The sequence below is a fragment of the Rhodoferax sp. MLSD5-FHT05B10 genome (assembly GCF_058793415.1).
The window spans coordinates 125,040-180,007 of sequence record NZ_JBXAFT010000007.1 but is presented as its reverse complement, the minus strand read 5'-3'; the positions used below and the strand labels follow the sequence as shown (position 1 = coordinate 180,007).

Annotated in this window: 51 protein-coding genes and 1 riboswitch (1 of these 52 only partly in view); of the genes, 13 read left to right on the top strand and 38 right to left on the bottom strand. The window is 65.2% G+C overall.

The features are described 5' to 3' along the window. From AC1Q5W_RS13120 to AC1Q5W_RS13110, 3 genes are all read left to right on the top strand, one after another. On the top strand, positions 1-22 hold the 3' end of the coding sequence (locus AC1Q5W_RS13120; protein ID WP_492645052.1) for a DUF485 domain-containing protein. Its footprint begins 287 nt before the window's first position; the window shows 22 of its 309 coding nt (coding positions 288-309); its start codon lies beyond the left edge, outside the window; its stop codon occupies positions 20-22. Further along, a complete protein-coding gene (locus AC1Q5W_RS13115; protein ID WP_492645051.1) occupies positions 19-1,833 on the top strand; it encodes a cation acetate symporter in 1,815 nt (604 codons plus the stop codon). Before AC1Q5W_RS13120 ends, AC1Q5W_RS13115 begins: the two co-directional genes overlap by 4 nt. A 133-nt stretch (positions 1,834-1,966) precedes the next feature. After that, the gene (locus AC1Q5W_RS13110; RefSeq protein ID WP_492645050.1) at positions 1,967-3,604 is read left to right on the top strand and encodes a sensor domain-containing diguanylate cyclase; all 1,638 of its coding nucleotides are present in this window, start codon (positions 1,967-1,969) and stop codon (positions 3,602-3,604) included. Here the strand turns inward: AC1Q5W_RS13110 and AC1Q5W_RS13105 are convergent. Genes AC1Q5W_RS13105 through AC1Q5W_RS13065 form a run of 9 tightly spaced genes read right to left on the bottom strand, consistent with a single transcriptional unit; the run spans position 3,601 to position 14,876 of the window. Then, on the bottom strand, positions 3,601-4,257 hold the full coding sequence (locus tag AC1Q5W_RS13105; protein ID WP_492646161.1) for a 3'-5' exonuclease: 657 nt from the start codon (positions 4,255-4,257) through the stop codon (positions 3,601-3,603). The two genes, AC1Q5W_RS13110 and AC1Q5W_RS13105, sit on opposite strands and share 4 nt — an antisense overlap. Further along, positions 4,257-6,083 (bottom strand): DUF294 nucleotidyltransferase-like domain-containing protein, encoded by a 1,827-nt coding sequence (locus AC1Q5W_RS13100; protein ID WP_492645049.1) that lies wholly within the window; start codon positions 6,081-6,083, stop codon positions 4,257-4,259. The genes AC1Q5W_RS13105 and AC1Q5W_RS13100 overlap by 1 nt, the downstream gene beginning before the upstream one ends. A gap of 57 nt (positions 6,084-6,140) precedes the next feature. Continuing rightward, positions 6,141-6,779, bottom strand: coding sequence for a 2-hydroxychromene-2-carboxylate isomerase (locus AC1Q5W_RS13095; protein WP_492645048.1), 639 nt, complete (start codon positions 6,777-6,779; stop codon positions 6,141-6,143). 16 nt (positions 6,780-6,795) lie between these two features. Further along, positions 6,796-7,575, bottom strand: coding sequence for a YbaK/EbsC family protein (locus AC1Q5W_RS13090; protein ID WP_492645047.1), 780 nt, complete (start codon positions 7,573-7,575; stop codon positions 6,796-6,798). Position 7,576: 1 nt separating this feature from the next. Continuing rightward, positions 7,577-8,485, bottom strand: a complete 909-nt coding sequence (locus tag AC1Q5W_RS13085; RefSeq protein ID WP_492645046.1) for a hydroxymethylglutaryl-CoA lyase — start codon at positions 8,483-8,485, stop codon at positions 7,577-7,579. A gap of 29 nt (positions 8,486-8,514) precedes the next feature. Beyond that, positions 8,515-9,435, bottom strand: coding sequence for a 2-hydroxyacid dehydrogenase (locus AC1Q5W_RS13080; RefSeq protein WP_492645045.1), 921 nt, complete (start codon positions 9,433-9,435; stop codon positions 8,515-8,517). A gap of 21 nt (positions 9,436-9,456) precedes the next feature. After that, on the bottom strand, positions 9,457-11,484 hold the full coding sequence (locus AC1Q5W_RS13075) for an acetyl/propionyl/methylcrotonyl-CoA carboxylase subunit alpha (protein ID WP_492645044.1): 2,028 nt from the start codon (positions 11,482-11,484) through the stop codon (positions 9,457-9,459). Between the two features lie 13 nt (positions 11,485-11,497). Beyond that, positions 11,498-13,135, bottom strand: coding sequence for a carboxyl transferase domain-containing protein (locus tag AC1Q5W_RS13070; protein WP_492645043.1), 1,638 nt, complete (start codon positions 13,133-13,135; stop codon positions 11,498-11,500). Positions 13,136-13,148: 13 nt separating this feature from the next. Continuing rightward, on the bottom strand, positions 13,149-14,876 hold the full coding sequence (locus AC1Q5W_RS13065; protein ID WP_492645042.1) for an AMP-binding protein: 1,728 nt from the start codon (positions 14,874-14,876) through the stop codon (positions 13,149-13,151). Between the two features lie 133 nt (positions 14,877-15,009). Between AC1Q5W_RS13065 and AC1Q5W_RS13060 the strand changes: the two genes are divergently transcribed. Beyond that, a complete protein-coding gene (locus AC1Q5W_RS13060; protein ID WP_492645041.1) occupies positions 15,010-16,032 on the top strand; it encodes an AraC family transcriptional regulator in 1,023 nt (340 codons plus the stop codon). Between the two features lie 7 nt (positions 16,033-16,039). After that, positions 16,040-16,714, top strand: a complete 675-nt coding sequence (locus AC1Q5W_RS13055; protein ID WP_492645040.1) for a glutathione S-transferase family protein — start codon at positions 16,040-16,042, stop codon at positions 16,712-16,714. A 109-nt stretch (positions 16,715-16,823) separates the two neighbouring features. Here the strand turns inward: AC1Q5W_RS13055 and AC1Q5W_RS13050 are convergent, their stop codons facing one another. The 3 genes from AC1Q5W_RS13050 to AC1Q5W_RS13040 form a co-directional block, all read right to left on the bottom strand. Next, positions 16,824-17,354: a MarR family winged helix-turn-helix transcriptional regulator gene (locus AC1Q5W_RS13050; protein ID WP_492645039.1), complete on the bottom strand. Its 531-nt coding sequence runs from the start codon at positions 17,352-17,354 to the stop codon at positions 16,824-16,826. 81 nt (positions 17,355-17,435) lie between these two features. After that, the gene (locus tag AC1Q5W_RS13045) at positions 17,436-17,606 is read right to left on the bottom strand and encodes a hypothetical protein (protein WP_492645038.1); all 171 of its coding nucleotides are present in this window, start codon (positions 17,604-17,606) and stop codon (positions 17,436-17,438) included. Continuing rightward, positions 17,603-18,349, bottom strand: a complete 747-nt coding sequence (locus AC1Q5W_RS13040; protein ID WP_492645037.1) for a 4-hydroxy-tetrahydrodipicolinate reductase — start codon at positions 18,347-18,349, stop codon at positions 17,603-17,605. The genes AC1Q5W_RS13045 and AC1Q5W_RS13040 overlap by 4 nt, the downstream gene beginning before the upstream one ends. Before the next feature lie 81 nt (positions 18,350-18,430). Here AC1Q5W_RS13040 and AC1Q5W_RS13035 point away from each other — a divergent pair, with 81 nt between their 5' ends. Then, on the top strand, positions 18,431-19,768 hold the full coding sequence (locus tag AC1Q5W_RS13035) for a chloride channel protein (RefSeq protein ID WP_492645036.1): 1,338 nt from the start codon (positions 18,431-18,433) through the stop codon (positions 19,766-19,768). A gap of 239 nt (positions 19,769-20,007) precedes the next feature. On the opposite strand, the gene AC1Q5W_RS13030 is transcribed toward AC1Q5W_RS13035, so the two are convergent. Next, a complete protein-coding gene (locus AC1Q5W_RS13030) occupies positions 20,008-20,418 on the bottom strand; it encodes a YchJ family protein (protein WP_492645035.1) in 411 nt (136 codons plus the stop codon). Continuing rightward, positions 20,415-22,097, bottom strand: a complete 1,683-nt coding sequence (locus tag AC1Q5W_RS13025) for an acyl-CoA dehydrogenase family protein (protein ID WP_492645034.1) — start codon at positions 22,095-22,097, stop codon at positions 20,415-20,417. The genes AC1Q5W_RS13030 and AC1Q5W_RS13025 overlap by 4 nt, the downstream gene beginning before the upstream one ends. A 182-nt stretch (positions 22,098-22,279) precedes the next feature. Here AC1Q5W_RS13025 and AC1Q5W_RS13020 point away from each other — a divergent pair, with 182 nt between their 5' ends. After that, the gene (locus AC1Q5W_RS13020; protein ID WP_492645033.1) at positions 22,280-22,909 is read left to right on the top strand and encodes a TetR/AcrR family transcriptional regulator; all 630 of its coding nucleotides are present in this window, start codon (positions 22,280-22,282) and stop codon (positions 22,907-22,909) included. 4 nt (positions 22,910-22,913) lie between these two features. Here AC1Q5W_RS13020 and AC1Q5W_RS13015 read toward each other — a convergent pair whose 3' ends face one another. The 5 genes from AC1Q5W_RS13015 to AC1Q5W_RS12995 all read right to left on the bottom strand — a co-directional run bounded on the left by AC1Q5W_RS13015 (position 22,914) and on the right by AC1Q5W_RS12995 (position 28,018). Next, complete coding sequence (locus AC1Q5W_RS13015) at positions 22,914-23,336, bottom strand: rhodanese-like domain-containing protein (RefSeq protein ID WP_492645032.1); 423 nt, start codon at positions 23,334-23,336, stop codon at positions 22,914-22,916. 30 nt (positions 23,337-23,366) lie between these two features. Continuing rightward, positions 23,367-24,497, bottom strand: a complete 1,131-nt coding sequence (locus AC1Q5W_RS13010; RefSeq protein ID WP_492645031.1) for an acyl-CoA dehydrogenase family protein — start codon at positions 24,495-24,497, stop codon at positions 23,367-23,369. A gap of 28 nt (positions 24,498-24,525) precedes the next feature. Further along, the gene (locus AC1Q5W_RS13005) at positions 24,526-25,191 is read right to left on the bottom strand and encodes an SDR family oxidoreductase (protein ID WP_492646160.1); all 666 of its coding nucleotides are present in this window, start codon (positions 25,189-25,191) and stop codon (positions 24,526-24,528) included. Between the two features lie 60 nt (positions 25,192-25,251). Continuing rightward, a complete protein-coding gene (locus tag AC1Q5W_RS13000; protein WP_492645030.1) occupies positions 25,252-26,772 on the bottom strand; it encodes a methyl-accepting chemotaxis protein in 1,521 nt (506 codons plus the stop codon). A 64-nt stretch (positions 26,773-26,836) separates the two neighbouring features. After that, positions 26,837-28,018, bottom strand: a complete 1,182-nt coding sequence (locus AC1Q5W_RS12995) for an acetyl-CoA C-acyltransferase (protein WP_492645029.1) — start codon at positions 28,016-28,018, stop codon at positions 26,837-26,839. Positions 28,019-28,129: 111 nt separating this feature from the next. Here AC1Q5W_RS12995 and AC1Q5W_RS12990 point away from each other — a divergent pair, with 111 nt between their 5' ends. Both AC1Q5W_RS12990 and AC1Q5W_RS12985 read left to right on the top strand, forming a co-directional pair. Then, entirely contained in the window at positions 28,130-28,885 is a 756-nt protein-coding gene (locus AC1Q5W_RS12990; RefSeq protein ID WP_492645028.1) for a sensor histidine kinase, read from the top strand. Positions 28,886-28,910: 25 nt separating this feature from the next. Then, complete coding sequence (locus AC1Q5W_RS12985; RefSeq protein ID WP_492645027.1) at positions 28,911-30,524, top strand: tetratricopeptide repeat protein; 1,614 nt, start codon at positions 28,911-28,913, stop codon at positions 30,522-30,524. A 21-nt stretch (positions 30,525-30,545) separates the two neighbouring features. Here the strand turns inward: AC1Q5W_RS12985 and thiE are convergent, their stop codons facing one another. The 11 genes from thiE to AC1Q5W_RS12930 all read right to left on the bottom strand — a co-directional run bounded on the left by thiE (position 30,546) and on the right by AC1Q5W_RS12930 (position 42,368). Next, on the bottom strand, positions 30,546-31,358 hold the full coding sequence (gene thiE / locus AC1Q5W_RS12980) for a thiamine phosphate synthase (RefSeq protein ID WP_492645026.1): 813 nt from the start codon (positions 31,356-31,358) through the stop codon (positions 30,546-30,548). Between the two features lie 5 nt (positions 31,359-31,363). Next, positions 31,364-32,257 carry a thiazole synthase gene (locus AC1Q5W_RS12975; protein WP_492645025.1) on the bottom strand — a complete coding sequence of 298 codons (894 nt, stop codon included), beginning with the start codon at positions 32,255-32,257 and terminating at the stop codon, positions 31,364-31,366. 4 nt (positions 32,258-32,261) lie between these two features. Beyond that, positions 32,262-32,489, bottom strand: a complete 228-nt coding sequence (gene thiS / locus AC1Q5W_RS12970) for a sulfur carrier protein ThiS (RefSeq protein WP_492645024.1) — start codon at positions 32,487-32,489, stop codon at positions 32,262-32,264. Continuing rightward, positions 32,486-33,535, bottom strand: a complete 1,050-nt coding sequence (locus AC1Q5W_RS12965) for an FAD-dependent oxidoreductase (RefSeq protein ID WP_492645023.1) — start codon at positions 33,533-33,535, stop codon at positions 32,486-32,488. Before AC1Q5W_RS12965 ends, thiS begins: the two co-directional genes overlap by 4 nt. A 29-nt stretch (positions 33,536-33,564) precedes the next feature. Continuing rightward, entirely contained in the window at positions 33,565-35,439 is a 1,875-nt protein-coding gene (gene thiC / locus AC1Q5W_RS12960; protein ID WP_492645022.1) for a phosphomethylpyrimidine synthase ThiC, read from the bottom strand. A gap of 85 nt (positions 35,440-35,524) precedes the next feature. Further along, positions 35,525-35,625: riboswitch (TPP riboswitch) on the bottom strand. 31 nt (positions 35,626-35,656) lie between these two features. Next, positions 35,657-37,495, bottom strand: a complete 1,839-nt coding sequence (gene aceK / locus AC1Q5W_RS12955; RefSeq protein ID WP_492645021.1) for a bifunctional isocitrate dehydrogenase kinase/phosphatase — start codon at positions 37,493-37,495, stop codon at positions 35,657-35,659. 73 nt (positions 37,496-37,568) lie between these two features. Further along, positions 37,569-38,237: a carbonate dehydratase gene (gene can / locus AC1Q5W_RS12950; protein ID WP_492645020.1), complete on the bottom strand. Its 669-nt coding sequence runs from the start codon at positions 38,235-38,237 to the stop codon at positions 37,569-37,571. 54 nt (positions 38,238-38,291) lie between these two features. After that, positions 38,292-40,313, bottom strand: a complete 2,022-nt coding sequence (locus AC1Q5W_RS12945) for an LTA synthase family protein (RefSeq protein ID WP_492645019.1) — start codon at positions 40,311-40,313, stop codon at positions 38,292-38,294. Beyond that, the gene (locus tag AC1Q5W_RS12940; RefSeq protein WP_492645018.1) at positions 40,313-41,494 is read right to left on the bottom strand and encodes an isovaleryl-CoA dehydrogenase; all 1,182 of its coding nucleotides are present in this window, start codon (positions 41,492-41,494) and stop codon (positions 40,313-40,315) included. The genes AC1Q5W_RS12945 and AC1Q5W_RS12940 overlap by 1 nt, the downstream gene beginning before the upstream one ends. A gap of 32 nt (positions 41,495-41,526) precedes the next feature. Further along, positions 41,527-41,952 carry a PaaI family thioesterase gene (locus tag AC1Q5W_RS12935; protein ID WP_492645017.1) on the bottom strand — a complete coding sequence of 142 codons (426 nt, stop codon included), beginning with the start codon at positions 41,950-41,952 and terminating at the stop codon, positions 41,527-41,529. Beyond that, on the bottom strand, positions 41,949-42,368 hold the full coding sequence (locus AC1Q5W_RS12930; RefSeq protein ID WP_492645016.1) for a MerR family transcriptional regulator: 420 nt from the start codon (positions 42,366-42,368) through the stop codon (positions 41,949-41,951). Before AC1Q5W_RS12930 ends, AC1Q5W_RS12935 begins: the two co-directional genes overlap by 4 nt. Positions 42,369-42,475: 107 nt before the next feature. Between AC1Q5W_RS12930 and AC1Q5W_RS12925 the strand changes: the two genes are divergently transcribed. Both AC1Q5W_RS12925 and AC1Q5W_RS12920 read left to right on the top strand, forming a co-directional pair. Continuing rightward, positions 42,476-43,576, top strand: a complete 1,101-nt coding sequence (locus AC1Q5W_RS12925) for an MBL fold metallo-hydrolase (protein ID WP_492645015.1) — start codon at positions 42,476-42,478, stop codon at positions 43,574-43,576. 42 nt (positions 43,577-43,618) lie between these two features. Further along, complete coding sequence (locus AC1Q5W_RS12920; RefSeq protein WP_492645014.1) at positions 43,619-44,227, top strand: chalcone isomerase family protein; 609 nt, start codon at positions 43,619-43,621, stop codon at positions 44,225-44,227. A gap of 12 nt (positions 44,228-44,239) precedes the next feature. Here the strand turns inward: AC1Q5W_RS12920 and AC1Q5W_RS12915 are convergent, their stop codons facing one another. The 8 genes from AC1Q5W_RS12915 to AC1Q5W_RS12880 form a co-directional block, all read right to left on the bottom strand. Then, positions 44,240-45,148, bottom strand: a complete 909-nt coding sequence (locus tag AC1Q5W_RS12915; RefSeq protein WP_492645013.1) for a M48 family metallopeptidase — start codon at positions 45,146-45,148, stop codon at positions 44,240-44,242. A gap of 29 nt (positions 45,149-45,177) precedes the next feature. Further along, positions 45,178-45,918, bottom strand: a complete 741-nt coding sequence (locus AC1Q5W_RS12910) for a lysophospholipid acyltransferase family protein (RefSeq protein WP_492645012.1) — start codon at positions 45,916-45,918, stop codon at positions 45,178-45,180. Positions 45,919-45,983: 65 nt separating this feature from the next. Continuing rightward, complete coding sequence (gene gmhB / locus AC1Q5W_RS12905) at positions 45,984-46,559, bottom strand: D-glycero-beta-D-manno-heptose 1,7-bisphosphate 7-phosphatase (protein ID WP_492645011.1); 576 nt, start codon at positions 46,557-46,559, stop codon at positions 45,984-45,986. A 7-nt stretch (positions 46,560-46,566) separates the two neighbouring features. Further along, on the bottom strand, positions 46,567-48,699 hold the full coding sequence (gene glyS / locus AC1Q5W_RS12900) for a glycine--tRNA ligase subunit beta (RefSeq protein WP_492645010.1): 2,133 nt from the start codon (positions 48,697-48,699) through the stop codon (positions 46,567-46,569). Between the two features lie 19 nt (positions 48,700-48,718). Then, positions 48,719-49,639, bottom strand: a complete 921-nt coding sequence (gene glyQ, locus AC1Q5W_RS12895) for a glycine--tRNA ligase subunit alpha (RefSeq protein ID WP_492645009.1) — start codon at positions 49,637-49,639, stop codon at positions 48,719-48,721. A gap of 26 nt (positions 49,640-49,665) precedes the next feature. After that, positions 49,666-51,186: an apolipoprotein N-acyltransferase gene (lnt, locus tag AC1Q5W_RS12890; RefSeq protein ID WP_492645008.1), complete on the bottom strand. Its 1,521-nt coding sequence runs from the start codon at positions 51,184-51,186 to the stop codon at positions 49,666-49,668. Positions 51,187-51,234: 48 nt separating this feature from the next. Further along, entirely contained in the window at positions 51,235-52,104 is an 870-nt protein-coding gene (locus AC1Q5W_RS12885; RefSeq protein ID WP_492645007.1) for a CorC family transporter, read from the bottom strand. Positions 52,105-52,189: 85 nt separating this feature from the next. Continuing rightward, the gene (locus AC1Q5W_RS12880; protein ID WP_492645006.1) at positions 52,190-52,921 is read right to left on the bottom strand and encodes a GNAT family N-acetyltransferase; all 732 of its coding nucleotides are present in this window, start codon (positions 52,919-52,921) and stop codon (positions 52,190-52,192) included. Between the two features lie 235 nt (positions 52,922-53,156). Here AC1Q5W_RS12880 and AC1Q5W_RS12875 point away from each other — a divergent pair, with 235 nt between their 5' ends. Continuing rightward, positions 53,157-53,903, top strand: a complete 747-nt coding sequence (locus AC1Q5W_RS12875) for an FFLEELY motif protein (RefSeq protein ID WP_492645005.1) — start codon at positions 53,157-53,159, stop codon at positions 53,901-53,903. Positions 53,904-53,964: 61 nt separating this feature from the next. After that, positions 53,965-54,885 carry an MBL fold metallo-hydrolase gene (locus AC1Q5W_RS12870; RefSeq protein ID WP_492645004.1) on the top strand — a complete coding sequence of 307 codons (921 nt, stop codon included), beginning with the start codon at positions 53,965-53,967 and terminating at the stop codon, positions 54,883-54,885. Positions 54,886-54,968: the final 83 nt, after the last annotated feature.

Below are 54,968 nucleotides of genomic sequence, written 5' to 3'. Positions count from 1 at the left end.
CCTGAAAGAAGCTTCCAAATGAAGGCCGGACTCCAATTCCTGATCGCGCTGGGCGCACTGTTCGCGGCCGCTGCCGCGCAAGCCGCTGGCGGTGACCTGGGCCAGGTGGACAAGCAACCCACCAACTACGTCGCCATTTCCATGTTTGCCGTCTTTGTGGTGGGCACCCTGTTCATCACCAAGTGGGCCGCAGCCAAGACCAAGTCGGCTGCCGACTTCTACACCGGCGGCGGTGGCATCACCGGCTTCCAGAACGGCCTGGCCATTGCCGGCGACTACATGTCGGCCGCTTCCTTCCTGGGTATTTCCGCCGCCGTGATGGCTTCGGGCTATGACGGCCTGATCTACTCCATCGGCTTCCTGGTGGGCTGGCCCGTCATCACCTTCCTGATGGCCGAGCGCCTGCGCAACCTGGGCAAGTTCACCTTTGCCGACGTGGCCGGCTACCGCTTCCAGCAGACCCCCATCCGCGTCTTTGCCGCCTCCGGCACGCTGGTGGTAGTGGCGTTCTACCTGATCGCCCAGATGGTGGGCGCCGGTGCGCTGATCAAGCTGCTGTTCGGCCTGGACTACATCGTGGCCGTGGTCATCGTCGGCGTGCTGATGATGGTGTACGTGCTGTTCGGCGGCATGACCGCCACCACCTGGGTGCAGATCATCAAGGCCTGCCTGCTGCTGGCCGGCGTGACCTTCATGGCCGTCATGGTGCTGGCGCAGTTCGGCTTCAGCCCTGAAGCCCTGTTTGCCAAGGGTGTGATCGTGAAGACCCTGCTGGCCTCCAACGCCCAGACCGCGGCCATCGCGTCGGCCACCGCTGCTGCTGCCGCGGCGACCACGCCGGAAGCCCAGGCTGCCGCCGCTGCCGCGCTGGCCAAGGCCCAGGCCATCGTGCCCGCCAAGGAAGGCCTGTCCATCATGGGACCCGGTGGTTTCATCAAGGACCCGATCTCTGCCATTTCCTTCGGCATGGCTCTGATGTTCGGTACCGCAGGTCTGCCCCACATCCTGATGCGCTTCTTCACGGTGCCCGACGCCAAGGAAGCCCGCAAGTCCGTGTTCTGGGCGACCACCTGGATCGGTTACTTCTACGTCCTGATCTTCATCATCGGCTTCGGTGCCATCACCCTGGTGCTGACCAACCCCGAGTTTGCGGACACGGCCAAGGGCATCATCAAGGGCGGCGGCGGCTCGGCCAACATGGCTGCGGTGCTGGTGGCCAAGGCCGTTGGCGGCAACGTGTTCTTCGGCTTCATTTCTGCCGTGGCCTTTGCCACCATCCTGGCCGTGGTGGCCGGCCTGACGCTCTCCGGCGCGTCGGCCGTGTCGCACGACCTGTACGCCACCGTGATCAAGAAGGGCAACGCCGACAGCGCCTCCGAACTGAAGGTCTCGCGCATCACCACCGTGGCACTGGGCATCATCGCCGTGGGCCTGGGCATCGCCTTCGAGAAGCAGAACATCGCCTTCATGGTGGCGCTGGCCTTCGCCATTGCGGCATCGGCCAACTTCCCGGTGCTGTTCATGTCCGTGCTGTGGAAAGACTGCACCACCAAGGGCGCCGTCATCGGCGGCTTCCTGGGCCTGATCTCCTCGGTCGGCCTGACCGTGGTGTCGCCCTCGGTGTGGGAAGCCGTGCTGGGCAACCCCAAGGGCTCGGCCTGGTTCCCCTACTCGTCCCCGGCCCTGTTCTCCATGACCATCGGCTTCGTGGGCGTGTGGCTGTTCTCGGTGCTGGACCGCAGCCCGCAGGCCGCCAAGGAACGCGACCTGTTCAAGGCGCAGCAGGTGCGCTCCGAGACCGGCCTGGGTGCCTCGGGCGCATCGGGTCACTAAACGGGCGGTTCACGCCCACACCAAAAAACCGGGCAACTGCCCGGTTTTTTTACGCCCGCCCTGCTCCGGGGCGGTCCGTCATCAAAAGGACACAGGGCTATGCAAAATGCGTTTTTCCATTAATATCAATTTAATGTCGATTCAACGCATCGCCAACAGCATCATCACCCGCCTGCTCCTGATTGGCGTTGCCGTTGTGCTCATGGGCGCAGTGGGCCGGTATTTCACCCTTACAACCTTTCTGGCGGAAGACCTGAGCCGCGTGTTCGCGTCCCAGCAGGAATCCCTGGCCAGCTACGTGGCCCGCGATGTCGACTACAAGATCGTGGAGCGCCAGGTGTTGCTTCGGAAAATGGCCGAGTCCCTGCCACTGGAGCTGCTGAGCCGCCCCGACGCGTTGCGCCAGTGGCTGGGCGAACGCTACCCCTTGCAGCCCCTTTTCTCCCACGGGGTCTTCGTCACCGACCAGACCGGCCAGCCCCTGGCGGACTTCCCCCCCAGCCCCTTGCGCGCCACCGTGAACTACGGCGACCGTGACTACATCCGCACCGCGCTGGCCGGAGACTTTGCGGTGGGCCGCCCCGTCGTGGGCCGGGTGGCCCAGGTACCCGTGCTGCCCATGGCCGTGCCCATCAAGGACGCATCCGGGCAGGTCCGCGCGGTGCTCGCCGGCGTCACGGCCCTGAACGCGCCCGGGTTTCTTTCCCTGGCACAGCAGAGCCGCATCGGAGAAGGCGGCGGGTTCCTGCTGGTCTCGCCACGCGACCGGCTGTTCATCGCCTCCAGCAAGCCGGAGATGGCCCTCAAGCCCACCCCCCCGGAGGGCGTGAACCCCCTGCATGACCGCGCCATGGCCGGCTACCGGGGCAGCGGTGTCACCGTCAACGCGCAGGGCGTGGAAGAAATTTCCGCCATGGCGTCGGTTCCCAGCACCGGCTGGTTCGTGGTGGCCCGCATCCCGACGGCCGAGGCATTTGCCTCCGTCTCCCGGGCCAAATACCTGGTGACGCTCGGCAGCGCCGGCGCCGTGATCGTCTTCATCATCCTGTCCTCGATCAGTCTGCTGTTCATCTTCCGCCCCCTGCTGCGGGCTGCCGACCAGGCCGACCGCATGACGCGGGGCGACTTGCCGCTGGAGCCGCTGACGGTGGTGCGGGAAGACGAAGTGGGCAGCCTGACCATGGCGTTCAACCGCCTGCTGGCCAAGCTGCAGGTCAACCAGATGGCACTGGAGCAGGCCGCCCACCACGACCCCCTCACCGGGCTGCCCAACCGCACGCTGCTGAACGACCGCCTGACCCAGGCGCTGGCGCGCGCGCAGCGCAATGGCACCCACATGGGCGTGCTGTACCTGGACCTGGACGGGTTCAAGCCCATCAACGACAGCCTGGGGCACGAGGCCGGCGATGCCGCCCTGGTCGAAGTGGCGCGCCGCCTGGGCGCGGTGGTGCGCGAATCGGACACCCTGGCCCGCCTGGGGGGCGACGAGTTCATGATGGTGATGGAAGACCTCGACACCGCGCCCGAGCGGGCCGAGGCCGCGGCCTGCGCGGTGGCCACCAAGTGCCTCAAGGCCCTGGAGGCCCCGGTCACGCTCCAGCACGGCGCCTGCCGCATCGGCCTGTCCATCGGCATTGCGGTGGGCGACGGCCACAGCGCACAGGACGACCTGCGCACGGCCGCCGATGACGCGATGTACAAGGCCAAGCAATCCGGCGGGCACCGCTACCAGCTGGCCACCCCGCCGGGCACCGACCGCGCCGCCGCCTAACGGCCTGCGCCGGCACGCAGCTTCACGAACGCCAGTGCGGCCATGACGGCGTCGTTGAGCGCATCGTGCGCCGGGCGCACCGGCAGGCCCAGATCCTGCATGAGACTGTCAAAGCGCAGGTCGATGACGCTGCCGTCGCGCGCCTGCGCCGGCAGTTGCCGGTACTTGTAGTCGTAGTACAGGGCCGAGACCTCGAACCGCGGCTGCGGCAGCCCCATGCCGAGCATGGGAAACAGCACCCGGTTGATCATGGCCACGTCGAACTCCAGGTAGTAGCCAACCAGGGGCCGGCTGCCGATGAAGTGCAGCAGGCGCACCATGGCCTCCTCGGCGCTGATGCCCTGCGCCACGTCCTGCTCGCGCAGGCGGTGCACCCGCACGCTGTCGGCCGAGATGCGCTGGCCCTGCGGACGCACCAGCAGCTCCAGGCGCTCGCTGGTCATGACGCGGTTGCCCCGGATGCGCACCGCGCCGATGGCGATGATGGCGTCGGTCTTCACGTTAAGCCCGGTGGTCTCGCAATCGAGCGCCACCCATTCGTCTTCGGGCGGTGCATCCCACATGAAGCGGAACTGCGGGTCCCCCAGGTGGTACAGCATCCACCCGCGCTTAAGGGCCGCGAACCAGCGCAAGGGCGACAGGCGCGAGCGCATCACACCGCGTCCAGGTGGAAGCGCTGGTTCAGCAGCACCTTGAACTGCTTGACCACGCCCAGCGTGTCCTTGAGCAGGTCGCGGTCCAGGCTGCTGAGCTTGTCCACCTGCACGCCGCCGGAGACGGCATGCCCGGTGGCCAGTTCCTGCAGCCCCACTTTCAGCTTCAGGCCCATGAAGAAGTACAGGCTGTCGACCAGGTCGGCCGCCAGCTTCTCGGGCAACACGCCCGCGGCCACCAGCGCCTCGATGCGGCCCGCCGTGGTGGTGGCGGAAATGTGCTGCGCCAGCGCCAGGCTGCGAATGCCATGCACCAGCGGAAACACGCCCACCTTCTTGATGTCGAGCTGCTCCTTGCCCGGCTCGCCCAGCGACAGCAGGCGGTTCCACCAGCCGCTGCTGCTGCCGAAGAAATTGATGGCCGAGGCAAAGCGCGCCAGCATGGCGTCGTTGTCGGCTGTCAGGTCGAACACGGCCGCGCGCACCTGGTCCAGCAAGGCCGTGTCGCCGCAGACCGCATGCGCGTCCAGGAAGATGGCCAGCGCCATCAGGCTGTCAGGGGTGGGCGCCATCCACCACAGGCGCACCATCTGGCTGAAGTCGCCCACGCTCTGGCACCACTGCGGGTTGCTGACCATGATGTTGCCCGGGCACGCCGGGTAGCCGAAGTCGGCCAGCGCCGCCGAGAACTGGCGGCACACCGCCGCCACGTCCACCGAACACACGTAGCCGTCGCGCAGCACCAGGCCGTTGTCCTGGTCGGTCTTGAGCAGCTGCTCGCCCCGGCCTTCGCTACCCATCACGAACAGGCAGCTGTTGGCCACCAGGTCGGGCGGCGCAATCAGCTGCCAGGTCCGCTCGAACAGGCGGGCATTGAGCGCCTGCACCAGCCGGGCAATCAGGTTGACGTTGGTGCCGTTGCGGTGCAGCAGCGCAATCAGCCGGGTGATCTGCTCGGCGGCCCGCTTGAGGGTGGCCACGTCCTGGGCGTCGATGATCTGGACATTGATCTGGTAGGACTGGTTGGACAGGTAGCTGAACAGGTCCAGCGCCTCCAGCACGCCCAAAATCTGCGGGCCGTCGGCCACCACCACCCGGTGCACCGAGTGCTTGACCATGACCGCCAGCGCGTCGCCCAGCTGGTCGTCCGGGCGCACGCGGATGAGGGAGAAGTTGGCCAGCTCGCCCACCGGCAGGCGGTCCAGCGGCGTGCCGTGCAGGATGGCCTGCTGCAGCCCGGACACCGTGAAGATGCCCAGCGCCGGCGGTTCCACACGCCGGTCGCGCACCAGCACGGTGGCGGTGCGCAAGGCGTGGAACTGCTTCACCACTTCCAGGATGCTGGTGTCGGCGTCGACGAAATACGGCATGCGCACAAAGGCCTCGTCCACCCGGGCCATGGTGAGCGACTGCAGCTCGTGGCGGCTCTGCCGCTCCGACAGCGCGCTGAGCTTGTTGGACAGATCGGAAAACAGCAGGGCCCCAAAGGTGGCGTTGCCCGCAATCAGGTCGCTCACCGTCTGCTTGGCCAGCTGGTAGGCCACCACCTCCTCGGCCGCCACGAAACGGCTGCTCACCTTGCCGGCCACCAGCCCCCGGCCGTCAAAGCAGTCGTCGGGACCGTAGGTAGTCAGCACCTCGTTGCCGTCGAACTGCTGGACAAAGCCCTTGATGATGACAAACAGGTGCGTGGGCTGCGCGCCCGGCGCCAGGATGGTTTCGCCCTGGGGAAAGTAGGCAATGTCCACATGGTCGCGCACCAGGCGCTGCTCTTCCAGGGTCAGGCAGTCGAAGGGCGATGACGCGAAATTGAAGGCGCTGGGCATGCGGGGCTCACAGGGGTAATGCACACCCGCCCATTTTCCGCTGCCCGGGGCCTGACTTTACTGACGAGTCACTCCGGCGGGCACGGCCTGCACGGCGTCCCACTGGGGGCCGTCAAACCAGGGGTCGCCTTCGAGGTAAGCGCGCAGCATGGGCAGGCTGTCCTGGCCCCAGAACACCTTGCCGTCCACCTCCATCGCCGGCACGCCGAAGATGCCCTTGGCAATGGCCTCGTCGCCATGGGCCTTGAGCTGGTCCTTGACCGACGCGTCCCCCGGGTTGCGCGGGGGCGTCAGCTGCGCGGTCAGCGCCGCCAGGCGCGGGGCGTCGGCGGCGTCCTGCCCGCCCACCCAGACGTGGCGGAACAGCGTCTCGCAGACATAGCGGTTAGGCTGGCCCTGCGGGTCGGTGGCAATGGCCAGGCGCAGGAGGCCCAGCGGGTTGAAGGGGTGGACCGCCGGCAGGTCCAGCGCGCGGCCCTTGCTGTGCGCCAGCCACTGCACCTGGCGGTAGGTCCAGTCGCGCTTGGCCGGAATCTCCGCCGGGCCCAGCTGCCCGTGGTGCTTGAGCAGGGCGGCGAACAGCAGCGGCTTGTAGGTCACCGAATAGCTCAGGCCCATCAGCGCCTGGGGCAGTTCCTCGAACGCCAGCCAGGCGTAGGGCGAGATGAAGTCCAGATAGAACGTGATGTGCTTCATGCGGGGCCTTTCAGAGTCAGGCGCGGGCGGGGTCGAACGCGTCGGGGTGCGTCTGGCGCAGGCGCTCCGACAGCGTAACCCACATGCGCTGCTTGTCGGCGTCACCGCTCTGGCTCCAGACCCGGATTTCGTCCAGGGTGCGGAAACACCCCTCGCACAGGCCGCTGCCGGTGTCCATGCGGCACACCGAGACGCACGGAGAAGGTACATTCTCGGCCATGGAGCGCACCGATACTGCGCGCTCAGCTAGTGTTTTGACAGCAAGTGCGCGGGCCAGCGCCGCTGCGTCGGACGCGGGTTGCGGAGACTCCACCACGTCAGCCACCGGCGCATCGGTCCAGCGCTGCAGGTCGTGTGGGTGCAGCTGGAATACGCCATGCGGGTGCCCGGCGGCAGCCCACACGGCGTCGAAGCGGAACAAATCCTGGTCGATCAGCACCACGCCGGGCATGGCGTGGGCCAGCGGGCTCACGCCGCCAATGGAGAACCCGGTGCGCTCCTTCACGAACGCCGCGTTGGCGCGTCCCAGCGGCCCCACCAGCGCAGCCACCTTGGCCTCGTCCACCCGGCGATCGCCGGAGGTCACCACCAGCACCGCCACGTCATCGGCCAGGCGGCGGAAAATGATGCTCTTGGCAATCTGCCCTACGGCCACACCCAGGGCGTCGGCCGCCTGCTGGGCGGTGCGCGCCGCGTCATCGAGCATGACCGGGGCATGGGGATGGCCGTGCGCCTGCAGCGCCGCCGCCACCCGCTGCACGCCTTCGGGCAGCACCTTACATTGCGCTTCGCCCATGTCAGCCCGCCCGCTTGGCCAGGAGCGCCGTGGCGGCGCGCGAATTGGGCTTGCGGCCCAGGAAGTCGCTGATGAAGGCGCCGGCGTCGATGAGCAGGTCGAGGTCTATGCCCGTTTCGATACCCATGCCGCGCAGCATGTAGACCACGTCTTCGGTGGCCACGTTGCCCGTGGCGCCCTTGGCGTAGGGGCAGCCGCCCAGCCCGGCCACCGAAGATTGGAAGTTCCACACCCCCAGCTCCAGCGCCGCCAGCGTGTTCGACAGCGCCTGGCCATAGGTGTCGTGGAAGTGGCCCGACACCGCGTCGATGCCGTAATGCTGCAGCGTTGCCTCGATGGCGCGCTGCACCTTGCGCGGCGTGCCCACGCCGATGGTGTCGGCCACGTCCACGCGCTGCACGCCAATGCCTTTCATCAGCCCCGCCAGGTAGGCCACCTGCTGCGGCGCGATCTCGCCCTCATACGGGCAGCCCACGGTGCAGCTCATGGCGCCGCGCACGCGGATGCCGGCGGCCAGCGCCGCCTCGACCACGGGCGCGAAACGCGCAATGCTCTCGGCGATGCTGCAGTTGATGTTCTTCTGGCTGAAGGCTTCGCTGGCGGAGCCGAACACCACGATCTCATCGGGCCGGTCGGCCACCGCCGCAGTAAAGCCCTGGAGGTTGGGCGTGAGCACCGAATACTGCACACCACCCTGGCGGGTGATGCCGCTCATCACGTCGTGGTTGTCGGCCATCTGCGGCACCCACTTGGGCGACACGTAGCTGGTTACCTCGATCTCCTGCAGGCCGGCGGCCTGCAGGCGGTGCACGAGTTCGATCTTGACGCTGGCGGGCACCGGCTGCTTTTCGTTCTGCAGGCCGTCGCGGGGGCCGACATCGACCAGTTTGACACGCTGGGGCAATTCCATGGAGCTCTCTTTTCTAGGCAAAACAGGGGTCAGTATCCCCGGGATGGATCAACCTTGCCGGCCACAGGCTCTCCGCGCTGCAGGGCGGCAATCTTTCCGGCGATCTGGGCAATGCTCTCGCTGCGCAGCGTGCGGGCCGAGGTGTGCGGCGTGACCGTGATTTTGGGGTGCTGCCAGAACGGATGGCCCGCCGGCAGCGGCTCGGCGCGGAACACGTCCAGCGTGGCGCCGGCCAGGTGGCCGCTGTCCAGCGCGGCCAGCAGGTCGGCGTCGACCACATGCGCGCCGCGCGCCACGTTGATGACGTAGCCGCCGGGGCGGATGCGCGCCAGGCGCTGCGCATTCAGCAGGTCGCGGGTATCGGGGGTCAGCGGCAGCAAGCAGACTACGATGCGGCTGGCCGCCAGAAAGGCGTCCAGCTGGTCTGCGCCGGCAAAGCTCTGCACGCCGGGCAGCGTCTTGGGCGAGCGGCTCCAGCCGTTGACCGGAAAGTCGAACTGCGCCACGGCGCGGGCCACGCGCTCGCCCAGCACGCCCAGCCCCAAAATGCCGACCGGGTAATCCAGCCGGCTGCGCGGCTTGCGGAACGACCATTTGCCATGGGCCATGTCGGCCTCGTAGCCGTCGAACTCGCGGAAGTGGCGGATGACGGCGTGGCACACGTACTCGGCCATCTGCACCGACATGCCGGCATCGTCCAGCCGGATGACGGGCAGGCCCGGCGGCAGGCGTAGCTGCAGCAGCGCGTCCACCCCGGCCCCGGTGTTGAACAGGGCCTTGAGCCCGGGCTGCTCGTCGAGCAGCTGCTGGGGCGGCTTCCAGACCACGGCGTAATCCGCCGGCGGCGCACCGGGCGCCCACAGGCTGACCTCAGCCTGCGGCAGGGCCGCCTGCAAACCCGGAATCCAGCGGGCGTGGTCCTGGTCCACGCTGTAATACACCACTCGCATGGGTGCATTCTCGCCGCACATTCAGGCGGTGGTCTCCAGCTTGAGCAGCTCGGCCCCTTCGGTGACCTGGTCACCGGGCGCAAACAGCAGCTCGGCCACCGTGCCATCGGCCGGCGCGGCAATGGTGTGCTCCATCTTCATGGCTTCCATCACCGCCAGGGGCTGCCCCTTCTTGACCGCGTCGCCGGCCTTGACGGCAAACGACACCACCTTGCCCGGCATGGGCGCCGTCAGGCGGCCGGCCTCGCCCTGCACGTCGCCGGCATGGGCCAGCGCGTCGATTGCTACGATTTGTGTAGCACCCTGCGCAGTGAATACGTGGGCTACATCGCCTTTTTGGTACACATGGGCAGTGGTGCGCTGGTCGCCATAGCGCACGTCGAGCGCGCCGTTGGCCAGCGCCGTGAAGTGCAGCGGTGCCGTCTGGCCGTCGATCTGCAGCTGCAGGCCGCCGCCATGCAGGCGCGTCAGCTGCGCCGTGTGGGGCGCGTCGTGGAACTCCACCATGAAGGCCCGGCTGGACGCGCCATGCGAACGCCAGCCGTCGCGCTGCGCCCAGGGGTCGATCCAGCCGCTGGCATCGGCCTGCGCGGCCAGTGCCCGCTCGGCCACCAGCGCGTGGGCCACCTGGGCCGCGGCGGCCAGCGGCAGGCCCACCTTTTCCTGGTTGAACAGCACGGCGGTCTCGCGCGGGATGAGCGCCGTGTCCAGCTGCGCCTGCGCGAACGAGGGGCAGGTCACCACATGGCGCAGGAACTGCACGTTGGTCGCCAGGCCCACGATATGGGTCTGCGCCAGCGCAGCGTCCATGCGCGCCAGGGCCTCCTCGCGGGTGCGGCCGTGCACGATGAGTTTGGCCACCATGGAGTCGTAGAACGGGCTGATGGTGTCGCCCTCGCGCACGCCCGAGTCCACGCGCACGCCGGTGGCGGCACGGTCGAACGTGGCGCAGGCCGGCAGGCCGTACACGTGCAGCGTGCCGGTGGCGGGCAGGAAGTTGTTGTCGGGGTTCTCGGCGCAGATGCGCGCCTCGATGGCGTGGCCGTCGATGGCGAGCTGCTCCTGCAGGAGCGGCAGCGGCTCGCCGCTGGCCACGCGCAGCTGCCACTCCACCAGGTCCTGGCCGGTGATGGCTTCGGTGACCGGGTGCTCCACCTGCAGGCGGGTGTTCATCTCCATGAAGAAGAAGTTCATGCTGCCGTCGGCACGCTGCTCGACGATGAACTCCACCGTGCCGGCGCCCACATAGTTCACGGCACGGGCGGCGGCCACGGCGGCCAGGCCCATCTGGGCGCGCATCTCGGGCGTCATGCCGGGCGCGGGGGCTTCTTCCAGCACCTTCTGGTGGCGCCGCTGCACCGAGCAGTCGCGCTCGAACAGGTAGACGTAGTTGCCCTGGGTGTCGCCAAACACCTGGATCTCGATGTGGCGCGGGCGCTGCACGTATTTCTCGATCAGCACGGCGTCGTCTCCAAAGCTGTTGATGGCCTCACGCTTGCAGGACTGCAGCGCGGCGGCAAAGTCTTCGGCCTTGTCCACCGCGCGCATGCCCTTGCCACCGCCGCCGGCGCTGGCCTTGATGAGCACGGGGTAGCCAATGCGGTCGGCCTCGGCCTGCAGCAGGTCCGGGTCCTGGTTGGCGCCGTGGTAGCCGGGCACCAGGGGCACGCCGGCCTTTTCCATGAGCTGCTTGGACTCGGCCTTCAGGCCCATGTCCTTGATGGCCGAGGGCGGCGGGCCGATGAACACCAGCCCGGCGTTGGCGCAGGCCTGGGCGAATTCTTCGTTCTCGCTCAGGAAGCCGTAGCCGGGGTGGATGGCCTGGGCGCCCGTGACCTTCGCCGCCTCGATGATGCGCTCCCAGCGCAGGTAGCTGTCCTTGGGCGCGCTGCCGCCGATGTGGATGGCTTCGTCGCAGGCGGACACGTGCTTGGCGCCGGCGTCGGCGTCGGAGTACACGGCCACGGTCTTGATGGCCAGGCGGCGGGCGGTGGCGGCCACTCGGCAGGCGATTTCGCCCCGATTGGCAATGAGGATTTTGGTGAACATTTTTTATCGGTCCTTACATGCGGAACAGGCCGAACTTGACGTCGGGGATGGGCGCGTTGAGCGTGGCACTGAGGCCCAACGCCAGCACGCGGCGGGTGTCGGCGGGGTCGATGATGCCGTCGTCCCACAGGCGGGCGCTGGCGTAGTAGGGGTGACCCTGCTCCTCGTACTGGCGGCGGATGGGGGCCTTGAAGGCTTCTTCGTCCTCCATGCTCCAGGCCTCGTTGCCCTTCTTGCCGCTCTTGGTCTCCAGGCCGTCACGGCGCACCGTGGCCAGCACGCTGGCGGCCTGCTCGCCGCCCATGACGCTGATGCGCGCGTTGGGCCACATCCACAGGAAGCGGGGGCTGTACGCACGCCCGCACATGCCGTAGTTGCCGGCGCCGAAGCTGCCGCCGATGATGATGGTGAACTTGGGCACGTTGGCGGTGGCCACGGCGGTGACCATCTTGGCGCCGTTGCGGGCAATGCCTTCGTTCTCGTACTTGCGCCCGACCATGAAGCCGGTGATGTTCTGCAGGAACACCAGCGGGATCTTGCGCTGGCAGCACAGCTCGATAAAGTGCGCCGCCTTCAGTGCCGACTCGCTGAACAGGATGCCGTTGTTGGCGATGATGCCCACCGGCATGCCTTCGATGTGGGCAAAGCCGGTGACCACGGTGGTGCCATAGCGCGGCTTGAATTCGTGGAACTCGCTGCCGTCGACGATGCGGGCAATGATCTCGCGCACGTCAAAGGGCTTGCGGGTGTCGGTGGGGATCACGCCGTACAGCTCGTCTGCTGCAAATTTAGGAGCAACCGGCGCACGCAGTGCGGGCGCCAGCGGCTTTTTCTGGTTCAAATGTGAGACCGCCGCACGGGCCAGTGACAGCGCGTGCAGGTCGTTCTGCGCCAGGTGGTCGGCCACGCCGGAAAGGCGCGTGTGCACGTCGCCACCGCCCAGGTCTTCGGCCGTGACCACCTCGCCGGTGGCAGCCTTCACCAGCGGCGGGCCGCCCAGGAAGATGGTGCCCTGGTTCTTGACGATGATGGTCTCGTCGGACATGGCCGGCACGTAGGCGCCGCCGGCCGTGCACGAGCCCATGACCACGGCGATCTGGGCAATGCCCTCGGCGCTCATGTTGGCCTGGTTGAAGAAGATGCGGCCGAAGTGCTCGCGGTCAGGGAAGACCTCGTCCTGGTTGGGCAGATTGGCGCCGCCCGAGTCCACCAGGTAGATGCAGGGCAGGCGGTTCTGCGCGGCGATTTCCTGGGCACGCAAATGCTTCTTCACCGTCATGGGGTAGTAGGTTCCGCCCTTCACCGTGGCGTCGTTGCAGACGATCATGCAGTCCACACCCGAGACGCGGCCGATGCCGGCAATGACGCCGGCGCAGGGCGCGCTGTCGGTGCCGTCGCGGTCCGGGTACATGCCCAGCGCCGCCAGCGGCGAGAGTTCCAGGAACGGCGTGCCCGGGTCCAGCAGCATGTGCACGCGGTCGCGTGGCAACAGCTTGCCGCGGGCCGTGTGCTTGGCGCGGGCGGCATCGCCGCCGCCCAGGGCAGCCTTGTCGATCTTTTCATTCAGGTCGGCCACCAGGGCGCGCATGGCGGCGGCGTTGGCCAGAAAGTCGGCCGAACGGGCGTTGAGTTGGGTGTCGAGAATGGTCATGGAAGGCCTCGTTTCAAGCGGTTTTTTCTTCTTGCAGACCCAGCTCGGCCTTCATGGCTTCGCGGATGCGGAATTTCTGGATTTTCCCGGTCACGGTCATGGGCAGCTCGCTGACGAAGCGAATGTAGCGCGGCACCTTGTAGTGCGCAATCTGGCCCTTGCAGAAGGCGCGCACGGCGTCTTCGTCCAGCGTTTCGCCCGGGCGCAGGACGATCCAGGCGCACAGCTCTTCGCCGTATTTCTTGTCGGGCACGCCCACCACCTGCACGTCCTGCACCAGGGGGTGGCGGTAAAGGAACTCCTCGATCTCGCGCGGGTAGATGTTCTCGCCGCCGCGGATTACCATGTCCTTGATGCGCCCGACGATGTTGACGTAGCCCTGCGCGTCCATGGTGGCCAGGTCGCCGGTGTGCATCCAGCCCTGGGCGTCAATGGCCTCGGCAGTGCGGGCTTCGTCGTCCCAGTAGCCGTGCATGACCGAGTAGCCGCGCGTGCACAGCTCGCCGGCCTGCCCGGGGGCCACGACCTCGCCCGTTTCCGGGTGGACGACCTTGACTTCCAGATGCGGCTGCACCAGCCCCACGGTGGACACGCGTTTCTCCAGCGCCGTGTCGGTGCTGCTCTGGCAGCTCACCGGGCTGGTTTCGGTCATGCCGTAGGCAATGGTGATCTGCGACAGGTGCATGTCGTCCACCACCCGCTTCATCACCTCCGTGGGGCACGGCGAGCCGGCCATGATGCCGGTGCGCAGGCTCGAAAGATCAAACTCGGCAAAGCGCGGGTGGTCCAGCTCGGCAATGAACATGGTGGGCACGCCGTGCAGGCCCGTGCAGCGCTCGTCCTGCACGGCCTGCAGCACGGTGAGCGGGTCGAAGGCATCGTTGGGGTACACCACGGTGGCGCCGTGGGTAAAGCAGGCCAGGTTGCCCAGCACCATGCCAAAGCAGTGGTACAGCGGCACCGGCACGCACAGGCGGTCGGCCGGCGTGAGGCGCATGGCTTCGCCAATGAAGAAGCCGTTGTTGAGGATGTTGCGGTGCGTCAGCGTGGCGCCCTTGGGAAAGCCCGTGGTGCCGCTGGTGAACTGGATGTTGATCGGGTCAGTGGCCTTCAGCGTGCGCGCCACGGCAGCCAGCCGAGGGTCCTGCGCCTGGCCCTGCGCCAGCAGCGCAGAGAACCGCAGCAGGCCCGGCTGCTCGTCGCACGCGCCGGGCTCGTCAATCCAGACCACCGTGTGCAGGTGCGGCAGGCGTTGCGCGGCCAGCGCGCCACTGCGCCCGTGGGCCCACTCGGGTGCCAACTCGCGCAGCATGCCAATGTAGTTGCTGGTCTTGAACTGGGGCATGGTCACCAGCGCCTTGCAGCCCACCTTGTTGAGCGCGTACTCCACCTCGGAGGTGCGGTAGGCCGGGTTGATGTTCACCAGCACCAGGCCCACCTTGGCGGTGGCCAGCTGCATCAGGACCCACTGCACGTTGTTGTGCGACCAGATGCCCACCCGGTCGCCCGGCTCCAGCCCCAGCCCCAGCAGGGCGCTGGCCAGCTGGTTGGCGTGGGCCTGCAGCTGCGCATAGGTGTAGCGCTGCTTCTGGTGCACGCTGACCAGGGCCTCGTGGTCGGACCGGCGCTGCACCACGCTGTCGAAGAACGCGCCCAGGGTCTGCTCGATCAGCGGCACATCGGTGGCGCCACGGTCCAGGCTCTGGGTCAGGGGGCTGCGGGAAAAACGGTCGGAAGTCATCGGTATCTCCTGTCGGGCGGCGGTATCCGCCGCGCATGGCTATGCCCACAGCATACGGGTGCGCCCTCCATTTACCTGGTCAAGGAGGTTGCAAATTGCGCCACGCCGGTCCATTTTTTGGCACACTAGTACCATGCCAGCCCCATCCCCCATTGCCGCAACCCCCATGGCCTTTGCCCGGGCCATCGTCGGTGCCTACGAACGCTACGGCCAAGACCCCGGCGACGCCCTGCGTCAGGCACAGATTGCGCCAGCCGACCTGCGCACGCCCGATGCCCACATCACCGCCTGGCAGATGGAAACCCTCTCTGGCGCCGCCATGCGCGAGCTCGACGACGAGGCCCTGGGCTGGTTCAGCCGGCGCCTGCCCTGGGGCAGCTACGGCATGCTGGTGCGCGCCTCCATCAGCGCACCCACACTGCAACTGGCGCTGGCGCGCTGGTGCCGCCACCACGGGCTGATTGCGCCGGACCTGGCGCTGCGCCTGCAGGTCCAGGGCGACAGCGCCAGCATCACCATCACCGAACACGCCGACCTGGGCGCGCTGCGCGAGTTCTGCCTGGTCTCGGTGCTGCGCAACATCCACGGCGTGGCCTGCTGGCTGGTGGACTCGCGCATCCCGCTGCAGGGGGCGCAGTTTCCGTTTGCGCCGCCGCCGCACCAGGCGGCGTATGCCGTGCTGTTTTCCGGCCCCACCACCTTCAACACCGGCCCGGCCAGCATCCGCTTCGATGCCCGCTACCTGAGCCTGCCGCTGCGGCGCGACGAAAAAGCCCTGCAGCAGATGCTGCAGCACGCCCTGCCGCTCACCGTGCTGCAGTACCGGCGCGACCGCCTGCTGGTGCAGCGCGTGCGCCAGACGCTGGCCAGCCACGCGCAGGAAACGCACAGCGCCGAGGCGCTGGCCGCGCTGCTGCACGTGTCGCCGCGCACCCTGCACCGCCAGCTCAAGGAAGAAGGCGCCACGCTGCAAGGACTGAAGGACGAAGTGCGCCAGGGCCGCGCCCGGGAACTGCTGCTGCGCACCGACCGCCCCATCAAGCAGGTGGCCGAGGCGGCAGGCTTCCAGAACGAGAAGAGTTTCATCCGCGCCTTCAAGGGCTGGACGGGCCTGTCGCCCGCCGAGTTCCGCAAGCAATCCACCCCTTTGGCATGATCGCCCCATGATTACTCTGTACCACTGCGTCAGCGCCCGCTCGTTTCGTCCCCTGTGGATGCTGGAAGAACTGGGCCTGCACTACACACTGAAGATGCTGCCCTTTCCGCCACGGGCACTGGCGCGGGAATTCCTGCAAGAGAACCCCCTGGGCACGGTGCCGCTGCTGGTGGAAGGCGCCACCCGCATGACCGAGTCGGCCGCCATGTGCCAGTACCTGGCCACGCGGCACAGCGCCGCCGGGCTGGACGTGGCCGCCAACGACCTCGCCTATGGCGCCTACCTGAACTGGCTGCACATGAGCGACGCCACGCTCACCTTCCCCCAGACGCTGGTGCTGCGCTACGCCCACTTTGAACCGCCGCCGCGCCAGCAGCCCCAGGTGGCCGAAGACTACAGCCGCTGGTTTCTGGCCCGCCTGCGCGCCGTGGACGCCGCCTTGCAGCAGCACGACTTCTTGTGCGCCGGCCGCTTCACTTGCGCCGACGTGGCCGTGGGCTACGCGCTGATGTTGGCCGGCCACCTGGGCCTGAACGCGCAATTCACACCCACCGTGGCCGCCTACTGGACGCGCCTGCAACAGCGCCCGGCGTTCCAGCGGGCACTCGCCATCCAGCACCAGGCCGCCATCGACCAGGGCGTGCCCACCACACCGGCGCCGGATACGCGGCCGGTGGTTTGAACTCGCACTTTTGCTATATATTTGATAGCTGTTTGCGCAATGGATACTGAGGTTTCAGGCCTGTTTGGCATAAAATTTACCCGTAGACCGCCACCCAGAAAGCGGCAGGCTATATCTGCGCCAGCGGCGTCTTCGCGGCCTTGGTATCTGTCTTGACGAGCAACAGCAGTGTTCGAAGATCTTTTTCCATGCGCTTGAGCGTCTTCGGATCCAGCTGGGATAGTGCTTCTGGCAGCACGCCGGAAAATGGACCAGGCGCCTTCTTCAGCACGGCTTTACCTGCGGGAAGAATGTAGAGTTGCACCGCTCGGCGATCTGTGCTTTTCTTCTCTGCCTTGATGTATTCGTGTTGGAGCAGCCCCTTTACCAGGTTACTGGCGGTGGTCTGGTGTACGTCCATGGCCATGGAGAGATCATTGACGCCCAAGCCGGGCTGGGACTGAATCGCGCTTAAAGCCCAAACTTGAGCGCCCCCAATGCCTGCTTTCTTTTCAACTTGCTGGAAGTGCGTTCTGACTGCATTGAATACGGAGCGGAAATGGCGCAAAACCTGGGCCGCAGCATCTTGCTCCGGATGTGACGATTGTGGTGCCGCTTTTAGGATGGTTCGTTTGGGGGGCTTGGGTTGCTCGGAAGTCATGGTTGGGCGTTTCCTCAGACGGCCTTAAGCATACGCGGTAATGCTACCGATCCAGGATATGGGAACCGGGTTCAACGGGTGTCAACGGAACTCGTGAATGACAGCCGAGGGACCGGACTTGTACCCATTTCCGTTCAAATTCTGCGCCGCGTGTTGGCCTACTTTGTCATTCCACAGAGACGCCAAATACAACCCGGCAGCGATATCGAAAACAATGCCCACCGCCAGGGCGAAGTACAGAATTCGCTTCATGGTTTCAGAAGTTCCTGCCGCATTTTTTGCAGCAAAAGCGCTTCGAACGTGTAGAAACCTGTCGGTAGCGTGTTCAGCTCCTTCAATGCAAATACGGCACCCGTGCCAAACGCTTCGCGACGAATGGACTCATGGGTCAAACGAACCGTCTGATTGGGGAAACCAAAAATCACCTCATGGTGGCCCACAATGCCTCCCAGACGCAGGGACGTGATGCGATCGCCTTCGACATCCAGTTGCTCCGCAATTTTCCGGGCGGTGCCAGATATCTCCGGTTTGTCACGGAAATGCTGCTCAACGATCTCTACATCCGCAAACGGCGCAATGTTGCGCAATAGCTTTGCAGCGAGAATGAGAAAATTGATGCCCAAAGTAATGTTGGGCGAGCTCATCACACGGGCCTCTAATCCGATCTGCTCCAGATAGGCAAGCGTCTCTGGTGAATACGCAGAAATTGCGCTGACCAGCATTAGATTGCGCTGACGAACCTGTTCTCCGTACACGTATACCGATTCCGGGGTCGAGAAATCCACCAGTGCGTCCACTGGATCTGTCTCTAGCCGTTGTTCCAGCGTGTCGCTCTGCATGCTCCAGATGGGCGCATTTGTGATCTCGCAAATCGCCGCTTCGCGCGTGGGCGTCCCGCGAGCGATCCAGCGCAACGAGATGCCAGGCGTGTTTGCCAGAACTTTCGCTACGGCCTTTCCGGCCCTTCCATATCCGATGAGTCCCACGTTGATCATGCGTTTGTATAGCTCCCATGTACAGGCGGCATCGGGTTCAATGCACTACAATGCATTATACATTTGTATAAATATAAAATTATGCACAGACACCCGCACTTTTTCTCCTCCTTGAGAAGAGAACTGTACGACTGGAAGCTTTGGTCGTCGCGGATGGTCGTTCTGGGATTTGCATGCCTTTCGGGGTTGGCGGTGGTGGGATTCACCTGGATGAGCGACCTCGCATTGCAGCAGTTCCACATGATCGCCCAGCGTGCCTGGTGGGCGCCACTCATCTGGACCCCGGGGGTGACGTGGGCGGTCGTTTGGTGTACGCAACGGTACGCAATAGGGGCTTCTGGATCAGGTATTCCCCAAGTAATGGCGGCTCTGTCGTCAGGTTCAGCGTCCAGCCCGCTCTTCGTCTCCTTGAAACTCTCCATCAGCAAAATGGTGCTGACAACCGTCGGTCTTCTGGGCGGACTGTCGTTGGGGCGCGAGGGACCGTCGGTACAGATTGCAGCGGGCGTGTTGCACAGCGCATCGCGATGGTTGCCCAAGCGCGGTGTAGTGACCGATCATGGTTTGATCATTGCGGGAGGGGCTGCTGGCATTGCTGCGGCATTCAACACGCCTCTGGGTGGCGTGATGTTTGCCATTGAAGAGCTGACTCGCAAACCCGAACAGCGTAGCAATGGTCTGATCATCGCGGCAATTGTCCTGGGCGGATTGATGGCCGTGTCCGTTTTTGGGAATTCCACTTACTTCGGCATCATTCGGGTGGATTCCGTAGGGTTGTCACTACTGCTGCCCGGCTTGGTCGTCACCCTTGTCAGCGGAATAGCCGGCGGTCTATTTGGCCGGCTATTGATACTGAGTCTGTCGAACTCCCCCACCCATTGGTATTCCCGATTTCGGCAACGCGCACCACTGCGGTTTGCGGTGATCTGTGGGCTGCTCATTGCGGTCGTTGGGGTCATCAGTCAAGGTGCAACGTTTGGTAGCGGCTATGCGCACACCCGTGCACTGCTGGAGGGAACCGAAGAGACCTCCATGGCGTACGTGCTGCTGAAGTTCATTGCAACCTGGCTCACGGCGTGGTCGGGGGTGCCGGGCGGTATCTTTGCACCTTCCTTGTCCATCGGTGGGGCGCTCGGAAACGATGTGGCCCAGTTCATGTCCCACCCACACGCCTCGACGCTGATCGCTCTGGGCATGGCAGGCTTTCTGGCTGCAGCGACCCAGGCTCCCATGACCGCCTTTGTCATTGTGATGGAGATGGTGGATGGCCATGGTCTTGTCTTGAGTTTGATGGCATGCGCGCTCATGGCCAGCGGCATTTCGCGGCTCATCAGCGTTCCACTGTATTCAGCTCTGGCCGATATTCAACTGCTAAGGCTACCGAAAGGGTCGGACGACCCTGCACAGCCAATGCCGTAAACACCCGTCACTCGACCCGGGGGCTTGTTTGGAGCTACGTCGAACGTCCCAAGGCGAAGAACAACAGCGCAGGCTAAAAAAAGGGAGCCCCGGAAGTGGGGCCCCAAACTCACTCAATCTCTCTGCGCCAATCGCTCGAGAGGTCGCAATTATATTTGTATAAATATAATTGCCGAAAAATATCTTCCCCCGTGGGATTGCCTGTCAGGAAGTCCTTTTCTCAGGTCGCCAATCGGCATCTACCGATGTTCCCCGTCCACGTAGTACCAGTGCCCCTCCTCGCGCACAAAGCGGCTGCGCTCATGCAGGCGCACGGCGCGCCCGCCGGGCCCGCGCTGGCGGGCCACGAACTCCACCTCGGCGTGGTCGGCGTCCTGCAGCTGGTGCTGGCGCACCTCCAGCCCCAGCCATTTCACGCCAGGGTCGAACGACACCTTGGACGGGCGCTTGCTGGCATGCCAGGTCTGCAGCAGGTAGGGCGAGCGCCCCAGCACGAAGGCGGTGTAGCGCGAGCGCATGAGGGCTTCGGCATCGGGCGCCGGCGCATCGGTTTCCAGCCACCGCCCGCAGCACTGGCCGTAGGCCAAGGGGTGTTGGGCGGTGTTCAGTCGGCCACAGGGGCAAGGGCTTTGGGCAATGAGGGGGTTCACGGTGTGGCAAGTTGGGGAGTGGCGCGCTGGATGATAGCGCCACAATCCAGCCCACGCGGCAGGTTGCCAAAGGTCAGGCCGCTGCTGTCGCCGCCCAGGCGCGAGGCGCAGAAGGCATCGGCCACGGCGGCGTTGCCATGGCGCACCAGCAGCGAGCCCTGCAAGGCCAGCGCCATCTTCTCCACCACGCCGCGGGCGCGGTATTCGATGTCGTCCAGGTCGGCCAGTTCGCGGCCCAGCTGTGCCACGTAGCGGTCCAACCGCGCATCGGCACCAGCAGCGGCCTGCACCTCGGCCATGTAGGTTTCCACCGAGCCGGGGGCGCGGCGCATGGCGCGCAGCATGTCCAGGCACTGCACGTTGCCGCTGCCCTCCCAGATGGAGTTCACCGGCGATTCGCGGAACAGGCGCGGCATGATGCAGTCTTCCATCACACCGCTGCCGCCTATGCATTCCATGGCCTCGTAGGCGTGGGCCGGAGTGCGCTTGCAGATCCAGTACTTGCCCACGGCGGTGCCCATGCGCATCAGCAGCTTTTCAGACTCGCTGTCGCGGTCCAGTGCGGCGGCAATGCGCATGGTGAGGGCCAGCGCGGCTTCGTGTTCGATGACCAGATCGGCCAGCACGTTCTGCATCAGCGGCTGCTCGGCCAGGTGCTTGCCGAAGGCCGAGCGGTAGGCGCAGTGGTGCAGCGCCTGCGCGGCGGCCTGGCGCATGGCAGCGGACGAGCCAATCATGCAGTCGATGCGGGTCATGGTGACCATCTTGAGGATGGTGGCCACGCCGCGGCCTTCGCCGCCCACCATCACGGCGTAGGCGCCGCGCAGTTCGGTTTCGCAGGAGGCGTTGGCCACGTTGCCCATCTTGTTCTTCAGGCGCTGGATCTGCATGGGGTTCTTGCTGCCGTCGGGGCGCCAGCGCGGCAGCAGGAAGCACGACAGGCCACCGGGCGCCTGCGCCAGCACCAGGAAGGCGTCGCACATGGGGGCCGACACAAAGTACTTGTGGCCCACCAGCTCGTAGGCCTGCCCCGGCCCGCCGCTGCTCAGGGGGTGGGCTTGCAGGGTGTTGGCGCGCACGTCGGAGCCGCCCTGTTTTTCGGTCATGGCCATGCCGATGGTGACGGCCTTTTTCTGCGCGTCGGGCACGTTGCGGTAGTCGTACTGGCGGGCCAGGATTTTGGGCGTCCACTGCGCGGCCACATCGGGCTGCTCCAGCAGCGCGGGAATGGCGGCCGAGGTCATGGTCACCGGGCAGCAGTGCGCTGCCTCCACCTGGCTTTGCAGATAGAACATGGCGGCACGGTTTACCTGGGCGCCAGCCTTGGGCTCCAGCCAGTGCGAGGCGTGCAAACCGTTCTCCAGCGAGACCTGCATCAGGCGGTGGTAGGCCGGGTGGAAGCGCACCTCGTCAATGCGGTGGCCGTAGTTGTTGTGCGTGTAGAGCACGGGCTTGTTTTCATTGGCCTGAAAGCCCAGTTCGATCATCTCGCGCGAGCCGGTCAGGGCACCAAAGGCCTGCAGGCCGGGCTCGGCCCAGGCGGCGCCTTCGCGCGCCACGGCTTCGCACAGGGCCACGTCCTGCTGGTAGAGGTTGTAGTCCTGCAGCGCCGGCGGCTGGTTCTGCACCGCATGGGTTTCTGCCATGAATGTGTTCTTGAACGGGGTATCCATTTTCATAAAGCCTCCTTGTGCATGCTGTGTCCGGTGCCCCGGTGGTACGGGGCCTGATAAACATGTGAATGTTGATTCACACTATGGAGTGCAGTAAATCACGGTCGGGGCGGCCTGTCAAGCGCAGTCCCCGCTTTTCTGGCAAGCGCTGCGGCTACACTGCGCGCAAACCTCTCTGCCCCGCACGCATGGCCTACCGCCCCACCGAAAAAACCGAAGCCCGCAAGGCCGTATTGCGGGAGCGCCTGCTCAATGCCGCGCTGAACCGAGTAACCACGGGCGGCTTCAAGGCCCTGACCATCGTGGCGGTAGCCCAGCAGGCCGGCATGGCCACGGGCACGGTCTACAAGCACTTTGAATCCAAGGCCCACCTGTGCACCGAGGTGTTTCGCATGGCCACCCAGAAAGAGGTGAGCCTGGTGCGCAGCACCGCGCTGGGCACGGGGGCACCCGCCACCCGCCTGCTGGCAACCATCGAGACCTTTGCCCTGCGGGCCCTGCGCAGCCCGCGCCTGGCCTATGCGCTAATTGCCGAGCCGGTGGACACGCTGGTGGACGTGGAGCGCCTGCGCTACCGCCAGGCCTATGCCGAAATTTTCGAGCAGCTGGTGGAAGACGGCGTGCGCCTGGGCGCCTTCCCGGCGCAGGCGCCGGCCGTGAGTGCGGCGGCGCTGGTGGGTGTCATTTCGGAATCGCTGGTGGGCCCGCTGTCGTGGCAGGTGGACACGCAGCCCGGCCTGGAGCAGGCCACGCTGATCCGGTCCATCCAGGCTTTCTGCCTGCGCGCCGTGGCGCTGAAAGACCTGGCCGCCGCCTGAGGCCCTAACGCCTTGCGGCGCGGCGCGCCTTTTGCGCTTCCAGGGTTTCGGTGGGGGCGCCCTGCTTCACCCATTCGGCATAGCCGCCGTCAATGTGGGCCACGTTGGTCATGCCCATGTCCTGCAGCGTCTTGACGGCCAGCGCGCTGCGCCAGCCGGCGCCACAGAACAGGATGAACTCCTTGCCCTCGTCGGCAAACAGCGGCTTGAAATAGGGCGAAGCCGGGTCCACCCAGAACTCCAGCATGCCGCGCGGCGCGTGGAAGGCGCCCACCACGGTGCCGTCGGCCAGCTCGCGGATGTCGCGGATGTCCACGATCTGCGTGGCCGGGTCATTGAGCCGCGCCACCACGTCGGCGACCGGGTAGGTGCGAATTTCCTCCATGGCGTCGTCCACGAGGTCTCGAAATCCTTTGGTGATGGGCATGGGGTTCTCCAGGTTCGCTAATCGGGGGTGTCAGGATAACGCACGCTGGATGATGATCTTCTGCACATCACTGGTGCCCTCGTAGATCTGGCACACGCGCACGTCGCGGTAGATGCGCTCTACGGGGAAGTCGCTCACGTAGCCATAGCCGCCCAGGGTCTGGATGGCGGTGCTGCAGACTTTCTCCGCCATTTCGCTGGCAAACAGCTTGGCCATGGCGGCTTCCTTCAGACACGGGCGCCCGGCGTCGCGCAGGGCCGCGGCGTGCCAGATGAGTTGGCGCGCAGCTTCGATCTGCGTGGCGCATTCGGCCAGGCGAAAGCCCACGGCCTGGTGGTTGAAGATGGCGGTGCCAAAGCTCTCGCGCTCCTTGGCGTAGGCGACGGCCACATCCAGCGCGCTGCGGGCCATGCCCACGCTCTGCGCGGCAATGCCGATGCGCCCGCCTTCCAGTCCGCCCAGGGCAATGCCGTAGCCCTCGCCTTCCTTGCCGATCAGGTTCTCGGCCGGGATGCGGCAGTTGTCAAAGTTGATCTGCGCCGTGTCGCTGGAGTGCTGACCCAGCTTGTCCTCGATGCGCGCCACCACATAGCCCGGTGCGTTGGTGGGCACCAGGAAGGCGCTCATGCCGCGCTTGCCCGCGCCCTTGTCGGTGACGGCAATGACAATGGCCACATCACCGTTCTTGCCGCTGGTGATGAACTGCTTGACGCCGTTGATGACGTAGCTGTCACCCTCTTTCACGGCCGTGGTCCGCAGCGAGGACGCATCGCTGCCCACATGCGGCTCGGTCAGGCAGAAGGCGCCCAACATCTGGCCCTGGGCCAGCGGCACCAGCCACTGCTGCTTCTGCTGCGCGTTGCCGTACTTCATCAAAATGGCATTGACCGGGCAGTTGGTGACGCTGATGACCGTGCTGGTGCCACCATCGCCGGCGGCAATTTCCTCCAGCACCAGGGCCAGCGTCAGGTAGTCCAGCCCGGCGCCGCCCAGTTCCTCGGGCACGCAGATGCCATAGGCCCCCAGCGCCGCCAGCCCCTGGTGCGCGGCCTTGGGGAAGTGGTGCTCCTTGTCCCACTGGGCCGCGTTAGGCCACAGCTCGGCCTGGGCAAAGGCGCGCACCGCGTCGCGCACCATCTCTTGGTCTTGGGTCAACAACATGCTGAAGGTCTCCTGAATGTTTGGGGATTTACCAGCCCGCCAAGGGCTGGCCATCGATGCCGAAGAAGCGGCCGCTGTCGGCCGGTGTGAGGCGGGCCAGCGTGGCGCGCAGGGCGGTCACGCTGCTCTGCACCGGAAGAGGTGCGCTGCTGCCGCCCATGTCGGTCTGCACCCAACCCGGCGACAGCGCCACCAGAATGGCCTGCGGGTAATCGTGCCGCGCCGCGGCCACGACCATGTTCAGGGCGGCCTTGCTGGCGCGGTAGGTCCAGCTGTGGCTGGAGGACACGCCGCTCATCAGCCCCATGTCGCTGCTGATGACGGCAAACCGGCCCTGCGCCGCCTCCACCAGCGGCAGCACCTGGGGAATGGCCTGCATGGCACCGAGCACATTGGTGTGCATCACGTGGTCAAAGTCCGGCTGGGTGGGGGGCACCAGGGCATTGCCGTGGCTCATGACGCCCGCCACGTAGATCGCTGTGTCCAGCTTCTCGCCGTCAAGCAGCCAGGCTAGGCCACTGACGCTGGCCGGATTGGCCACGTCCAGCTTCAAGGGCACTGCTCCGAGTGCACGCAGACGCTCCAGCGCCGCATCGTCGCGCGCCGTGGCGATGACGCGGTCACCTGCGTCCAGGTACTGGCGCACCAGCTCCAGCCCAATGCCGCGAGAGGCGCCTATGACGAGGATATTCATGGCCATATCAGCCTTCAACCCTTGTGAAATCTGCGCGGACAGCTCCTGAATTCATAGCATTCACAGGGTAAAGGCGCCCACCAGTTGCTTGAGGTGCTGGGCCTGGTCGCGCAGGCTCATGGCCGCCGCCGTGGACTCTTCGACCAGCGCGGCATTCTGCTGCGTCATCTGGTCGAGCTGTCCCACCGAGGTGTGGACGTCGCCAATGTCCGTGCTCTGCCGGGTAATGGTCGTGGTCACCTCGCCGATGAGGTCGGCCACGCGCTGCACGGCGCTCACGATTTCGCCCATGGTCTGCCCGGCGTCGGACACCAGCCGGGTTCCGGCTTCCACCCGGTCCACGCTGGCGCCGATCAGGGTGCGGATTTCCTTGGCGGCTTCGGACGAACGCCCCGCCAGGCTGCGCACCTCGGAGGCCACCACGGCAAAGCCCCGACCCTGCTCGCCCGCCCGTGCGGCCTCGACGGCGGCGTTCAAGGCCAGGATGTTGGTCTGGAAGGCAATGCCGTCGATGACCGTGATGATGTCCGCGATCTTGTGGGAGCTGGCATTGATCTCGTCCATGGTGGAGATCACCTGCGCCACCATGGTGCCGCCCCGTGTGGCGACGTCCGCCGCCGACGACGCCAGGCCGTTGGCCTCGCGGGACGATTCGGCGGAATGCCCCATGGTGCCCGTGAGCTGCTCCAGTGACGCGGCCGCTTCCTGCAGGCTGGCCGCCGTGCGCTCGGTGCGGCTGCTCAGGTCCTGGCTGCCCAGGGCAATTTCGTCGCTGGCCGTGGTGATGCTATCGGTGGAATGGCGCACCTCGCCCACCAGTTTGCGCAGCGCCTCCTGCATGCGCGCCAGACCGGCCATGAGGCTGCCTTCCGAGGAAGACGGGGGGAGCGCAAACGAAAGGTCCCCTTCGGCGATCCGGGAAATCGACGCCCGGGCGTCCTCCGGGTCACCACCCAGCTCCCGGTTGACGGCCCGCTTCATGAACAGCGTGGCCCCTACGGACACGAGGACGGCCACGCCCGCCAGCACCACCGCCAGCGCAATGGCAAAGTCGGCCCGCTGGTTGACGTCCGTTCGGGCCTGGGCCGAGGCCTTGCCTGTTTCGTCAATCTGCTTGAGCAAGGCGCCACGCAACTCCCGCCATGCCGGGGTTTCCGTGCTGTTGAGGAGTTGGACTGTCTCCTCCGAATGGCTCTGCGCCAATGCCAGCACCCGCTCCTGCGCCTGCGCATGGACCAGACGCAAGGGCGGCAAGCGCTGGATACCCGCCTCGAAGGGGGTTCCCGCCGCCACGCCGGACGCACTGGCAAACGCCTTGTCGTACGCGCCGCGCGCAGCATTGAAGTTGTCCACCGCCTTGGAGTTGGCAGGGTCCAGCACGACGTTGCGCAGCGCCTGCCCCATCTGCAAGCCCTGTGCGTACATTTCCGACAGGTCGATGCTCAGGCGCTGCTCGGTCTTGATGTAGTGGTCAAACTGGCGGGTGGTGTGGACCAGCCCCCCGATACTGACGATCAGCCCGACCATGAACAGCACCGATGGAACGATGGCAGACAGTACAAGCTTCACGTTGAATCGCATGGATGGCTCTCTCAAAAAAACCGATTGACCGCCCCGCCGGATTCCCCGGCAGGGACTAGGGCTATTAGAGCATTTCCAGCGCCACGGCGGTGGCCTCGCCGCCACCGATACACAGCGTGGCCAGGCCTTTTTTCAGACCGCGGGCCTGCAGGGCGTACATCAGCGTGACCATGATGCGCGCGCCGGATGCGCCAATGGGGTGGCCCAGCGCGCAGGCGCCGCCGTTGACGTTGACTTTGTCGTGCGGCACGTTCAGTTCCTTCATCAGCGCCATGGGCACCACGGCGAAGGCTTCGTTCACTTCCCACAGGTCCACATCGCCCACCGTCCAGCCGGCCTTGGCCAGCACCTTTTGCGTGGCGCCCACCGGGGCGGTGGCAAACCACTCGGGTTCCTGCGCATGGGTGGCGTGTGCCACGATGCGCGCCAGCGGCTTGCAGCCTAGCTTGGCGGCGGTGCTGGCCTTCATCATGACCAGGGCAGCGGCGCCGTCGTTGATGCTGGAGCTACTTGCGGCCGTGATGGTGCCGTCCTTCTTGAAGGCGGGCTTGAGCGTGGGAATCTTGTCGAGCTTGACCTTGCCGGGGCCTTCGTCAATCGACACCACCACCTCGCCACCACGGCCCTTGACCGTGACGGGCGTGATTTCGGCGGCAAAGGCGCCGGATTCGGTAGCGGCCTTGGCGCGCTGCACGCTGGCCGTGGCAAAGGCGTCCTGCTCGGCGCGGGTGAAGCTGTACTTGGCTGCACAGTCTTCGCCGAAGGTGCCCATGGAGCGGCCAGCCTCATAGGCGTCTTCCAGGCCGTCCAACATCATGTGGTCAAAAATGCGGTCGTGGCCGATGCGGTAGCCGCCGCGCGCCTTGGGCAGCAGGTAGGGGGCGTTGGTCATGCTCTCCATGCCACCGGCCACCAGCACCTCATGGCTGCCGGCGATCAGCATGTCGTTGGCGAACATGGCCGCGCGCATGGCCGAGCCGCACATCTTGCTCATGGTCACGGCACCGGCGCTCTTGGGCAGGCCGCCCTTGAAACCCGCCTGGCGTGCCGGGGCCTGGCCCTGGCCGGCCATCAGGCAGTTGCCGAAGATGACCTCGGTCACCAGTTCGGGGTTGATGCCGGCGCGCTGCACGGCGGCCTTGATGGCGGCGCCACCCAGGTCATGCGCGGCCAGCGCCGAAAAGTCGCCTTGAAAAGCCCCCATGGGGGTGCGGGCAGCGCCCACGATCACGATGGAATCCGACATGGTTCTATTCCTTGAAATGAATGAAAACGGGATTGTACGTAGTTGACGTTTACGTAAACGTCAATTGTGACAGATGCGCGACGGGAAAATCCGGTGCCGGCCCGGTTTACCATGCAGCCTGAAGAATGGGCGCCCCGAACGTTTGGGGCGCACACAACGCTGGAGACACCCGACATGGCGCAGGACGACATCAGCTTTACGGATTTCATCGCTTCTTCCATCCACGACATGAAGAACTCGCTGAACATCCAGGTCAATGCCCTGGAGGAGATTGCCCTGCAGTGTCGCCAGCGTGGCGACACCCCCACCTTCGACAGCCTGGGGCGCGTCATCTACCAGGCCAACCGCATGAACGTGAACCTGGTCCAACTCCTGAGCCTGTACAAGCTGGGCAAGGCCATCTACCCGACCGACATCAGCGAGCAGTCGGTGGCGGAGGTGATCCAGGAAGCCCTGCTGCAAGACAAGACCATCATGGAATTCCGGGGCATCGCGATCACGGTGGAATGCGACCCCGACTGCTACTGGTACTTCGATCGCGACCTGGTGACCGGCGTGCTGATCAACGCCCTGAACAACGCATACAACTACACCAAGGACAGGATCCGCGTGGTGGCTCGCGTGGACGACGGTTTCCTGGAGCTGCGCGTGGAAGACGACGGCCGGGGCTACCCCCCGAACATGCTGCGCAACGACGGCGTGGCGTCCAACAAGGGCGTCAGCTTTTCCAGCGGCAGCACGGGCCTGGGTTTCTACTTTTCCTCCCAGGTGGCCCGCCTGCACAAGAACGGCGACCGCCAGGGGACGCTGACCATCGAAAACGGCGGCGCCTATGGCGGCGGCTGCTTTGTCGTGCGCCTGCCCTGATCCCATCCAGCGAAAGTTCCAGACGATGAGTACGTCCCTCAAGCAAGCCTCCATCCTGATCATTGACGATTACCAGGGCATGCGCACCATGCTGCGCGACTTCGTCAAGGCCATGGGGGTGACCCGGATCGACGCTGCCGGCAACAGCAAGGAAGCCATCAGCCAGCTCAGCAACGCCGCTTACGACATTGTCATCTGCGACCACAACCTGGGCGCCGGCCCCAACGGACAGCAGTTGCTGGAGGAAGCCAAGCTGCGCAACTACGTGGGCGTGTCCACCATCTGGATCATGGTCACCGCCGAAAAAACCCACGACATGGTCATGGGCGCCGCGGAGATCAAGCCCGACGACTACCTGCTCAAGCCCATCAACCAGGTGCTGCTGGAAAGCCGCCTGGAAAAGCTGATTGCACGCAAGCAGTCGCTGGGGCCCATCGAGGCGGCCATCAAGGCCGGGGACTACCCCCAGGCCATCGCGCAATGCGACCAGCAGCTCCAGAAAAAGGTGCTCAATCCACAGGAAATCCTGCGCATCAAGAGCGATTTGCTGCTGACCCTGGGCGACTACGAGGCGGCCCGGGCCCTGTTCGAATCGGTCCTGGCGGCGCGCAGCGTTCCCTGGGCCAAGACGGGCCTGGCCAAGATCCTGTTCCACACCCAGGACTACGCGGGCGCCAAGGAAGTGCTGGAACAGGTGCTGCAGGAAAGCCCCATGTACATGGAGGCATCGGACTGGCTGGCCAGGACCTGCAACATGCTCGGCGACCTGGACCGGGCGCAGCAGGTGCTGCTCAATGCCGCACGCATGTCGCCCAACTCCCCCACCCGGCAGAAGCTGCTGGGCGAGACCGCCTACCGCAACGGCGCGCTGGACATTGCGCAGGCCGCGTTCGAGAAAACCATCAAGATCAGCCAGTTCTCGCCGCACAAGAGCGCGGCGGTCTACACGGGTCTGGCCCGCGTGTACACCGACGTCAACACGCCCGGCGAGGCCCTGAAGGTCCTGGAGCAAAGCAAGAAGGAATTCAAGAACGACCCGGAGGCTGCCATCCAGACGGCCGCCGCCGAGTGCGCGGTGTACTGCAAGCTCAAGCAGCCGGAGAAGGCCCAGGCCGCCATGGCCGCTGCCGAGCAGCAGCTGGAGCAGCTCGGCGGCAAGGTCAACGCCGACGTGACGCTGGAAATGGCGAAATCCCTCTTCACCCTGGGGCGCAAAGACCAGGCCTGCGGGTTGCTGCGCGAGGTGGTGAAGAACAACCACGAGAACGCCGAACTATCCCGCAACGTGGAAGCCGTTTTCGAACGCGAGCACCTGGAGGAAGAGGGGCAGGCCCTGATCCAGGCCTCGCGGGAAGAGGTGGTGTCCATCAACAACGAGGGCGTGGAGCTGGCCAAGCGCGGCGACTTCCAGGGCGGCGCCGACCTGCTGCGCGGAGCGGCCCAGAAGCTGCCCAACAGCGAGGTGATTCTGGTCAACCTGTGCGGGCTGCTGCTGGGTCTGATGAAACAGACCGGCAAGGACGCCCAGCTGGCCCAGGAGGCCCGGGACTTGCTGGACCGGGTGCGCCAGCTGAACCCGGCCAACAAGAAAGCCCACGTCTACGGGGCGGCCCTGACCCGCATCATGAACGGCGCTTAGCCGGTGCCGGCGCAGGCTCCCCTACAGAGTGGGGCGGGCCCGCAGCGGCACCCCGCTCACCCGCGCGCCCTGCCCGCGCGCGAACGCAGCCATCAGGTCCCGGCAGGCCTGTTCCGGGTTCGCCGCCTGCATGATTGCAGTGATCACGGCGGCGCCAGCCACACCCTGGGCCGCAACCTGCGCCATGTTGCCCACGCCAATGCCGGCAATACCCACCACCGGCACCGGCAGCAACGCGGCCCAGTAGCGCAGGTTGTCCAGCCCCTGCGGTATCCAGGGCATGTCCTTGGACTGCGTGGCAAACACGGGGCCACAGGCAATGTAGGACGGCCGCACCGCCACCGCCCGCGCGACCTCCGCGTAGCTGTGGGTGCTGAGGCCCAGGCGCACACCCGCCTGGCACAGGGCGTCCAGGTCCACGGCGTCCAGGTCTTCCTGCCCCAGGTGCACGCCATAGGCGCCCAGCTGCAGGGCCAGTTGCCAGTGGTCGTTGATGAACAGCTGCGCGCCGGGTGTGGCGCGTGCCAGGGCAATGGCCTGCTCCACCTGCGCGGCCAGCGTGGGGGCCAGCGGGTCCTTGATGCGCAGCTGCACGGTGCGGATGCCCGCCGCCAGCACCCGGCCCACCCAGGCGGCACTGTCCACCACCGCGTACACCCCCAGTGCGGGATGCTGCAGCGGCGCAAACGCCGCACTGCGCTGGCCGGCTTGCGCGGGGAAGCGGCCCGTGGCCTCCAGGTGCGCCAGCACCCGGGCATCGGCCGCACCATAGCCTGCGGCCTGCAGGGCAGCGACCGCCGCCTGCTCCTGTGGGAACGTGTCGTGCGATGCCATGGCGTTCACAGCAAAATGGGGTAACCCGCCACCGGGGTCGAGGCCACGGCCATGTCCTGCTTGGGCATGACGCCCGCCTCAAACGCCAGACGCCCGGCCTCGATGCCCAGCCGGAAGGCGCGTGCCATGCGCACCGGGTCCACGGCCTGGGCCACGGCGGTGTTCAGCAGCACGCCGTCCAGCCCCAGCTCCAGGGCCTGCACCGCGTCCGACGGACGGCCGATGCCGGCGTCCACAATCAGCGGTACGCCGGGCAGGCGCGCGCGCAGGGTGCGCAGGGCGCCGGGGTTGACCAGGCCTTGGCCGGAGCCAATGGGTGCGCCCCAGGGCATGAGAACGGTGCAGCCCACGTCCAGCAGGCGCTGGCAGCTCACCAGGTCGTCCAGGCAGTAGGGGAATACTTCAAAGCCGTCCTTGACCAATTGGGCGGCGGCCTGCACCAGCTCGAACGGGTCGGGCTGCAGGGTGTGGGCGTCGCCGATGACTTCGAGCTTGATCCAGGGCGTGCCGAACAGCTCGCGCGCCATGTGCGCCAGGGTGATGGCTTCGCGCGCGGTGTGGCAGCCAGCGGTATTGGGCAGCAGGTGGGCGCCGCTGACCTTGACCAAGGCAAAAAAATCCCCCGCCTGGGTGCCATGGGCCAGCTGGCGTCGCAGCCCCACGGTGACGACCTGGGCGCCGCTGGCCGCAATGGCCTCCTGCAGTATCTGCGGCGAAGGGTAGCCTGCAGTGCCAAGGAAGAAGCGGCTGGTGAGGGTGCGGCCGCCGATTTGCCATTCTTGCGGAGCGAGCCTGGGAAGCCGGGCGTTTTGCTCCGTGTCCCCCGCCCGCTGCGCGGGCTCCTCCTTTACCTGCGAAAAACGCCCGGCCTCCCAGTCTTTGGGTGCTGTCGTTGTCATGGGTCTAGCCTCCCTGAATGGGTTGAAAAGTCAGGATGGTGTCGCCCTCGGCCAGCGGGCATTGCGCCCGCTGGGTCCGGGGGACGAAGTTGCCGTTGACCGCGGTGGCCAGCGCATCGGGCGCGACCCCTTGGGCCTGCACCCAGTCGTGCAGGGTGGCAGCCGTGGTGGACTGGGGCGTGCCGTTCACCACGACGCGCACGGTGGGCGGCAGGGGCTGCGTGGTCGTCATGCGGCAAGCCCCTGCACCGCCTGCTCCACCAGCGCGGGCGCCAGCAGCCAGCCATGGCGGTACAGGCCGTTGATGCGGGTGCAGCCGGCGCCCTGCTCCAGCAGCGGCAGGTTGTCGGGCAGCGCCGGGCGCAAGTTGCTCTCGGTGTGGATGACGCGTGCCTCGGCCAGCGCGGGAATGGCACTGTGCGCGGCACTGAGCAGTTCCAGCGTGCTGCGCAGCGAGACGCTGGAGCGGTCTTCGCTCTCGATCTCGCTGGCACCCACCACAAAGTAGCGGTCCGGGCGCGGCACGATGTACACGCTGTGGCGCGGGTGCATCAGGCGCAAGGGGCGCGAGAGGGAAACCTCCGGCGCGTGCAGCAGGAAGATTTCGCCGCGCACGCCGCGCACCGGCAACTGCGGCCGGGCGCCCACGCCGCGCACGTCGAACACGTGGTCAAAGCGCCGCACTTCGGCCTCCCCGGCGCGGCCCACCTCCAGCACACCGCCATCCGCGCGCTGCACCGGGCAGTCCCAATGCCAGCGCACCCCCTGGCGCTCGCCCTGGGCATGCAGCGCGTGCAGCGTGTTGTGCACCTCTACGTAGCCTTCACAGGGCAGCAGCCAAGCCAGGGACGGACCATGCACGCTGCCCTCCAGGGCCGCCAGGGCGTCCACCGATAGGGCTTCGGGCTGGTAGCCCGCATCGGCCTTGGCCTGCAGCAGGCCCACCAGGCGCTGGGCAGCGCCCGCGTCGGCACGGTGCGCCACCAGCAGGCTGCCATCGAAATGGCAGACGCCGGGCATGCCGATGGCCTGTGCAATGCCGGGCCACAGCGCACAGGAGCGCAGTCCGAGGCGGAACACGTCGTCGTTGCCCCGGTCCAGCTCGGCCACGGGGCTGAGCATGCCGGCGGCCGTCCAGGCCGCACCCTCGGTGCCCGAGGTTTCACGCGGTCCGGCGTCGCGTGCGGCATCAAACACCTCGACCTGGTGCCCCTTGCCACTGAGTTCCAGCGCCAGCAGGCGTCCCAACAGGCCTGCGCCTGCAATTGCTATACGCATCACGGTTCTCCTGTTTCCTGGCGCGCGGCTCAGGCCTTGTTGATGGGAATGTAGATTTCGCCACCCGCGGCCTTGAAGGCCTCGGACTGGGTCTGCATGCCGTCAGCCAAGGCTTGCTCGTCACTCACCCCCTTGGTCTTGGCGTACTCGCGCACTTCCTGCGTGATCTTCATGGAGCAGAACTTTGGGCCGCACATGGAGCAGAAATGCGCCACCTTGCTCGAATCCTTGGGCAGGGTTTCGTCGTGGAAGTTGCGGGCGGTGTCCGGGTCCAGCGAGAGGTTGAACTGGTCCATCCAGCGGAACTCGAAGCGCGCCTTGCTCAAGGCATCGTCACGTGCCCGCACGCCGGGGTGGCCCTTGGCCACGTCGGCCACGTGGGCGGCAATCTTGTAGGTGATGATGCCCACCTTCACGTCCTCGCGGTCCGGCAGGCCCAGATGCTCCTTGGGCGTGACGTAGCACAGCATGGCGGTGCCGAACCAGCCGATCATGGCCGCGCCGATGCCGCTGGTGATGTGGTCGTAGCCGGGCGCGATGTCGGTGGTCAGCGGGCCCAGAGTGTAGAACGGGGCTTCGCCGCAGTGCTTGAGCTGCTCAGTCATGTTGGCCTGCACCATGTGCATGGGCACGTGGCCGGGGCCCTCGATCATCACCTGCACGTCCTGCTGCCAGGCCTTGTGCGTGAGTTCGCCCAGGGTGCGCAGCTCGGCAAACTGGGCTTCGTCGTTGGCATCGGCGCTGGAGCCGGGGCGCAGGCCGTCGCCCAGCGAGTAGCTGACGTCGTAGGCACGCATGATCTCCGTCATCTCGTCGAAGTGCGTGTACAGGAAGTTCTCTTTGTGGTGCGCAATGCACCACTTGGCCATGATGGAGCCGCCGCGCGAGACGATGCCGGTCATGCGGTTGGCCGTGAGGTGGATGAAGGGCAGGCGCACGCCGGCGTGCACCGTGAAGTAGTCCACGCCCTGTTCGGCTTGTTCGATCAGCGTGTCGCGGAAGATTTCCCAGGTCAGGTCTTCGGCAATGCCACCCACCTTTTCCAGCGCCTGGTAGATGGGTACGGTGCCGATGGGCACCGGCGAGTTGCGCACGATCCAGTCGCGCGTGGTGTGGATGTTCTTGCCGGTGGACAGGTCCATCACCGTGTCGGCGCCCCAGCGGATGGACCACACCAGCTTTTCGACTTCCTCTTCGATGCTCGACGTCACCGCCGAGTTGCCGATGTTGGCGTTGATCTTTACCAGGAAGTTGCGGCCGATGGCCATGGGCTCCAGCTCGGTGTGGTTGATGTTGGCCGGGATGATGGCGCGGCCACGGGCCACCTCGTCGCGCACGAACTCGGGCGTCATCACACGCGGAATGCTGGCACCAAAGCTGTTGCCCGCCAGACGCGCTTCGCGCTCGGCGTTGCCCAGGTACTGCGCGGCCCATTCCAGGTTCTGGTTCTCGCGCAGGGCCACGTACTCCATCTCGGGGGTGATGATGCCCTTTTTGGCGTAGTGCATCTGGCTCACGTTCGCGCCCGGCTTGGCGCGGCGCGGCTGGCGTTGCAGGCCGGCGGCCTGGGCGCGCAGGGCGGCCAGGGCATCGGTCTCACCGTTCTTCAGTCCATCGTCCAGGGCAAAGGGCTTGCGGCCTTCGTAGGCTTCGGTATCGCCCCGGTCGGTAATCCAGCCCTGGCGCACCAAGGGCAGGCCCTGGCGGACGTCGATGGTAGCGGCGGGGTCGGTGTAGGGGCCGGAGGTGTCGTACACCGTGACGGCTTCGCCGTTGCTCTGCAGAATTTCGCGCAGCGGCACCTGGATGTCAGGCCGGCTGCCTTGCAGGTAGCGTTTGGTGGAAGCGGGAAGCGGTTCGCGGGTGAGGCGAATGAACTGGGCTAGCTTGTCGGGTGCATTCATGGTGGCATCTCCTGGTTGCAACCCGAAGACAAGACCAACACCAGCCCCGCAAACCCGAAAAAGACGCTGCCCGAACGGCCCGAGGGCCTTGGCAGCACTGCACTTCTTACGCTGGTATGAACCAGATCAAGTTCACGGGTTTGGCATCCATCTCAGCGCAACCACTGCGCACCCCGGGCGGGGCTGAGTGTACGCCAAACAGCCACCGCCGCCAAACCTAGGCCACCGGTACCTCGGGACGCAGGTGCTTGAACCGCCGCTCCCGATCGTATGGAAACACATCGTGCACATGGCCCGCCAGGATGCGGTCCTTGTGGGCTTGCCAGAAGTCCACGTCGAGCAGGTCGGCGTGGTGCTTCATGAACACGTCGCGCACGGCCGGGTTGCCCAGCAGGAAGGGGCCGAAGGTTTCCGGGAACACGTCCTTGGGGCCCACGTGGTACCAGATTTCGCCCGACATTTCGTCTTCCTCGTTGCGCGGCGCGGGCACGCGGCGAAAGTTGCAGTCGGTGATGTACTCGATCTCGTCGTAGTCGTAGAACACCACCTTGCCGTGGCGCGTGATGCCGAAGTTCTTCCACAGCATGTCGCCGGGGAAGATGTTGGCAGCCACCAGGTCCTTGATCGCGTTGCCGTACTCCACCACGCCACGCTCCATCTGCTGTCGCGCGCTCTCGGCGGCCGGACTGTGGTTGTTGGGGTCGGCCGCGCCGGCGTCAAAGGCCTCTTGCAGGTAGATGTTGAGCGGAATCATGCGCCGCTCGATGTAGACGTGCTTGATGATGACTTCGACCTTGCCATCGCCATCGCGGTCGCTGATTTCCAGCTGGCTGGGCGCGAACTTCTCGATTTCGGCGATCAGCTCGTCGTCGAAGCGGTCACGCGGGAACGCGACCTCGCTGTACTCCAGCGTGTCGGCCATGCGCCCGACCCGGTCGTGCTGCTTGACCAGCAGGTACTTGCCGGCGATCTGCTCGCGGGTGGTGTCCTTCTGCGGCGGGTAGTAGTCCTTGATGACCTTGAACACATAGGGGAACGAAGGCAGGTCGAACACCAGCATGACCATGCCCTTGATGCCGGGGGCAATGCGGAACTTGTCGGACGAGTGGCGCTGGTGGTGCAGGAAGTCGCGGTAGAACAGCGTCTTGCCCTGCTTGGCCAGCCCCAGTGCGTTGTAGATTTCGTTGCGCGGTTTCCTGGGCATCATGCTGCGCAGGAACTGCACGTAGGCCGACGGGATTTCCATGTCCACCATGAAATAGGCCCGGGCAAAACTGAACAGCATGAGCAGGTCGTCTTCGCCGAACAGCGCCGTGTCGATGACCAGCTTGCCCGAACGATTGTGCAGCACCGGCAGGGTGAACGAGAACTCGTTGAAGCCGTTGATCAGCTTGCCGACGATGTAGCAGCCCTTGTTGCGAAAGAACAGGCCGGTCAGCACCTGGATCTGGAAGTTGGCGCGCAGCTTGACGTGGCCCAGCCGCGCCTCCATGGCTGCCTGCACCAGGGTGATGTAGCGCTCCAGGTTGTCGAAGTCGCGGCGCAGGTCGAAATCGGTCACCATACGCGTCAGCACCGCGTGCATGGTTTCCCGGGTGGGGTAGTAGGAGCGGTAGGTGGGGCGGGATTCAGGCTCGCCGTTTTCGATGTACTCGGTGCTGATGGCCGGGCGCACGAAGATGAAATCGTTCTGGAAATAGCTGCGGTGCAGGATCTTGGTGGTGACCGAATTGAAGAAGGTCTCGGCCAGCTCGGGCTGGTGGTGGTCCACCAGCAGCCCGATGTAGTGCAGCTTGACCTGGTGCCACACGTCCATGGGCTGCTCGCCCGCCTTGAACTCGCGCTCCAGCCGCCGGGAGCATTCCTTGACGCGCAGGTCGTAGAACTCGATGCGCTCGCGCTGGGCCCGCTGCTGGCCGTGCCAGTCGGCCGTCTCGAACCGGTGCTTGGCGCGCGCCGATTCGGTGCGGAACAGGCGGTAGTGGCGGTTGAAGCCGTCGAGCATCGCCTTGGCGATGTCGTAGGCAACCGAGGAGTCCAGGCGGGTAGGAAACATATCTCTCAGCTTTCGCTATTGTTTTTATAGCTGTCTGCGCAAGCAGACCGGTGGCCGGGGCCTGTTTTTACTGTTAATTTACGGCATGCCGCGGCAACAGCCGGACTCCCGAGATGGCCTGGCGGTACAGAGTTTCCAGGTCGTCCGTGCGGGTGACGGTCATGTGCAAGTCCTGCAACAAGCCGTCGTGTATGCCGTACACCCAACCGTGCAGGGTCACGTTCTGGCCCCGGGCCCAGGCGTCCTGCATCACCGTGCTGAGCGCCACGTTGACAACCTGCTCGATGGCGTTGAGCTCGCACAGCGCGTCGGCGCGGCCGTGCTCGGGAATCACGTCGAGAATGTCGCGGTGGCGGTCGCGCACGTCCTGCACGTGGCGCAACCAGTTGTCGGCCAGGCCAATGCGTGCGCCTTCCAGCGAGGCCTTGACACCGGAACAACCGTAGTGCCCCACCACCATGATGTGCTCCACCTTGAGCCGCTCCACGGCGAACTGGATGGTGGACAGGGCGTTGAGGTCGGAGTGCACCACCACGTTGGCCACGTTGCGGTGCACGAAGATCTCGCCGGGCTCCAGCCCGGTGATCTGGTTGGCCGGCACCCGGCTGTCGGAGCAGCCAATCCACATGTAGCGGGGATTCTGCTGGGCCTTCAGCCCGGTGAAGAACCCCGGGCGCTCGGCTTCCATGCGCGCGGCCCAGGCACGGTTGTGGGCGAACAAGTCACTGAGTTTGGTTGGCATAGTTTCCTTCTGGTCAGTTGGGGCGAAGACCGTTTTGCGGCCCCCGCCACCGGGTTACTTCTTGAGCGAGCTGCGCACGTTCCAGTCCAGCAGACCATAGCGGGCGCGCTCCTGCTGATCGTCCAGCGCATTGAACTCGCACGGTGTGCCGCTGTCCCCGCGGGCGGGCGTGCACACAAATGATTTGGGGTTGCCCAGCTGCCACATTCCCTGGGCGTTGCGGGCTTCGCCGGAAAAGAACAGGCCGCGGGGCATGTTCATCGGATCCGGCTGGGCGGGAAGCGGCTTGAGCAGGTTGCGCCCGGCATTCACATAGCCACCCTCAATCCCGGCCAGGGGAAACAGGGTGTTGAACATGTCGCGCTGGCTGGCTGGCTGGGTGAGCTGGTTGCCGCACTGCAGATGGTTGCCCCAGATGACAAAAGGCACCTGGCGCATCAGGTAACGCCGGTGCGCGTCGGCATAGATGCCAAAGGAGCGCACATTGTGGTCGCCGGTGGCGGCAATGATGGTGTTGTCCTTGAACGGGCCCTTCTGCATGTCTTGCACAAAGCCGCCCAGCAGGTCGTGCGCGTAGCGATAGGTGTCCAGGTTGAGTGCCAGGGTGTCCGAGCTGGTTTCCCCTTTCCACTGCGACATGTCGAGCGGTACGCGCTGGTAGTCCTTGGGCAGGTCATACGGCGGATGGTTGGTCGAGGTCAGCACAAAGACGAACAGCGGCCGGTCCTTGGGCTGCGCGGCCATGCGTTTTTCCACGTATCTGTAGACATAGCTGTCCCAGACGCCCCAGAGGCCGACGGTGGCATCGGGGTAGGCCTCCTTGAGGTTGTTGGCGTCGATGACTTCATCAAACCCCTGGATCTTGAGCACGCGGTTCAGATCGCGCCAGCCCGAGCGCGCCGAGGTGACAAACAAGGTGTCGTAGCCCGCATGCTTGGCTACCTCGGCCACCGACCACGCCATGGGCTTGCGCCCCGCATCGCCCATGGTGAGCGGGGTGATGGGGGATGAGAACATGATGGCCTCCAGGGCCGGGTGGGTACCTGGCTGGGCCGATTCGAAATTGGAGAAGTGGCAGGCCTTGTCCAAGGTCGGGGCCAGGCGCCCCAGCACATCGAACGTGGGACTCTGGTAGAGCATGGGCTCGGCGCTCCAGGACTCCATCAGGAAGAACACCAGGTTTTTCTTCGGCGTTCCGGCAGGCAGCGGATCGTGCCGGTACAGGGCTGCCTTGACCTCGGCCTCGCTACCATGCGGCAAGCCCAGCACCTGGGCGGCCGCCTGCGCAGATCCAAAACCCATGGCCTTCAGGCCCACCAGCGGATCGGCCAGGTTTTGCGACTCGCGGCGGCTGTCCCACGCGTACTTGAGGGCAATGACGCCGTTGGGCACCATGTCGTTCAGGAACTGGGAGGTGGTAACGGTGAGGTGCTGACGCTGCAAGGCCATCTCGCGGATGGTGCCCTTGCCGGCAAACACCAGCGCAAAGAACACCACGACCGCCAGGACCAGCTTGATGGCCAGGTGCCGGGTTTGCAGCAGTGCATCCGGGTTGAGGTGGCGCACCAGACGGCGGTGCAGCGCCACCGAGGCCACCGTGAGCGCCGCGGCCAGCAGCAGGGTCCAGATCACCGGGAAATCGTGCCAGATGGTCTTGAGCACGGCGGCCGTGTCGTCTTCGACCAGGCCAAACACCAGCGAGTCGATGGGTGTCTTGTAGAAACCGAAGTAATGCAGGTTGACCAGCGACAGCATCACGTACACGAACGCCACGCCGGTGGCGATGCGCCCGTTGGTCTTGCCCGAGACCCAGGGCAGCACCAGCAGCAGCAGGAAGCCGGCAATGGCACTGACCTTCAGGTCAAAGCGGAAGCCCTGCACCAGCACGCTGGTGACGTCCGCCGCGGCCACGTGGTAGCCACTGGGCCAGAAGTACGCCAGCTGCCCGAGCCGGATGAGCGAGAGCGCCACCACCAGCGGTACCACCAGGACCCACGCACGCATCAAGCCGCGGAGAAAACCGCGCAGGGAGCCGTGGAAAAAAGATCGTAGGTGGCGGGCAGCGGCAGACTTCATTACATGGTTTCGGCGAACAACTCTCGGCCTATAAGCATACGGCGGATTTCACTGGTACCCGCACCAATTTCGTACAGTTTGGCGTCGCGCCAGAGGCGCCCCAGCGGGTATTCGTTGATATAGCCGTTGCCGCCGTAGATTTGCACGCCCTCACCGGCCATCCAGGTGGCTTTTTCGGCCGTCCAGAGGATAACGGAAGCGCAGTCCTTGCGCACCTGACGTACGTGTTCAGCCCCAAGCAGATCCAGGTTTTTGGCCACGGTGTAGGCAAAGGCACGGCCGGCCTGCAGCACGGTGTACATGTCGGCCACCTTGCCTTGGATGAGCTGGAACTCGCCGATGCTCTGGCCAAACTGCTTGCGGTCGTGGATGTAGGGAACCACGTTGTCCATCACCGCCTGCATGATGCCCAGGGGGCCGCCGGTCAGCACGGCGCGCTCGTAGTCCAGGCCGCTCATCAGCACCTTGGCGCCGCCATTGACCTGGCCCAGCACGTTGGCTAGGGGCACTTCCACGTTGTTGAACACCAGCTCGCCGGTGTGGCTGCCGCGCATGCCCAGCTTGTCGAGCTTCTGCGCAATGCTGAAACCGGGCATGCTCTTTTCGATCAGGAAGGCGGTGACACCGCGCGCACCCAGTTCGGGTTCGCTCTTGGCGTAGACCACCAGCGTGTCGGCGTCGGGGCCGTTGGTAATCCACATCTTGTTGCCGTTGAGCAGATAGTAGCCCCCCTTGTCCTCGGCCTTGAGCTTCATGCTCAGCACGTCAGAGCCCGCACCGGGTTCGCTCATGGCCAGCGCACCCACGTGCTCGCCGCTGATCAGCTTGGGCAGGTACTTGGCGCGCTGCTCCGGCGTGCCGTTGCGCTTGATCTGGTTCACGCACAGGTTGCTGTGAGCGCCGTAGGAAAGGCCGACCGACGCGCTGGCGCGGGAGATTTCCTCCATGGCGATCATGTGGGCCAGGTAGCCCATGTTGGCGCCGCCATACTCTTCGCCCACGGTGATGCCCAGCACGCCCAGGTCGCCCATCTTGCGCCACAGGTCCATGGGAAACTGGTCGTTGCGGTCGATCTCGGCCGCGCGCGGGGCAATTTCGGCCTGTGCGAATTCACGCACCGCGTCGCGCAGGGCGTCAATGTCTTCGCCAAGCTGGAAGTTGAGGCCGGGCAGATTGTTCATGGTTATCTCCTTGTTGGGATAGGTTGCGGTTATCAATAGGTTTGGGGAACGGCCATCAGGGTTTGCTGCATGACGGCACAGGGCGACTGCTTGCCGTTGTCGTCCACATGCAGCACTTCGGCCGTGGTGATGATGAGGCGCTTGCCGCCTTTGACCACGCGGCCCACGGCGCGCAATTCGCCGCCCTGGAAGCTGGTCAGGAAATTGATCTTGTATTCGACGGTCACGACTTCCATGCCCTCGGGCGCCACGGTCAAGCCGGCGTAGCCGCCGGCAATGTCGGCCACCGCCCCCATGGCGCCGCCGTGAAAGCCGTCCTGCTGCTGGGTCACCTTGTCGGAATAGGGCAGCACGATTTCCACCAGCCCCGGCTCCACCCGGGCCAGCTGGGCGCCCAGGTGCTGCATCATGCCCTGGCGCACAAAACTGGTGAACACGCGCTGGTACAGGGCGCTCATGCTTTGGCGCGGCTGGCGGGCTTGCCCGGTTTGCCGATCTTGGCCAGCAGGACGCGGGCCTCCTTCTCGTGGGTCTTGAGCTCGTCCAGGTTGGCCTGCATGTCGGCCATCTGCGCCTCGAGCTGCTTGCGGTGCGCCGCCAGCACGAGCAGGAATTTCTGCAGCTGCGCGCCGGTATCGCGCGGGCTGTCGTACATCTCGATGATTTCCTTGGCCTCGGTCAGCGTCAGCCCCAGGCGCTTGGCGCGCAGGGTGAGCTTCAGGCGCGTGCGGTCGCGTCCGCTGTACACGCGGTTGCGCCCCCCCGGCCCGCTGCGCTCGGGCTGCAACAGGCCCAAATCTTCGTAGAAACGGATGGCCCGGGTGGTCAGGTCGAACTCCCGCGCGAGATCGCCGATGCTGTAGGTGATACTCATAAGTCGTGCGAACAAGGGTGACAGCGCGCCGCGCCGCCGGCCCCTAGAATGTCCATTTCTGTTGACGTTTACGTAAACGTCAATTATGTAGCAAAAGATTCCCCACCATGAACGATCTGGAACGCCAACTCCATTACCCCTTCGGCGAAGCCCTGGCGCCCACCGGTGGCACGCTGACGGTAGCGCCCGGCGTGAAGTGGGTGCGCATGGCGCTGCCCTTCGTGCTCAACCACATCAACCTGTGGCTGCTGCGCGACGAAATGGACGACCCGCAGGGCTCGGGCACCACCGTGCAGGGCTGGAGCATTGTGGACTGCTGCATCCACAAGGAGGAAGCCAAGGCCCAGTGGGAAACCATTTTTGCCAACGAGCTCGAAGGTCTGCCCATCCTGCGCGTCATCGTGACCCACATGCACCCCGACCACATTGGCCTGGCCGACTGGCTGTGCCAGCGCTGGAACGTGCCGCTATGGATCAGCGCCACCGATTACCAGGTGGCGCGCTTCGGCTGCATGGGGCCCACCGCCTTTGGCGGCGACCGGGCCGCCGATTTTTTTGCCACCCACGGCCTCAACAGCCCCGAGACCATGGCGCAGATCCGGGCCCGCAACAGCTATTTCCCGACACTGGTGCCCTCCGTCCCGCAGCAGTTTCACCGGATGATGGACGGCGACGTCCTGCGCATTGGCGGGCGTGACTGGCGCTGCATCAGCGGGTACGGCCATGCGCCGGAACACATCGCCCTATATTGCGATGCACTCAAGGTACTGATCGGCGGCGACATGATGCTGCCGCGCATCTCCACCAACGTGAGCGTGTACGAGCAGGAGCCCGAGTCCAACGCGCTGGCGCAGTTTCTGGATTCGATCGACAAGTTTCTGCCGCTGCCGGCCGACACCTTGGTGCTGCCCTCGCACGGCAAGCCCTTTACCGGACTGCACCAGCGCATCACCCAGCTGCATGACCACCACCGCGACCGGCTGGCCGAGGTGCTGCAGGCCTGCCAGGCCCGCCCCTGCAGTGCCGCCGACATCCTGCCGGTGCTCTTCAAGCGCCCGCTGGACCTGCACCAGACCACGTTTGCCATGGGCGAGGCCATCGCGCACCTGCATGCCCTGTGGTTCCAGGGCGTCTTGCGACGCAACCGGGACGCCGACGGGGTCTACCGGTTCCAGCCCGCGAACACACCAACCGCAATCTTGGCGTAAGGAAACCAACAGAAGATGCGCCAAAAATATCAGGGAGAGACTATGTATTCACGTTTTTTGGTCGCCACCGGCCGGGCCTGGGTTTTGACAGGTTTGCTGGCTGTCGCCAGCGGTCTGGCTGGCGCGGCAACCACCAGCACCAAATTTGAACCCACCACCCAGTTGCAGGGAACGCCGCTGCAGCTCAACGGCGCCGGCACGCGCTACAAGGTGGTGTTCAAGGTGTACGACATGGCGCTGTACACGCCGAAGAAGGTCGGCTCGCCCGAAGAATTGCTGGCGCTGTCCGGCCCCAAGCGTCTGAGCTTTGTGGCCTTGCGTGAAATTCCGGGAACCGATCTGGGCGTGGCCTTCATCAAGGGGCTGCAAGCCAACTCCACCAAGGAGCAGATGCAGAAGAACGCCGTGTCCACCACCCGCCTGATCGAGATTTTTTCCGGCCAGCCCAAGCTGGCGCAGGGTGACACCTTTGCCATGGACTTTGTGCCCGGCGTCGGCACCACCTTCTACATCGCCGGCAAGGCCCAGGGCGCGCCGGTGGGAGACGCCGAGTTTTTCGGCATGGTGCTCAAGATCTGGGTGGGCACCTCCCCCGCAGACTTCAAGCTGAAAGACGCCTTGCTCGGGCAGGACACCCTGGCCGCACGCTGACGCCGCTGGCGCCTACCAACGCGGTATGGCGTCGTCCTTGAGTTGGCGCCGCAAGACGGCGTAATCGGGCACCACGGTACGCACCGCATCCCAGAAGCGGGGGCTGTGGTCCATGACCCGCAGGTGGCTGAGTTCATGCGCCACCACGTAGTCGATGACCGCGTGGCGAAAATGAATCAGACGCCAGTTCAACCGGATGGAGCCATCCACGCGGGCACTGCCCCACCGCGTGCTGGCATTGCTCAGGCTCAGACGGCTCCACTGCACTTGCAGGAGCGGCGCGTAGTGGTCCAGTCGCTGTTTGAAGTGGGCCTGCGCCTGGCGCATCAGCCAGGCCTGCACGGCATCCCGGATCTGCTCCGGCGTGGCGGTCTTGGGCAGCGCCACACGCAGGGTGCGTACCCCGCTGGCATCTTCGTCCACCGGGTCCAGTTGCGCCCCGGCCGCCGAAAAACCGTGGCCGGGGTCCAGCGCCACCACCACGGTGGAACCCAGGAACGGCAGTTGCACGCCATCGCGCCACGCGATGTGGGCGCTCTCCTGGCGCGCCTGGCGCTCGCGCGCTTCCCCCAGCTTGCGGGTGATCCACGGCGCCTTTTCCTGCAGGGCGGCGTCCACCTCCCCCAAGGGCGTCCAGCGCGGCGCTCGCACCACCAACCCGTCGGGGCCCACCATGAAGCCGATGGTGCGCCGCTTGGCACGCTGGAACAGGTAGGCCACGACCGCGTCGCCCAGACGCGCCTCGCGGTTGGCATGGGGATGGGCAAAGGTGGCCGGCGCGGCTGCCTGGCTTACCGGCTGGGCCACACGGTAGGACACGCCGGGTCCGGCATCTGCTATGGTTTTAGTAGCTGTTGACGCAGGTTGCACGGCCTCTGGCGGCGCAAAAAGGTCCAAAGTGTATTGCAGCAGACCGCGCATGGGAGCTTACCGAAGCGCCACCCGCGTCGTCACCGGTAGGCATCCGGGTCCAGGCGGTGCATCTCGGCCTCGATCCAGGCCTCCACCTCCTGCATCAGCTCCCGGTGGTGGCGCCCCTCGCTCGCAATGGGCTTGCCAATCGACACGTCCACCACACCGGGGGTCTTGACGAAGGCTTTGCGGGGCCAGCAACGTGCCGAAGTCACGGCAATGGGAATGACGGGCGCGCCCGTCTGCACCGCCAAGCGTGCGCCGCTGGTCTCGTACACGCCTTTTTGCCCCCGGGGAATGCGGGTGCCCTCCGGGAACATGATGATCCAGGTGCCCTGCGCGAGCCGCTCCTTGCCCTGCTCCACCACTTTCTTGAAGGCCTGGGTGCGCAGGCTGCGATCGATATGGATCATGTCGAGCCGGCCAATGGCCCAGCCAAAGAACGGCACCTGCAGCAGCTCTTTCTTGAACACATACGCCAGGCGGTGCGGCATGATGGCGGGCATCACAAAGGTCTCGAACGTGGACTGGTGCTTGACCAGCAGCACGGCCGGGCTTTTCTCGCCCACCGGCAGGTTCTCCATGCCGGTCACCCGCGTGCGGATGCCCAGGATGATCCGCGCGCTGCTCAGGCTGCTCAAGCCCAGCCAGGCTGCCGCGATGCGGTAGAGGGTGGCGCTGCGCACCCCGAACAGGGTTCCCAGCACAATGGCCAGTGAGTAGGGGATGACGGTGAGCACCATCCACAGCATGTGCAGGATCGAACGGATAACGGACATAAGTGGGGAAAGAAGCCAGGGGCCTTCGTCGTGATTGAGGGGATTGCTGGACCGTTGGCAGCGCTTCAGAGCCCGGCCATCTGGGAGGGGCGCGCGTCCCGCGCCACCAGGTAGTCGGCAAATGCCGCCAGGTCCTGGTGCACCATGGTGTCGGCCGGATAGCCCTCGGGCAAGGCCCGGCCCCGGTAGGCGGCCGCCTTGCCGGTGAGCACTAGGTGCGGCGCACACCCCACCGAAACACCGGCCACCAGGTCCCGCGGGGTATCACCCACCACGGGGACGTCCTGCAGATCCAGGCCGTAGCGCTCGCCAATCTGCTCAAACAGGCCGGGGCCTGGCTTGCGGCAGCGGCAGCCCGCGTCAGGTCCGTGGGGGCAGTAGAAAATGGCATCCACCCGCCCGCCCACGGCGGCCAGCAGGGTTTGCATCTTGGCGTGCATGGCATTGAGCGCCGCCACGTCAAACAGCCCCCGGCCCAGGCCGGACTGGTTGGTCGCCACTACCACGTGCCAACCCGCATGGTTGAGCCGTGCAATGGCTTCCAGCGCACCGGGCAGCGGGTGCCACTCGTCCGCCGACTTGATGTAGTCCGCGCTGTCTTCGTTGATGGTGCCGTCGCGGTCGAGAATGACAAGTTTCATAGGGGACTCAGGCCGCCAGGCGCGAGAGATCGGCCACGCGGTTCATGGCTTCGTGCAGGCTCTTGAGCAGGCCCTGGCGGTTCAGGCGCAGGTCCAGCTGCTCGGCATTGACCATCACGTCGTCGAAGAAAGCATCCACCGGAGCGCGCAAGGCCGCAAGGGTCTGCAGCGCGGCGGTGTAGTCGCCGGCGTCGAACTGGGCATTGGCCTTGGGTGCCACGTCCTGCATGGCGGCATACAGGGACTTTTCAGCCGCTTCCTGCAGCAGCACTTGGCTGACGTGGGCGTCCACTGCATCGGCTTTCTTCAGGATGTTGCTGATGCGCTTGTTGGCAGCGGCCAGTGCAGCGGCCTCGGGCAGGGTCGCAAAGGCGCGCACGGCAGCCAGACGCTTGGCCACGTCACCCAGGCGCTGCGGACGCAGGGCCAGTACAGCATCGACTTCCTGCGCGCTGTAGCCCTGCTCGCGCAGGGAGCCTGCCAGGCGGTCATAGATGAATTCGGCCAGCGCCGGCGTGGCATCACTGATCTTGTCGCCAAAGACCGGCACGGCGCCAACGAGCAGCGCGTTGAGATCCAACGGTAGATCCTTCTCGGCCAACATGCGTATCACGCCCAAGGCATGGCGACGCAGCGCGAACGGGTCCTTGTCGCCGGTCGGCAGGTTGCCGATACCGAACATGCCGACAAGAGTCTCCAGCTTGTCTGCCAAAGCAACGGAAATACCAACCAGATTGGTGGGCAACCAATCACCGGCAAACCGCGGGCAGTAGTGGTCTGAGATTGCCGTCGCGATTTCTTCGCTCAGGCCATCATTCTTCGCGTAGTAGTTGCCCATGATGCCCTGCAGCTCAGGGAACTCGCCCACCATGTCGGTCAGCAGGTCGGTTTTGGCCAGACGGGCGGCAAGCACGGCCTTTTCGGCAAGCTCCGAACCGCCAAGCTGGTAACCAATTGCCTGAGCAATAGCGCAAACACGCTGCATGCGCTCACCCTGGGTTCCCAACTTGTTGTGATACACAACCTTCGAGAGCCCCTCGACGCGCGATTCGAGCGTCTTCTTGCGGTCCTGGTCGAAGAAGAACTTGGCATCCGCCAGGCGCGGGCGCACCACGCGCTCGTTGCCGCCAATCACTGCGCTGGCATCGGCCGGGCTGATGTTGCTGACCACCAGGAACTGGTTGGTCAGCTTGCCGGCCGCATCCAGCAGCGGGAAGTACTTCTGGTTGGCCTTCATGGTGAGGATGAGGCACTCCTGCGGCACGTCGAGGAACTGCTTCTCGAATTCGCACACCAGCACATTGGGACGTTCGACCAATGCGGTCACTTCATCGAGCAAGTCGTCGTCGTCAATGGCGCGCACGCCATTGCCCACCTTGGCCGCTGCGGCTGCCAGTTGCTGGGCGATCATGGCCTTGCGTTCGACAAACGAGGCGATGACCGCACCGTCCTGCGCCAATGTGGCGGCGTAGCGGTCGGCGTCCGCGATCACCACCTGGTCAACCGTGGCTTCAAAGCGGTGGCCCTGCGTGGTGTTTCCGGCCGTCAGGCCCAGTACCTTGATGGGCACCACAGTGCTGCCGTGCAGCGCCACCAATCCGTGTGCCGGGCGCACGAAGTGCACGCTGGTCCAGCCTGGCAGGGCGCAACCGGTTTCCAGCTGGTAGCTCATGACCTTGGGGATGGGCAGCTTGGCAATGGCCTCTTCGAGCGCCTTTTGCAGGCCGGTATCGAGCGTGGCGCCGGTGAGCAGGCTGTCGTAGAACAGGGCTTCAGTCTTGCCGTCGGGCGCGCGCTTGAGGGCCGCGACAGCCGCCGCCGGATCGGACACGTCCGCACCCAGCGCCTGCAGTTTTTTCAGCAGCGCGGGTGTGGCGTTGCCACCCGCATCCAGCCCTACCGACACCGGCATGAGCTTTTGCTGCACCGCCTTGTCTTCAGCTTTGAGCCAGACATGGCTGATGTGCGCCGCCAGCCGGCGCGGTGAGGCGTAGGCGGTGACGACCGAGTCGGCGCCCGCCAGGCCCAAGGACTTGAGTTGATCGGCCAGCGTGCCGGCAAAGGCATCGCCCAGCTTCTTGAGCGCCTTGGGCGGCAGCTCTTCGACAAACAGTTCAACGAGAAGATTCTTGGTGGTCATCGTGTTCTTTTCCTGGCCTTCAGGCCGCCTTCTTCGTCATCTGTTCCACCCACTCCCGCGGGGCCATGGGGAAGCCCAGGCGCTCACGGCTCTCGAAATAGCTCTGGGCCACGGCGCGGGCCAGGTTGCGGATGCGCCCGATGTAGGCAGCCCGCTCGGTCACGCTGATGGCACCGCGCGCATCCAGCAGGTTGAAGCTGTGGGCGCACTTGAGGACCTGTTCGTAGGCCGGCAGGGCGAGCTGGTTTTCCATCAGATGCTTGGCCTGTTTCTCGTGCGCCGTGAAGGCCGTGAACAGGAAGTCTGCATCGCTGTGCTCGAAGTTGTAGGTGGACTGCTCCACCTCGTTTTGCTTGTAGACGTCGCCGTAGGTCAGCTTGGAGCCGTCTGCGCCCTCGGTCCAGGTCAGGTTGTAGACGTTGTCCACGCCCTGCAGGTACATGGCCAAGCGCTCCAGGCCGTAGGTGATCTCGCCGGTGATGGGCTTGCAGTCGATGCCGCCCACCTGCTGGAAGTAGGTGAATTGCGTCACCTCCATGCCGTTGAGCCACACTTCCCAGCCCAGGCCCCAGGCACCCAGCGTGGGGTTTTCCCAGTCGTCTTCGACAAAGCGGATGTCGTTCTTCTTGAGGTCAAAACCCAGGGCCTCCAGCGAGCCGAGGTACAGTTCCAGAATGTTGCTGGGTGCGGGCTTCAAGACGACCTGGTACTGGTAGTAGTGCTGCAGGCGGTTGGGATTCTCACCGTAGCGGCCATCCTTGGGGCGGCGGCTGGGCTGCACGTAGGCGGCTTTCCAGGGCTCGGGGCCCAGCGCGCGCAAAAACGTGGCGGTGTGCGAGGTGCCGGCGCCGACTTCCATGTCATAGGGCTGCAGCAGTGCGCAACCCTGGTCGGCCCAGTAGGCCTGCAATTTCAGGATGATTTGTTGGAATGTGAGCATGCCCCGATTTTACAGGGGCAGAACCCTCAGCGCCCCTTGATCGGTCGTGCGCGAACAGCTATTAAAACAATAGCAACCGCCAGCACCCACAACGGCGACAACCCGAAGCGCGCCACCCACCAGGCAAACGGCGTCGTGCCCGTGCGGCCCTGCACCTCGCCCGTCAACACGCCGCGGGTGTACCGGGGCAAGGAATGGGTGACGCGGCCGGTGTGGTCAATGATGACGGTGGCACCGGTGTTGGTGGCACGCAGCATGGGGCGCTCAAACTCCAGCGCACGCATGCGACTGATCTGCAGGTGCTGGTCGATGGCCACGGTGTTGCCGAACCAGCCGATGTTGCTGACGTTCACCAAAATGGTGGGGGCGGCCGCCGGATCGATGAAGCGGGCCCCCAGTTCGTCGCCAAACAGGTCCTCGTAGCAGATGTTGGGCGCCAGGCGCTGGCCCTTCCAGGCCAGCGAAGCCTGCCCCACGGCCCCGCGGTTGAAGTCCCCCAGCGGGATGTCCATCATTTGCGTGAACCACTTGAACAGGGGCGGAATGAACTCGCCAAAAGGCACCAGGTGGTGCTTGTCATAGCGCCACACCGGAGTCTGCCCCGGCGCAAAGCCCAGTACGGCGTTGGTGTAGCCCTGCGCATAGCTGCCCCAAGGAAACCCCACCAGGGCGGCTTGCCCGCCCTGGGCAAAGCGGGCCTGCAAGGCGTCCCAGTAGAGCGGCGGCAGCTGCTGGGGCAGGAGGGGGATGGCCGTTTCTGGCGCAACTACCAGATCGCCCTGACTGGCCTGCAACTGCTCGCCGTACCACTGCAAGGCCAAGGGAACGCCCGAGCCCGGCTGAAATTTTTCGTCTTGGGGAATATTGCCCTGCAACAGGGTCACCGTGAGATGGCCAGCCGGTGCAGACCAGGAGGCTGGCCCGCTGGCCGGCAGCAATGCTCCGACCGCCACCGCGGTGACGATGCCCGTACGCTGCAGGGTGGACGCCTTGGGAAACACCACCAGGGCGGCTGCCAGCCAGGCTGCCAGCGCGCCCATGCCATAGGACCCCACCCACGGTGCGTAGGCGGCCAGCGGCCCGGTGAGGTGTGCGTAGCCCACGGCCCCCCAGCCGAAACCGGTGAGCCAGGTGCCGCGAGCCAGTTCGGCCATGGTCCACAGCGCGGCAAAGGCCAAACTCACGCCCACAGCCTTGGCGCGTGCCAGGTGCCAGTACGCCGCGCATGCCGCGGCGTAGTACAGCCCGAGCGCGGCGGCTAGGGCGGCGATGGCGATCGCGGCCAACAGACCATGCAGCCCGGCATAGGTGTGCATGGCGACGTAGAGCCACCAGAATGTGGCGCTCAGCCAGGTCGTGGCAAACAGCAAGCCCAGAGCCGCAGCCTGCTTGCCGCTGGTGCAACGGTGCAGCACCCAGACCAGCGCCGCCAGGGCCAGGCATTGCAGCCACCACAGCGGCTGACCGGGCTCAAAAAAAGAATCAAATGGCCATGCAACGCTTGCAGCTTGTGCGCAGGCAGCTATAAAAAGAATAGCGTAATTCATGAAGACGGGTGCTGCGGCGCGGCACCGCGGTCAGGCGCGGGCATGGAATCAGGCAGGCGTGTCCACGACGGGTGCCACCTTGAACCACTTCACGGCGCCGCCCTTGGTGTGCAGCACCACGAAATCCAGGCCGCCCAGCACGTAACGCTCGCCGCGTTTGGGCACATGGCCCATTTCGTGCGCAATCAGGCCGCCGATGGTGTCGAACTGGTCCTGCGGGTCCTCTCCGGTCAATGTGACGGAAAACGCGTCGTTGACCCGCTCAATGGGCGTATCGCCGCTGACCCGGTAGGTGCGGTCCGCCAGGGCAAAGATGTCGCCCTCGTCTTCCGCGATATCGAACTCGTCCTCGATCTCCCCGACAATCTGCTCCAGCACATCTTCAATGGTGATCAGCCCAGCAACCCGTCCGAACTCGTCGATCACGATGGCCAGGTGGTTGCGGTTGCCGCGGAATTCGCGCAGCAGGTCATTGAGGCCCTTGGTTTCCGGCACGAACACGGCCGGGCGCAACAGGGCCCGGATATTGAGTTCAGGCGCCCGCTGCAGTTTGAGCAGGTCTTTGGCCATCAGGATCCCGATGACGTTTTCCCGCTCGCCCTCGTAAATGGGAAACCGCGAGTGCCCCGTGTCGATGACCGTCTTGAGCAAGGCATCGGGCGTGGCATGGATGTCCACCAGGTCCATGCGGGTCGCCGGTACCATCACATCGCCGGCCGTCATGTCGGCCATGCGGATCACGCCTTCCAGCATGACGCGGGACTCGGCGCCGATAATGTTGTTGTCCTCTGCCTCGGCCAGCGTCTCGATCAATTCAGCGGTGGAATCGGGGCCGGGATGGATGAACTCGGCTAGCTTGCGCAAGAAGGTACGTTTGTCCTCCTTGTCGGCAAGCCGCGCGGGATGTGGGTCTGACACTGACGTAGGGGCAATGACTGCCGTTGTTTCGGAACCCCTAGGATAGCGGATTTGTGTGACGGGCCGCGCGCGGACCCACCCGTGCTCAGCGCGGGGTGCGCCCTTGTGCGTCGATGGCGTCGCGGCGCACTTGCTGCAGATCGCCCAGGAAACTCCAGAACTGTTTGGCCTGCACCTTGATGCGGTAGTCCGTCTGGGCAACATGCTCTTCCACCATTTCGGTCACGCGGCTGTCCAGGGTGGGCTTGGGCAGATGCAGGTAGGCTTCGGACTCGGTGCCGTCCCGCTCCACTGTGGCGCCCGCATTGGTGGCGATTTTCAGCATGGCAACGTTTTCGCTCAGCGCGTGGATAAACAGCAGGTCCACCCCGTCATTGGCCGCATGCATGGCCGCACGGTCGAACAATCGGGCACCGTAGCCCTTGCCGCGCGCACTCGGCGCCACCGAAACGCCGAACTCCGCACAGGACTCGTAGCCGTGGTCTTTGGCATACGCCAGGTGGGCCATCGCAATCAATTCCAGCTTGCGGTTGTAGATGCCGAAAATGTCGTCACGCTCGAAGTCCAGCCCGTCCACATAGCGCTGGATCTGTGCGTCCTGCGCCATGTACCCAAAACGCAGATAGCGATCCCGGTCCTCCAGCGCGAACAGATGCTGTGCGATCCGGTCACGGTGGTTGGCACCCAGGGAGCGGATGGGAACGACATACGGCGTCGGCCGCCTCGCGGTGGCCTCGCCTGCGCGCGCCGGCGGCGGACGCCAGAAATCCATTCCCACGCCCCAGGAGGCTTTGATCAAGTTACTCGCATCAAACATGGGGTGAATATAGGGGTTATCCCTAGTATTGACACTCCAAAGGGGTATTTTTTATTGCCGGCACGCAGTCCTCTATCAAGAAGCTGGCAGCGCCTCTGTTGAAATGCCCAATTTTATTGGATATTTTTGATAGTAATTACTCACATTTCTCGCTTCCTTCACGGCGCACCGTCGTGCCTGGCGATGCTGGCCTTTCTGACGGTCAGGCAAGTCCACCGATACACTTGTCCTACCTATGGACGCAGCACATACGATTCGCGACGCCGTGGCACGGGTAGAGGGATTGCGCTTGCAGGCGCAGTCCATGCCCGACCTCCACGCCGCCACAATGGCCATCAAACGCTTCCAGGCCCGGCGCTTCGCCGGCACCTATGCGGATCTGATCGACTCGAAAGAGTACGGCGGGGCAACGCGCTTTTTCCTGGAGGAGCTGTACAGCGACCAGGACTACTCCCTGCGCGATGCCCAGTTCGGGCGCATCGCCGGCGCCTTGCAGACGTTCTTTCCGACCCAAGTCGTGGCGACGGCCGTCTCCCTGGCCCACCTGCACGTTCTGACCGAAGAGCTCGACCACCAGATGGCAGCGGCATGGCTGCAGGAAAACGGCGCAAGCGGCGCGGACGATATCCGCCGCTACATGCGCGCCTGGAAGGCCGTAGGCCGCGCTGGGGACCGCCAACGCCAACTGGAGGATGTGCTGGCCGTCGGCAATGAACTGGATCGTCTTACCCGGACACCTGGGCTGCGTCTAATGCTCAAGATGATGCGACGACCAGCCATTGCCACAGGGTTGGGTTCGCTGCAGAGCTTTCTTGAAACCGGGTTCGATACCTTTCACAGCATGTCCGGCAAAGGCAGCCACGCCCAGGCCTTCCTCCAGCAGATTCGGGAGCGCGAATCACGTTGGATTGCACTGCTGTACGCCCCCGATACGACGACCTGTGCGAGCGCGCTGCAACGCTGCATGGGCCAGACGCTCTAGCCTTGCGCTCCAGCTGGACGCAAGCCCTTTCCCTCCTTCAACTTCTCAGGTGTCTTCTTCCATGCCTTACGTGTTTCCCTCCGGCATCCAGGTATTCGAACGTGGCTGGCTTTCGTCCAACAATATCTTGCTGGTGGGCAAGGACGAGTCGGCACTCATCGACAGCGGCTACGGCACCCACAGTGCGCAAACCCTGCAGCTGGTCCAGTCCGCGCTGGGCTCGCGCCCGTTGGACGTCTTGCTCAACACCCATTTGCACAGCGACCACTGTGGAGGCAATGCAGCCCTGCAAGCGCAGTACCCGGGCGTACGGACCTGGATACCACCCGGTCATGCGGCGGAAGTGGCGCGCTGGGACATGTCCGCACTGACCTACGAAGCCACCGGGCAAGAATGCCCCCGCTTCCGGTATGACGACCTGCTGGTGCCAGGCAAATCGGTCACGATTGCCAACCAGACGTGGGAGATTCACCCCGCCGGAGGTCATGACCCCCACTCCGTTGTACTCTTCCAGCCGGAGAATGCCATCCTCGTGTCTGCCGATGCTCTTTGGGAGGAGGGGTTTGGCGTGGTGTTTCCGGAACTGGAGGGCGTGGATGCGTTTGACGAGGTATCGGCCACGCTGGACCTGCTGGAATCCTTGCATCCCAAAGTGGTCATCCCCGGCCATGGACGGCCTTTCACCGATGTGGCGAAGTCCCTGCAGACGGCAAGGGGCCGCTTGAGGTACTTTATGGAGAATCCGCACAAGCACCAGCAATACGCGGCGAAAGTGCTCCTGAAGTTCAAGTTGCTCGACTTGCAGACTTGCATGGTGCACGACCTGCTGGAGTGGGGGCAACAGACGCCGTATCTGGAGCAAATGCGCAAGGAATGCTACCCGGATCTGAGCATGGATGCGCTGATCGAAACCTTGCTGGCCGACTTGATCCGAAGTGGGGCCGCCGTCCGGCAAGGGACGTACATTCTGAACGGAAAGTAGAAACCAAAAAAAACGCCCCGTCACACGACGGGGCGTTTTGCTGTAATAGCCTGACGATGACCTACTTTCACACGGGGATCCGC

What these genes read in the sequence shown, in the direction of transcription:
- AC1Q5W_RS13115 (WP_492645051.1), top strand. Translation starts at nt 19, where the DNA reads ATGAAGGCCGGACTCCAATTCCTGATCGCGCTGGGCGCACTGTTCGCG.
- AC1Q5W_RS13110 (WP_492645050.1), top strand. Translation starts at nt 1,967, where the DNA reads ATGTCGATTCAACGCATCGCCAACAGCATCATCACCCGCCTGCTCCTG.
- AC1Q5W_RS13105 (WP_492646161.1), bottom strand. Translation starts at nt 4,257, where the DNA reads ATGCGCTCGCGCCTGTCGCCCTTGCGCTGGTTCGCGGCCCTTAAGCGC.
- AC1Q5W_RS13100 (WP_492645049.1), bottom strand. Translation starts at nt 6,083, where the DNA reads ATGCCCAGCGCCTTCAATTTCGCGTCATCGCCCTTCGACTGCCTGACC.
- AC1Q5W_RS13095 (WP_492645048.1), bottom strand. Translation starts at nt 6,779, where the DNA reads ATGAAGCACATCACGTTCTATCTGGACTTCATCTCGCCCTACGCCTGG.
- AC1Q5W_RS13090 (WP_492645047.1), bottom strand. Translation starts at nt 7,575, where the DNA reads ATGGGCGAAGCGCAATGTAAGGTGCTGCCCGAAGGCGTGCAGCGGGTG.
- AC1Q5W_RS13085 (WP_492645046.1), bottom strand. Translation starts at nt 8,485, where the DNA reads ATGGAATTGCCCCAGCGTGTCAAACTGGTCGATGTCGGCCCCCGCGAC.
- AC1Q5W_RS13080 (WP_492645045.1), bottom strand. Translation starts at nt 9,435, where the DNA reads ATGCGAGTGGTGTATTACAGCGTGGACCAGGACCACGCCCGCTGGATT.
- AC1Q5W_RS13075 (WP_492645044.1), bottom strand. Translation starts at nt 11,484, where the DNA reads ATGTTCACCAAAATCCTCATTGCCAATCGGGGCGAAATCGCCTGCCGA.
- AC1Q5W_RS13070 (WP_492645043.1), bottom strand. Translation starts at nt 13,135, where the DNA reads ATGACCATTCTCGACACCCAACTCAACGCCCGTTCGGCCGACTTTCTG.
- AC1Q5W_RS13065 (WP_492645042.1), bottom strand. Translation starts at nt 14,876, where the DNA reads ATGACTTCCGACCGTTTTTCCCGCAGCCCCCTGACCCAGAGCCTGGAC.
- AC1Q5W_RS13060 (WP_492645041.1), top strand. Translation starts at nt 15,010, where the DNA reads ATGCCAGCCCCATCCCCCATTGCCGCAACCCCCATGGCCTTTGCCCGG.
- AC1Q5W_RS13055 (WP_492645040.1), top strand. Translation starts at nt 16,040, where the DNA reads ATGATTACTCTGTACCACTGCGTCAGCGCCCGCTCGTTTCGTCCCCTG.
- AC1Q5W_RS13050 (WP_492645039.1), bottom strand. Translation starts at nt 17,354, where the DNA reads ATGACTTCCGAGCAACCCAAGCCCCCCAAACGAACCATCCTAAAAGCG.
- AC1Q5W_RS13045 (WP_492645038.1), bottom strand. Translation starts at nt 17,606, where the DNA reads ATGAAGCGAATTCTGTACTTCGCCCTGGCGGTGGGCATTGTTTTCGAT.
- AC1Q5W_RS13040 (WP_492645037.1), bottom strand. Translation starts at nt 18,349, where the DNA reads ATGATCAACGTGGGACTCATCGGATATGGAAGGGCCGGAAAGGCCGTA.
- AC1Q5W_RS13035 (WP_492645036.1), top strand. Translation starts at nt 18,431, where the DNA reads ATGCACAGACACCCGCACTTTTTCTCCTCCTTGAGAAGAGAACTGTAC.
- AC1Q5W_RS13025 (WP_492645034.1), bottom strand. Translation starts at nt 22,097, where the DNA reads ATGAAAATGGATACCCCGTTCAAGAACACATTCATGGCAGAAACCCAT.
- AC1Q5W_RS13020 (WP_492645033.1), top strand. Translation starts at nt 22,280, where the DNA reads ATGGCCTACCGCCCCACCGAAAAAACCGAAGCCCGCAAGGCCGTATTG.
- AC1Q5W_RS13015 (WP_492645032.1), bottom strand. Translation starts at nt 23,336, where the DNA reads ATGCCCATCACCAAAGGATTTCGAGACCTCGTGGACGACGCCATGGAG.
- AC1Q5W_RS13010 (WP_492645031.1), bottom strand. Translation starts at nt 24,497, where the DNA reads ATGTTGTTGACCCAAGACCAAGAGATGGTGCGCGACGCGGTGCGCGCC.
- AC1Q5W_RS13005 (WP_492646160.1), bottom strand. Translation starts at nt 25,191, where the DNA reads ATGAATATCCTCGTCATAGGCGCCTCTCGCGGCATTGGGCTGGAGCTG.
- AC1Q5W_RS13000 (WP_492645030.1), bottom strand. Translation starts at nt 26,772, where the DNA reads ATGCGATTCAACGTGAAGCTTGTACTGTCTGCCATCGTTCCATCGGTG.
- AC1Q5W_RS12995 (WP_492645029.1), bottom strand. Translation starts at nt 28,018, where the DNA reads ATGTCGGATTCCATCGTGATCGTGGGCGCTGCCCGCACCCCCATGGGG.
- AC1Q5W_RS12990 (WP_492645028.1), top strand. Translation starts at nt 28,130, where the DNA reads ATGCAGCCTGAAGAATGGGCGCCCCGAACGTTTGGGGCGCACACAACG.
- AC1Q5W_RS12985 (WP_492645027.1), top strand. Translation starts at nt 28,911, where the DNA reads ATGAGTACGTCCCTCAAGCAAGCCTCCATCCTGATCATTGACGATTAC.
- thiE (WP_492645026.1), bottom strand. Translation starts at nt 31,358, where the DNA reads ATGGCATCGCACGACACGTTCCCACAGGAGCAGGCGGCGGTCGCTGCC.
- AC1Q5W_RS12975 (WP_492645025.1), bottom strand. Translation starts at nt 32,257, where the DNA reads ATGACAACGACAGCACCCAAAGACTGGGAGGCCGGGCGTTTTTCGCAG.
- thiS (WP_492645024.1), bottom strand. Translation starts at nt 32,489, where the DNA reads ATGACGACCACGCAGCCCCTGCCGCCCACCGTGCGCGTCGTGGTGAAC.
- AC1Q5W_RS12965 (WP_492645023.1), bottom strand. Translation starts at nt 33,535, where the DNA reads ATGCGTATAGCAATTGCAGGCGCAGGCCTGTTGGGACGCCTGCTGGCG.
- thiC (WP_492645022.1), bottom strand. Translation starts at nt 35,439, where the DNA reads ATGAATGCACCCGACAAGCTAGCCCAGTTCATTCGCCTCACCCGCGAA.
- aceK (WP_492645021.1), bottom strand. Translation starts at nt 37,495, where the DNA reads ATGTTTCCTACCCGCCTGGACTCCTCGGTTGCCTACGACATCGCCAAG.
- can (WP_492645020.1), bottom strand. Translation starts at nt 38,237, where the DNA reads ATGCCAACCAAACTCAGTGACTTGTTCGCCCACAACCGTGCCTGGGCC.
- AC1Q5W_RS12945 (WP_492645019.1), bottom strand. Translation starts at nt 40,313, where the DNA reads ATGAAGTCTGCCGCTGCCCGCCACCTACGATCTTTTTTCCACGGCTCC.
- AC1Q5W_RS12940 (WP_492645018.1), bottom strand. Translation starts at nt 41,494, where the DNA reads ATGAACAATCTGCCCGGCCTCAACTTCCAGCTTGGCGAAGACATTGAC.
- AC1Q5W_RS12935 (WP_492645017.1), bottom strand. Translation starts at nt 41,952, where the DNA reads ATGAGCGCCCTGTACCAGCGCGTGTTCACCAGTTTTGTGCGCCAGGGC.
- AC1Q5W_RS12930 (WP_492645016.1), bottom strand. Translation starts at nt 42,368, where the DNA reads ATGAGTATCACCTACAGCATCGGCGATCTCGCGCGGGAGTTCGACCTG.
- AC1Q5W_RS12925 (WP_492645015.1), top strand. Translation starts at nt 42,476, where the DNA reads ATGAACGATCTGGAACGCCAACTCCATTACCCCTTCGGCGAAGCCCTG.
- AC1Q5W_RS12920 (WP_492645014.1), top strand. Translation starts at nt 43,619, where the DNA reads ATGTATTCACGTTTTTTGGTCGCCACCGGCCGGGCCTGGGTTTTGACA.
- AC1Q5W_RS12915 (WP_492645013.1), bottom strand. Translation starts at nt 45,148, where the DNA reads ATGCGCGGTCTGCTGCAATACACTTTGGACCTTTTTGCGCCGCCAGAG.
- AC1Q5W_RS12910 (WP_492645012.1), bottom strand. Translation starts at nt 45,918, where the DNA reads ATGTCCGTTATCCGTTCGATCCTGCACATGCTGTGGATGGTGCTCACC.
- gmhB (WP_492645011.1), bottom strand. Translation starts at nt 46,559, where the DNA reads ATGAAACTTGTCATTCTCGACCGCGACGGCACCATCAACGAAGACAGC.
- glyS (WP_492645010.1), bottom strand. Translation starts at nt 48,699, where the DNA reads ATGACCACCAAGAATCTTCTCGTTGAACTGTTTGTCGAAGAGCTGCCG.
- glyQ (WP_492645009.1), bottom strand. Translation starts at nt 49,639, where the DNA reads ATGCTCACATTCCAACAAATCATCCTGAAATTGCAGGCCTACTGGGCC.
- lnt (WP_492645008.1), bottom strand. Translation starts at nt 51,186, where the DNA reads ATGAATTACGCTATTCTTTTTATAGCTGCCTGCGCACAAGCTGCAAGC.
- AC1Q5W_RS12880 (WP_492645006.1), bottom strand. Translation starts at nt 52,921, where the DNA reads ATGTTTGATGCGAGTAACTTGATCAAAGCCTCCTGGGGCGTGGGAATG.
- AC1Q5W_RS12875 (WP_492645005.1), top strand. Translation starts at nt 53,157, where the DNA reads ATGGACGCAGCACATACGATTCGCGACGCCGTGGCACGGGTAGAGGGA.
- AC1Q5W_RS12870 (WP_492645004.1), top strand. Translation starts at nt 53,965, where the DNA reads ATGCCTTACGTGTTTCCCTCCGGCATCCAGGTATTCGAACGTGGCTGG.